48 protein-coding genes, 1 tRNA gene, 1 other RNA gene, 2 pseudogenes and 1 riboswitch (2 of these 53 cut by a window edge) are annotated in these 57,671 nt (G+C 37.5%); of the genes and pseudogenes, 6 read left to right on the top strand and 46 right to left on the bottom strand.

The window, feature by feature from the left end:
- Positions 1–1,211: pseudogene (locus ACEN36_RS02360) on the bottom strand (MFS transporter); it reaches 268 nt to the left of the window's first position.
- 297 nt (positions 1,212–1,508) lie between these two features.
- A riboswitch (M-box (ykoK) riboswitch) is annotated at positions 1,509–1,674 on the top strand.
- Positions 1,675–2,091: 417 nt separating this feature from the next.
- Between ACEN36_RS02360 and ACEN36_RS02355 the strand changes: the two are divergent.
- The 3 genes from ACEN36_RS02355 to ssrA all read left to right on the top strand — a co-directional run bounded on the left by ACEN36_RS02355 (position 2,092) and on the right by ssrA (position 3,196).
- The gene (locus ACEN36_RS02355; protein ID WP_407125849.1) at positions 2,092–2,451 is read left to right on the top strand and encodes a cation transporting ATPase C-terminal domain-containing protein; all 360 of its coding nucleotides are present in this window, start codon (positions 2,092–2,094) and stop codon (positions 2,449–2,451) included.
- Complete coding sequence (locus ACEN36_RS02350) at positions 2,448–2,645, top strand: hypothetical protein (protein ID WP_407125848.1); 198 nt, start codon at positions 2,448–2,450, stop codon at positions 2,643–2,645. The genes ACEN36_RS02355 and ACEN36_RS02350 overlap by 4 nt, the downstream gene beginning before the upstream one ends.
- A gap of 183 nt (positions 2,646–2,828) precedes the next feature.
- Positions 2,829–3,196, top strand: a transfer-messenger RNA (tmRNA) gene (gene ssrA / locus ACEN36_RS02345).
- A 340-nt stretch (positions 3,197–3,536) separates the two neighbouring features.
- On the opposite strand, the gene ACEN36_RS02340 is transcribed toward ssrA, so the two are convergent.
- The 11 genes from ACEN36_RS02340 to ACEN36_RS02290 form a co-directional block, all read right to left on the bottom strand.
- Positions 3,537–4,319, bottom strand: coding sequence for a Cof-type HAD-IIB family hydrolase (locus tag ACEN36_RS02340; RefSeq protein ID WP_407102185.1), 783 nt, complete (start codon positions 4,317–4,319; stop codon positions 3,537–3,539).
- 69 nt (positions 4,320–4,388) lie between these two features.
- Entirely contained in the window at positions 4,389–5,069 is a 681-nt protein-coding gene (locus tag ACEN36_RS02335) for a histidine phosphatase family protein (RefSeq protein ID WP_407125847.1), read from the bottom strand.
- Positions 5,070–5,337: 268 nt separating this feature from the next.
- A complete protein-coding gene (locus tag ACEN36_RS02330) occupies positions 5,338–7,305 on the bottom strand; it encodes a fructose-1,6-bisphosphatase (RefSeq protein ID WP_407102186.1) in 1,968 nt (655 codons plus the stop codon).
- 118 nt (positions 7,306–7,423) lie between these two features.
- On the bottom strand, positions 7,424–7,567 hold the full coding sequence (locus ACEN36_RS02325; RefSeq protein ID WP_407102187.1) for a hypothetical protein: 144 nt from the start codon (positions 7,565–7,567) through the stop codon (positions 7,424–7,426).
- Positions 7,568–7,726: 159 nt separating this feature from the next.
- Positions 7,727–7,888 (bottom strand): hypothetical protein, encoded by a 162-nt coding sequence (locus ACEN36_RS02320; RefSeq protein WP_407125846.1) that lies wholly within the window; start codon positions 7,886–7,888, stop codon positions 7,727–7,729.
- Positions 7,889–8,072: 184 nt separating this feature from the next.
- Positions 8,073–9,338: an extracellular solute-binding protein gene (locus tag ACEN36_RS02315; protein WP_407125845.1), complete on the bottom strand. Its 1,266-nt coding sequence runs from the start codon at positions 9,336–9,338 to the stop codon at positions 8,073–8,075.
- 280 nt (positions 9,339–9,618) lie between these two features.
- Positions 9,619–10,077 (bottom strand): SsrA-binding protein SmpB, encoded by a 459-nt coding sequence (smpB, locus tag ACEN36_RS02310; RefSeq protein ID WP_407125844.1) that lies wholly within the window; start codon positions 10,075–10,077, stop codon positions 9,619–9,621.
- A gap of 19 nt (positions 10,078–10,096) precedes the next feature.
- Positions 10,097–12,475 carry a ribonuclease R gene (rnr, locus tag ACEN36_RS02305; protein ID WP_407125843.1) on the bottom strand — a complete coding sequence of 793 codons (2,379 nt, stop codon included), beginning with the start codon at positions 12,473–12,475 and terminating at the stop codon, positions 10,097–10,099.
- Between the two features lie 3 nt (positions 12,476–12,478).
- A complete protein-coding gene (locus ACEN36_RS02300) occupies positions 12,479–13,222 on the bottom strand; it encodes an alpha/beta hydrolase (protein WP_407102192.1) in 744 nt (247 codons plus the stop codon).
- A gap of 157 nt (positions 13,223–13,379) precedes the next feature.
- Positions 13,380–13,616, bottom strand: coding sequence for a preprotein translocase subunit SecG (gene secG / locus ACEN36_RS02295; protein ID WP_407095905.1), 237 nt, complete (start codon positions 13,614–13,616; stop codon positions 13,380–13,382).
- A 129-nt stretch (positions 13,617–13,745) separates the two neighbouring features.
- The gene (locus tag ACEN36_RS02290) at positions 13,746–15,425 is read right to left on the bottom strand and encodes an alpha-amylase family glycosyl hydrolase (RefSeq protein WP_407125842.1); all 1,680 of its coding nucleotides are present in this window, start codon (positions 15,423–15,425) and stop codon (positions 13,746–13,748) included.
- 226 nt (positions 15,426–15,651) lie between these two features.
- Here ACEN36_RS02290 and ACEN36_RS02285 point away from each other — a divergent pair, with 226 nt between their 5' ends.
- Positions 15,652–15,807 (top strand): hypothetical protein, encoded by a 156-nt coding sequence (locus ACEN36_RS02285; protein WP_407102194.1) that lies wholly within the window; start codon positions 15,652–15,654, stop codon positions 15,805–15,807.
- Positions 15,808–16,337: 530 nt separating this feature from the next.
- Here ACEN36_RS02285 and eno read toward each other — a convergent pair.
- From eno to ACEN36_RS02230, 11 genes are all read right to left on the bottom strand, one after another.
- Positions 16,338–17,639: a phosphopyruvate hydratase gene (gene eno, locus ACEN36_RS02280; protein ID WP_407095904.1), complete on the bottom strand. Its 1,302-nt coding sequence runs from the start codon at positions 17,637–17,639 to the stop codon at positions 16,338–16,340.
- A 117-nt stretch (positions 17,640–17,756) separates the two neighbouring features.
- On the bottom strand, positions 17,757–19,289 hold the full coding sequence (gene gpmI / locus ACEN36_RS02275; RefSeq protein WP_407095903.1) for a 2,3-bisphosphoglycerate-independent phosphoglycerate mutase: 1,533 nt from the start codon (positions 19,287–19,289) through the stop codon (positions 17,757–17,759).
- On the bottom strand, positions 19,289–20,044 hold the full coding sequence (gene tpiA, locus ACEN36_RS02270; RefSeq protein ID WP_407125841.1) for a triose-phosphate isomerase: 756 nt from the start codon (positions 20,042–20,044) through the stop codon (positions 19,289–19,291). The genes gpmI and tpiA overlap by 1 nt, the downstream gene beginning before the upstream one ends.
- A 52-nt stretch (positions 20,045–20,096) precedes the next feature.
- Positions 20,097–21,284 carry a phosphoglycerate kinase gene (locus tag ACEN36_RS02265; protein WP_407095901.1) on the bottom strand — a complete coding sequence of 396 codons (1,188 nt, stop codon included), beginning with the start codon at positions 21,282–21,284 and terminating at the stop codon, positions 20,097–20,099.
- Between the two features lie 123 nt (positions 21,285–21,407).
- Positions 21,408–22,409: a type I glyceraldehyde-3-phosphate dehydrogenase gene (gene gap, locus ACEN36_RS02260; RefSeq protein WP_407095900.1), complete on the bottom strand. Its 1,002-nt coding sequence runs from the start codon at positions 22,407–22,409 to the stop codon at positions 21,408–21,410.
- A 41-nt stretch (positions 22,410–22,450) separates the two neighbouring features.
- Positions 22,451–23,488 carry a sugar-binding transcriptional regulator gene (locus tag ACEN36_RS02255; RefSeq protein ID WP_407125840.1) on the bottom strand — a complete coding sequence of 346 codons (1,038 nt, stop codon included), beginning with the start codon at positions 23,486–23,488 and terminating at the stop codon, positions 22,451–22,453.
- A gap of 374 nt (positions 23,489–23,862) precedes the next feature.
- Complete coding sequence (locus tag ACEN36_RS02250; RefSeq protein WP_407125839.1) at positions 23,863–24,405, bottom strand: DsbA family protein; 543 nt, start codon at positions 24,403–24,405, stop codon at positions 23,863–23,865.
- A 128-nt stretch (positions 24,406–24,533) separates the two neighbouring features.
- Complete coding sequence (gene clpP, locus ACEN36_RS02245; protein ID WP_407095897.1) at positions 24,534–25,133, bottom strand: ATP-dependent Clp endopeptidase proteolytic subunit ClpP; 600 nt, start codon at positions 25,131–25,133, stop codon at positions 24,534–24,536.
- A 299-nt stretch (positions 25,134–25,432) separates the two neighbouring features.
- Positions 25,433–25,504: transfer RNA gene (locus tag ACEN36_RS02240), tRNA-Arg, on the bottom strand.
- Positions 25,505–25,916: 412 nt separating this feature from the next.
- A complete protein-coding gene (locus ACEN36_RS02235) occupies positions 25,917–27,740 on the bottom strand; it encodes an ABC transporter ATP-binding protein (RefSeq protein ID WP_407125885.1) in 1,824 nt (607 codons plus the stop codon).
- Positions 27,694–29,448 (bottom strand): ABC transporter ATP-binding protein, encoded by a 1,755-nt coding sequence (locus tag ACEN36_RS02230; RefSeq protein ID WP_407125838.1) that lies wholly within the window; start codon positions 29,446–29,448, stop codon positions 27,694–27,696. Before ACEN36_RS02230 ends, ACEN36_RS02235 begins: the two co-directional genes overlap by 47 nt.
- A gap of 354 nt (positions 29,449–29,802) precedes the next feature.
- Between ACEN36_RS02230 and rpoN the strand changes: the two genes are divergently transcribed.
- Positions 29,803–31,155 (top strand): RNA polymerase factor sigma-54, encoded by a 1,353-nt coding sequence (gene rpoN, locus ACEN36_RS02225; RefSeq protein ID WP_407125837.1) that lies wholly within the window; start codon positions 29,803–29,805, stop codon positions 31,153–31,155.
- Between the two features lie 99 nt (positions 31,156–31,254).
- On the opposite strand, the gene whiA is transcribed toward rpoN, so the two are convergent.
- The 3 genes from whiA to rapZ are packed head-to-tail and all read right to left on the bottom strand — an operon-like array spanning position 31,255 to position 34,162.
- Positions 31,255–32,205: a DNA-binding protein WhiA gene (whiA, locus tag ACEN36_RS02220; RefSeq protein ID WP_407125835.1), complete on the bottom strand. Its 951-nt coding sequence runs from the start codon at positions 32,203–32,205 to the stop codon at positions 31,255–31,257.
- Positions 32,206–32,234: 29 nt separating this feature from the next.
- Positions 32,235–33,275 (bottom strand): uridine diphosphate-N-acetylglucosamine-binding protein YvcK, encoded by a 1,041-nt coding sequence (yvcK, locus tag ACEN36_RS02215; protein ID WP_407102200.1) that lies wholly within the window; start codon positions 33,273–33,275, stop codon positions 32,235–32,237.
- Positions 33,275–34,162 (bottom strand): RNase adapter RapZ, encoded by an 888-nt coding sequence (gene rapZ, locus ACEN36_RS02210; RefSeq protein ID WP_407095892.1) that lies wholly within the window; start codon positions 34,160–34,162, stop codon positions 33,275–33,277. Before rapZ ends, yvcK begins: the two co-directional genes overlap by 1 nt.
- Before the next feature lie 199 nt (positions 34,163–34,361).
- Here rapZ and lpdA point away from each other — a divergent pair, with 199 nt between their 5' ends.
- Positions 34,362–35,753 (top strand): dihydrolipoyl dehydrogenase, encoded by a 1,392-nt coding sequence (gene lpdA / locus ACEN36_RS02205; protein WP_407125834.1) that lies wholly within the window; start codon positions 34,362–34,364, stop codon positions 35,751–35,753.
- Between the two features lie 339 nt (positions 35,754–36,092).
- On the opposite strand, the gene ACEN36_RS02200 is transcribed toward lpdA, so the two are convergent.
- The 20 genes and pseudogenes from ACEN36_RS02200 to pstA form a co-directional block, all read right to left on the bottom strand.
- Positions 36,093–37,820, bottom strand: a complete 1,728-nt coding sequence (locus ACEN36_RS02200; protein ID WP_407125833.1) for a phospho-sugar mutase — start codon at positions 37,818–37,820, stop codon at positions 36,093–36,095.
- Positions 37,821–37,975: 155 nt separating this feature from the next.
- A pseudogene (locus ACEN36_RS02195) lies at positions 37,976–39,106 on the bottom strand (ArgE/DapE family deacylase); the annotation flags it as partial.
- Between the two features lie 231 nt (positions 39,107–39,337).
- The gene (gene trxB, locus ACEN36_RS02190; protein WP_407102736.1) at positions 39,338–40,306 is read right to left on the bottom strand and encodes a thioredoxin-disulfide reductase; all 969 of its coding nucleotides are present in this window, start codon (positions 40,304–40,306) and stop codon (positions 39,338–39,340) included.
- A gap of 107 nt (positions 40,307–40,413) precedes the next feature.
- Positions 40,414–40,839: a tetratricopeptide repeat protein gene (locus ACEN36_RS02185; RefSeq protein WP_407095888.1), complete on the bottom strand. Its 426-nt coding sequence runs from the start codon at positions 40,837–40,839 to the stop codon at positions 40,414–40,416.
- Between the two features lie 232 nt (positions 40,840–41,071).
- Entirely contained in the window at positions 41,072–42,043 is a 972-nt protein-coding gene (gene galU / locus ACEN36_RS02180) for a UTP--glucose-1-phosphate uridylyltransferase GalU (RefSeq protein ID WP_407125832.1), read from the bottom strand.
- A gap of 22 nt (positions 42,044–42,065) precedes the next feature.
- On the bottom strand, positions 42,066–43,079 hold the full coding sequence (locus ACEN36_RS02175; protein WP_407125831.1) for an NAD(P)H-dependent glycerol-3-phosphate dehydrogenase: 1,014 nt from the start codon (positions 43,077–43,079) through the stop codon (positions 42,066–42,068).
- Entirely contained in the window at positions 43,079–43,753 is a 675-nt protein-coding gene (ppaX, locus tag ACEN36_RS02170) for a pyrophosphatase PpaX (RefSeq protein ID WP_407095885.1), read from the bottom strand. Before ppaX ends, ACEN36_RS02175 begins: the two co-directional genes overlap by 1 nt.
- 29 nt (positions 43,754–43,782) lie before the next feature.
- Positions 43,783–44,622 carry a prolipoprotein diacylglyceryl transferase gene (gene lgt, locus ACEN36_RS02165; RefSeq protein WP_407095884.1) on the bottom strand — a complete coding sequence of 280 codons (840 nt, stop codon included), beginning with the start codon at positions 44,620–44,622 and terminating at the stop codon, positions 43,783–43,785.
- Positions 44,623–44,769: 147 nt separating this feature from the next.
- Positions 44,770–45,714: an HPr(Ser) kinase/phosphatase gene (gene hprK, locus ACEN36_RS02160; protein ID WP_407125830.1), complete on the bottom strand. Its 945-nt coding sequence runs from the start codon at positions 45,712–45,714 to the stop codon at positions 44,770–44,772.
- A gap of 478 nt (positions 45,715–46,192) precedes the next feature.
- Entirely contained in the window at positions 46,193–46,552 is a 360-nt protein-coding gene (locus ACEN36_RS02155) for a phage holin family protein (protein WP_407125829.1), read from the bottom strand.
- The gene (locus ACEN36_RS02150) at positions 46,552–46,854 is read right to left on the bottom strand and encodes a PspC domain-containing protein (RefSeq protein ID WP_407095881.1); all 303 of its coding nucleotides are present in this window, start codon (positions 46,852–46,854) and stop codon (positions 46,552–46,554) included. Before ACEN36_RS02150 ends, ACEN36_RS02155 begins: the two co-directional genes overlap by 1 nt.
- 52 nt (positions 46,855–46,906) lie before the next feature.
- Positions 46,907–48,475 carry a daptomycin-sensing surface protein LiaX gene (liaX, locus tag ACEN36_RS02145; protein WP_407125828.1) on the bottom strand — a complete coding sequence of 523 codons (1,569 nt, stop codon included), beginning with the start codon at positions 48,473–48,475 and terminating at the stop codon, positions 46,907–46,909.
- Positions 48,476–48,863: 388 nt separating this feature from the next.
- Positions 48,864–51,701, bottom strand: a complete 2,838-nt coding sequence (gene uvrA, locus ACEN36_RS02140) for an excinuclease ABC subunit UvrA (RefSeq protein ID WP_407125827.1) — start codon at positions 51,699–51,701, stop codon at positions 48,864–48,866.
- A gap of 135 nt (positions 51,702–51,836) precedes the next feature.
- Positions 51,837–52,490 carry an HD domain-containing protein gene (locus tag ACEN36_RS02135; protein WP_407102726.1) on the bottom strand — a complete coding sequence of 218 codons (654 nt, stop codon included), beginning with the start codon at positions 52,488–52,490 and terminating at the stop codon, positions 51,837–51,839.
- Between the two features lie 133 nt (positions 52,491–52,623).
- Entirely contained in the window at positions 52,624–53,742 is a 1,119-nt protein-coding gene (locus ACEN36_RS02130) for a cation diffusion facilitator family transporter (RefSeq protein ID WP_407125826.1), read from the bottom strand.
- 41 nt (positions 53,743–53,783) lie between these two features.
- Entirely contained in the window at positions 53,784–54,089 is a 306-nt protein-coding gene (locus tag ACEN36_RS02125) for an ArsR/SmtB family transcription factor (RefSeq protein WP_407125825.1), read from the bottom strand.
- Positions 54,090–54,218: 129 nt separating this feature from the next.
- Positions 54,219–54,896, bottom strand: a complete 678-nt coding sequence (gene phoU, locus ACEN36_RS02120) for a phosphate signaling complex protein PhoU (protein ID WP_407095875.1) — start codon at positions 54,894–54,896, stop codon at positions 54,219–54,221.
- A gap of 190 nt (positions 54,897–55,086) precedes the next feature.
- Positions 55,087–55,845, bottom strand: a complete 759-nt coding sequence (gene pstB / locus ACEN36_RS02115; protein WP_407125884.1) for a phosphate ABC transporter ATP-binding protein PstB — start codon at positions 55,843–55,845, stop codon at positions 55,087–55,089.
- 20 nt (positions 55,846–55,865) lie between these two features.
- Positions 55,866–56,672, bottom strand: coding sequence for a phosphate ABC transporter ATP-binding protein PstB (gene pstB, locus ACEN36_RS02110; RefSeq protein ID WP_407125824.1), 807 nt, complete (start codon positions 56,670–56,672; stop codon positions 55,866–55,868).
- A gap of 198 nt (positions 56,673–56,870) precedes the next feature.
- On the bottom strand, positions 56,871–57,671 hold the 3' portion of the coding sequence (gene pstA / locus ACEN36_RS02105; RefSeq protein WP_407125823.1) for a phosphate ABC transporter permease PstA. It continues 84 nt past the right edge of the window; only the last 801 of its 885 coding nucleotides appear in the window; the start codon falls outside the window, past its right edge; its stop codon occupies positions 56,871–56,873.

The raw sequence follows: 57,671 nt of genomic DNA, 5'->3' as shown, positions 1-57,671 counted from the left end.
ATCGTTCCCATTACACCAGGTGCATAACGGCCTGTTTTATAGGTTTCATAATCTGTAATATCTGGAATCATTGGAATAACAATCCCACCTGATACTGTTTTCACACCATTACCTAGAATAAACAATACTAAGAAAGCGATTGTCATGAATCCCTTGTTGTCAAAGCTGATTTGAGAAGGATCTCCTAGTAACAATAGAGCAAATAGCGCAGAGTAAATAATGATACATGCCCATGTTGCAGTTACTAAAGCCTGCTTAGAACCTAATTTACGAGCATATCTTGTACCGATTTGGATAATAATCAAAGAAGGAATCATTGTGTAAGCTGATACTTGACCATACAATCCATAATCCCCGATTACGACACCAAATAACAAGACCATTACAATAGCATTATTTGCAACTGTTAAGGCTAACTTATCAGTTGCCGCAGCAACAATCAACATTTGTAAAGGTCGGTTCCCTTTTAAAATCCCAAACATGTCTTTTAAACCAATTTTTTCTTGTTTTCCACCTGTACCAAAATTTTCTGTTCTATCGTGCTTCCAAATACCAGCAACTGCCAGTAAAGTTAACACTCCTACCATTAACACTACTGTGATAACAAATTCAGCAAAGAAAGCTTCATTAAAACCACCATGTTTTGGTTCTAGATAATTTGATACATAAACAGCAGCACCAGCAAAGAATAAAGACGTATAAGACAAATCAAATGTAGAGAATAATGGCCGTTGATTTGGATCATTGGTTAATACCGACTGGCCAGATTTTGTACAAGCTGTCTGGAAAGTGTACCCAACAATATAAATCAAATACAACACTATAAATTAAGCCAAACGTAAGTTTTCTGGAATTAAATGATTGGTAAAAAACAATAATAACGTGGTAATGGTCATAACAACATAACCAGAAATCATAAACGGTCTGAATTTCCCTAACTTACCATCAGTTTTATCAATCCAAAGACCGATAATTGGATCAGTAACACCATCCCAGAGACGACTAGCTGTAATGAGCGTTGAAACTAAGACAGTTCCTAATCCAACAACTCCTGTTGCATAATAGGATACAAAAGTCATTAAAAACATAAATGCGTTTGTTGCTGTATTATTTAGTGCAAAAGCTCCAATTTGCCAAACTTTAGCTGTCCGATATTTAGCAGGCTTTCTAGTAGCCAGATTATCTGGATGTACATCAATTACTTTTTCCATTTTATTCACTCCCATTCTTCATATGTCACAACAGATACCGCTTTCATTTCATCTCTAACTAAACCATCTCTTCCCCTTTCTTATTCTTAATGATATTAAAGCAACACAAGTATCGTTATACGATACCAATTTAATAAATATGATACTAGTATATCAGCAAATGAAACTTTTTACATTGACTGTGAATCCGTAAGTATTACTTAAAGATTGACTGATTAGGCTTTTTTAAATGATTATTTTTCTTCCATCAAACTTGACTTATAAATTTTTTTGAACTAGCATGGCAAACGAAATGAATAAAGCTTCTGTTAGACGAGGCTCCTATATGGAAAAACGCTGCTGCACAAAAACGTCGAGAGACACCAATGGGTCAACAGGAATGATCGACGCAAGGTCATTCTTAACGTAGCTGTTGAACAATCTACGCCATATAGTGCTAAAACTCAACGATGGAGAAGGCATAATGTTTTTTTAACATGCAAAAAAATATTATCTAGATATGGAATGTTTACCCTTTATTTGGATTGGGTATTCAAGCATATACTCTGTCGTCAGATGGGGTGTATGCTTTTTTTGTTGTTTTGCATTCTGTACAACGAAGGTAAATTATCATATGGAAACCTTACAGATTCGTTTCAAAATAAACGATAAAAATGAGGTGAAAGGTATGGAACAAAGCTCTGCTAGTGATTGGAAAACTAAAAGAGAAATAAGTCATGCTACCATAACCCATTTTATTCGGCTGATGATGTAGCACGCTTATTTTCCTTTAAGTCAAGGAGGAAAACATAATAGTAAACAAAAAAATTCTATTTATACCGAAAAAAAATCAAAAAATAACCAACTAAAAGAAATCGGTTATCTGACAGAAAAAACTTTTTTGGCACGATTACACACTCAAATAGAAGGGCTCTCTATCCAATTGCTCGTTCAAAATCTGATTTATGACGTTGCACAATTAGCCATTCCTTGGGACAAAATGGATTCTGAAAATCTCATGGAACCAGCTACTTGGAAAACTGCTGATTTGCTGAAATTTACTTTCAGCATTGGACCAATCAGTTCCATTTTTGATATTTTGACTTTCTTGTTGATGTGGTTTGTTTTCCAAGTAAACTCTGTGCAAGATGCACCTTTTTTCCATTCAGGATGGTTTGTTATCGGATTGATTACTCAGACAGTCGTTGTGCATATTATTCAAACGAAAAAATTCCATTTATTCAAAGCAGAGCTAGTATGAGTGTGATTCCTTCAACACTAGCTGTTATTGCAGCAGCTATCTGGATTCCTGGTAGCCCGCTAGGTACGTTTTTTGACTTTGTGGCTTTGCCAGTAATTTACTGGAAATGGATGATTTTAATTATTACAGCTTATATCGTTACAACTCAAATCGTTAAAGACATTTATATCAAAATCAACAAGCAATGGTTATAATGGACTTGCATGACAGAAAAGAAAGTTTTATAGTCTGCTTAAAAGGCAGCTTAAGCTTTCTTTTTTTTATTTCCGGAGCGAACATACTTTCTTTTGATTAGTAGATGTGGTATGATAGTTGCAGAGTTAGATAGATGACTATTATAGTACCTTAGGTACTAAGTCTGTACTCCCTTTTATTTCGGGGGCGTTACGGATTCGACAGGCATAGGTCGAGCTTGGATCGCGTTTCGTAGGTTACGGCTACGTAAAAACGTTACAGTTAAATATAACTGCTAAAAACAATAATAACTCTTACGCTTTAGCTGCGTAATAACAGCTTAGTGTAGATCCTCTCGGTATCGCCCATGTACTCGAGTAAGGGTCCTATAATCAGTGGGATACACTAAATCTTTCCGTCTGCAAGATTTAGAAGAGATTATCAGACTAGCAAAGTACGATGCCTGTTGTGCGGCTAATACTAAGCGAACTTTTAAGTAGTATAACTATAAACGTAGACGTCTAGGTGTCGTTATGTTTGGACAGGGGTTCGACTCCCCTCGTCTCCATACAATAAAAAAGCAGCAAATACTGATTTGTCAGTATTTACTGCTTTTTTTGTTTTCTAAACAAAAGCTGTTGTGGTCAAGTGGTTCTCCCCTATTCTAAACGCTCCTTTAAAGGGTTATTTATGAACAGAGGACTAAACGTTTCAGCCATTTTGTGTATAAAAGCTGATGGAGTAAATTGCTATGATGATAAGCTTAGTTTGATCATCATCCAGAGACACTGAATGATGATCATTGCAGTTTGAATCACCATAAGGCAAAATAGTGGACTATCCCCCACCATGCAACAAATCCCATTCACAAAAGTGCGAATGGGATTTGCTTATCGAAATAAATACAACTGCTAAATTAAATTGTATTTTTTCAAACCTTCTATAATGCCGCCTTCTACATTGCTAAATGAGGTAACGTAATCAGCTACTTCTTTTACTTCATCCACTCCATTTTGCATGGCGATACCATAATCAGCATAGGCAATCATTTCTCTATCGTTTGGACCATCTCCAAAAGCATACGTTGGAACATTTTCAAGGCCTAGTAATTTTTCTAATTCTTTGATCCCAGTTGCTTTGGAATTGTTTTTAATAATAGTGTCTACGCTATACGGTGTATTGCGGTAAAAAGACAATTGAGGAAATTTAGAACGAAAATCCTCATCGTAACTAGGATCATCATTAATAATCAGCGCCATCAATACTTCTTCCTTCAAATGAAAAGCAGCATCCACTTCAGGTGGTTTCGTATGGATATTTTTATAAGCGGTGATCATTGTTTGAGTATCCTTCGTCGTGCGGATCTTATCATGTGTGTACATAGATAAAGGAAAGTCATACTTATCGGTAGCAGATTTCAATTCATTCATCAATTTTTTCGGAATAGCACTTCGGTATATTTCCTTTCCTTCATAAACAATATATTGGCCATTCAGTGTAATAAAAGAATCTATCGGGCTATTTTCCAATACATGTTCAATCTCAATCGGACTGCGGCCAGTCGCTACAAATGGAATAATATTTTTTCGCTTCATACTTTCTAATGCTTCACTGATTTCTTGATCCAACTCTGATTTAGCATTCAATAACGTTCCATCTAAATCAAAAAATACAAGTCCTTTAGGTGTAGTCAATGCTGTACCTCCATATTTGTTGTTCATCCAGTTGTACTCAACTGAATGTGTATAACTGATTTGCTCAGCTTATTCTTTCAAATCTTTAAAGTGTCTGACTTCATTGTATTTTTCCAAATGGTAAGCACCATTTTGATAAGAAGCAATAGAGACACTTGCGTTTAAAAGAGGTTGCGGATTTTCTAGCTCTGCTACTAAATTATTCAGTAAGTAGCGGATGGTATTTCCATGAGCCACTACCAATACTTTGTCTCCAGTATCACGATGTTTACTGATCAGTTTCATCAACCCTTCTTCAATTCTGGTCCAGAAGGTTAAAAAATCTTCTGCATCGTGATACGGATCAGCTTTTTTAGTCGCATTCATTCGTTCGGGAATGCTTGCCTGTGCAAACATTTCAGGAACGGAAGGATAATTCAGTTCTTGGTTGATCGTTTCCCAAGCGACGTCTACATTTTCACCTTCAAAGAAACCAAAAAAGACTTCCCTGAATTCCGGCATCATTTCAATTTTTAAATTTTCAGCCTGTTTATTTTCTTCTAAAATAATACTTGCTGTTTGAACCGTACGGCTTAAGTCACTTGTGTACACTGCATCAAATTCTACATCCGCTAATCCTCTAGCGCTACGATACACATCTTCCGTACCTTCTTCTGTCAATGGTGTGTTACTCCACCCTTGTATCTTTCGGTAATGATTAAAATACGTTTGTCCATGACGAACAAAATAAAATGTACAACCTTTACTCATTTTCATTTCCTCCAGTGCACTGATTTCAGAATCTTCTATTTTTATTGTAACAGAAAGCCGTTATAAATTAATGAAAAAGAGTTTTTTTATTCGTTAAATAAATACAATACATTAAAAACACTCTTTGTTTTATTTTTGATTTTACCTCAATTGTCACATAAAGCTGGTTGGCTATTGTTTTGCCAGCTTCACAAACCAAAATAACTGTTTCCTACCAGTTAAGTAAGAAACAGTTATCTTGGTTACTGACTCCATAAATGGACATCATTTATTTTATGTTCTCTGGGATATCCCCGTTACGGTAAGCATCGAGCAACGCTTTCAGATCAGTTACTTGATCTTGCAGTTTTTTACCGATATCCGTTTCTTTCACTTTCTTTCGTTCCAATTCTTTATCTACCACTCGTCGGGTAGAAACAATGTCTATCTCATTCTCGATCGCTTCCTGAGGAGACGTGAAGGGTTGATGAGAAACCAGCATCATTCCAAACGAATTATACAGCAACGTATATCCAGCTAAACCTGTCGTTCCTTGATAAGCTTTTGAAAACCCACCATCAATGACCAACATTCTGCCATCTGCTTTGATCGGATCTTCTCCTCTTTTTTCTTTTACCGGTGTGTGCCCATTGATGATGCGACCTTTAGTCGGATCTAAGCCAAATTCAGCTAATATCTTTTCACAGGTCTCAACTTCATTGCGCATACGGTAATAAGCATTTTTCTTTTCTTCATGACAAGCCTTGTCTTTTACATAATAGCGTTCAAAAGTCGTCATTTGGTCTTTCCCAAATAAAGAAGAAACAGGTCCTGTCCACAAATACCAAACTAAATCTAAATACTTATGGTTGTTGCTTCTGTTTTGATACAAAAATCCTTTTCTTACGGCATCTTCAAACTTATCCAACAAAGAATGTCCATAGACATAGTTGCCTCTTATTTCCATTCCCATAAAGCTTCCATCTTCATTCAACGGAATACACCCATGGAACAATAAATTATCATTGTATGTCAGATACATACTTCCTTTATTGATCAAATAAGAAATGTGTTTTTGTAATTTCCCACTGTTTTTAAAACCTTCTGTTAATTTATCCACAATCCATTGTTCATCATCTGTTAATTTGAACGGGTCTGTCGGATCGATGGTGGGAAAGTTGGTGCTCAATAAAGGATATTCTTGTCCTCTAATGGTGATGGTGCCATTTTCGTAATCAATTTTGTTTAACAACAGACGGTGTTCCAAATGAAACTCTGGATGTCTTTCAATAATGGCTGCTTCTAATTTAAATTGAATAACCGCAATAGCTTGATGAATCTTTGTATTCTGAATAATCTCTTCTTTTAAGATATTGGTCTCAGGATTCACTTTAGGCGCAAAACAACTGTCAGCATCTCCAGTATACGTAGATTCCGCAAAGTTGGACAAATAGCGCAATGAGATTCCATAGCTGTCTTCTAAAATATCTAAGTTATTGTAGCGTGCAGAAATACGGATCACATTTGCCATACACACTTCTGAACCAGAAGCAGCTCCGATCCATAAAATATCGTGGTTTCCCCATTGAATGTCAACGGAATGATGGCGGATCAAAGCATCAATAATTTTATCCGGATAAGGACCTCTATCGTAAATATCTCCCACCACATGCAAGTGGTCAACAACTAAACGTTGGATCAAATAGGACAATGCTGTAATATACTCTTTCCCTCTGTCCAATGAGATGATACTATCGATGATCTCACTGTAATAATTATCTTTATTTGAAAAGGTCCCATCTTTAAAAAGCAATTCCTCTGTAATATAAGAGAATTCCTCTGGCAAGGATTTCCGTACTTTTGATTGAGTGTACTTGGAGCCAACAAATCGGCACAATTCAATTAGTCTAGAGATAGTGATGCGATACCACTCACGTGCTTCTTCTTCCGTTTCAAAAGTTTTCATGATATCTTCCGTTTTTTCTTCTGGATAATAGATTACTGTCGCTAACGTGTTCATTTCTTTTTGGGTCAATCGATCAGTAAAAATCTCTCCAATCTTTTCTTTGATATTTCCCGAACCATTTCGCAGGACATGTTGAAATGCATCATATTCCCCGTGGATATCACTAACATAGTGTTCTGTTGCTTTGGGTAAATTCATTATGGCTTCTAGATTGATGATTTCAGAAGTCGTTGATCCGATCGTCGGGTATTCTTTTGCCAACATCGTTAAATATTTATTTTTCATTTCCATTTCAACCGCCCCTTTCTTTTTCACCTATACCAATTAGTATAGCATTGTTCTGGTTACCTGTTGATAAAAAAACAAAAAAACTACGGCTGTAGTTTTTTCGTTTGCTCTTTGGATAGATTTATTCAGGTACTGCCAAAGCTTCAACAATAGAATCTTCAATCTTTTCTGGAGTCGTCAGAGATGCGAATCGTTCCATAATTTCTCCATCTCGCCCAATTAAAAACTTCGTGTAACTCCATTTTTTTCTTCCTTTTTGTTTCATTCACTAAATATTGATATAACGGATGAGCTTTCGCACCATTCACCAATACCCTTTCAAACAAAGGAAAGTAACCCCATATTGAGTAGAATAAAAAGCAGCAATCTCTTGTCCTTCTAACAGTTCTTGGTTCATGGATTGATAGGAAAAAAAACTAGTACGTTAAAACTCTTGTTTGATAGTTTGATGCAGTTCTTGCAACCCTTCCAGCTGTGGAGCCAGTCCACATTCACTAGCCCTATTCACAATCAACAACGCTTTTCCTTTGTATTCAAACAGGGAAACTGTTTCTTGATCGATTGTCTTTACATTAAATTGATACATACACATTTTCTTTTTCCTACTTTATCACATAACCGTTAAAAAAGCACAATATTGTCCTTGGCACTTGAAAGTAAAGCCAGCACACTAAAAATCTAAAACCGCTAACACCTGCTTGGAAAGTACCCAACAGATGCTAGTGGTCTGTTTAACCTATCATTTAAATCTTCATTTTATTCTAAATGGCTCACTCGTATTTCTGCTCAATCAGTTGTTGAATCACTTCAACGGTATCATTAGCAGATTCTTCAGCTGATTTATTTCCAGATACAGTATCAAAAATCATATTTTTAGCATTGTCCCATACTTCTGCAGTTTGTGGAATATTTGGCATCGGATTAGCATTTTCGTATTGTTCAACAACAGCAGCTTCTACTTCTGTTCCTTCTTCAAGCAAAACTTGTCTAGTTTCTATATTTGCTGGAATTTGTTGAACCATTTCATAGAACGCTAGTTGGTTGTCATGTGTTGTGATGTATTCCAACCATGCCTGTGACAATTCTATATCTTCCGAGTAGTTACTGATGACCCATCCCCTGCCTCCAGCAAAAGGTTGATAGTTCTCCCCATTGGGTAAAGTAGGGATCGTCGTTACTCCGAAGTTTACTCCGCCTTCTTCATAATTAGCAGCTCCCCAAGGCCCATTAATGACCGCAGCTGTTTTTCCATCGATAAATGAAGTATCTATAAAGTCTCCCACTGTTCCCTCATCCTGCATTCCTTGTGGCCATTGTGCATACCATTCAGTAAGGTACTCCAATGCTTCAACAGACCCTTCATTGTTCAAGCCAACGTCTGTCGGATCTGTGCCTTCATCGCCAAATATATAACCCCCGTAGCCTGCAAACAATCCATATGAATAATAGAAATCAAGCCAATTGGCTAAGAAGCCGGTATTTTTTCCCTCTTCTATATCAAAATTGTATTCTTCATTTTGCATCAGTGCTTCTAAATCTTCAAATGTAGTAGGCTCTGTTTCTACCAAATCTTTGTTGTAATAAAGGACTAATGTTTCCAATAAGTATGGTATGCCATAAATCTGGTCATCCACAGTGACTTGTTGAATATCCGTATCATTAAAACGCCCGTCATCTGGTACTGTTACAGTAGCCAAGTGCCCTTGTTGAGCCAATTGGCCGATTCGATCATAAGGAATCATCATCACATCTGGTCCAATTCCAGCCGGACCATCTAAAGGCAAGGCTTCTGCCTGCTCTAATTGCTCACGGAAAACAAATTCTACTGTCACATCATGTTCTTCTTCAAAGTCGCCTTTTATGGACTCAAAATAATCTGAATAAATTTCCTCTATCGATACCGTCAAAACCTTTTCTCCTGAGTCTCCTGCATTTTCCTGACCAGATTCACCGGAATCATTGTTTCCACAACCAGCTGCCCCTAAAGCTCCTGCTAAAAACAAACCAGCCAGAGCTCTTTTTACTCTTATCTTCATCACCCAATCAGCCCTTTCTTTTTTATGTCTCCATGATAAGCGTACACAAAAATGATAGCGATTACAAAAAATAAGCATAAAAAATCAGCTCACCTGTCAAACGTTTCATCTCATATCCTACTATTTTTCCTCTAAATAAGTGGTCGAAATAAGCTATTATGTAAGATAAGTCTAAACCGTTATATCTCACGAAATATACAACATTGTGTCAGTGGATAAATTAAAAAATCTGAAAGCCGGGATATTTCCCCTAACTCTCAGATTTTTCATGCTGCTATTTCTAACGTGCTTTCATAGCTCTGTCTATTTCTCGTTTTTGATCTTTCCGCTTCAGGTCTTCACGTTTATCGTATTTTTTCTTCCCTTTAGCGAGACCGATCAATACTTTGGCATACCCATCCTTGATGTACACTTTTAACGGAATCAATGTATAACCACTAGATTTGGTTTCCCCAATCAAACGAGCGATTTGTTTTTTGTGCATCAACAATTTGCGCGTACGAACCGGATCATGATTGAATACATTTCCTTGTTCGTATGGACTAATGTGCACATTTTGAAGATAAACCTCGCCATTTCGAATAGTAGCATACCCATCTTTTAAGTTGATGCGGGCGGCTCGTATCGATTTAATCTCTGTCCCTTTCAGAACAATTCCAGCCTCAATGGTATCTACAATGGCATAATCATGTCTTGCTTTTCTATTTTGGGCAAGAACTTTTCCGCTGCCTTTTGGCATAATCCTTTGCCTCCTTCACTCATTTTTTACCTTTTTTCTTTCCTTTCTTTTTCGCAACATCTTTATAGAAAGGTTGATTCTTTTTCGTTTTGTCTCTTGAAGATTTTTTCCCTTTTTCAGTCGCTGTTTTTTTGCCTCTTCTATGCTGTTCTTTAGAAGGGCGTTTCGTATCACGCTTTTTGTGTTTTCCTTTTTGAGTTTGACTCGGATCTGCTTTTACTTCCAGTTCAGGATCTGAGATCAATTCAAAATCGATTTCGCGTAATTCAGGATCTGCTTTGGTCACTTTGATTTTAACTTTTTGACCAATACGGTAAACAACCCCTGTACGCTCTCCGATCAGCATCAATTGTTCTGGGATAAAGTTAAAATAGTCATCACGCATAGTTGAAATGTGGACCAAGCCCTCGATCGTATTAGGAAGTTCTACAAACAGACCAAATTTAACCACTGATCCAATGACACCTTCGTAAATTTCTCCAACTTTATCTGCCATAAATTCCGCTTTTTTCATCGAGTCGGTTTCACGTTCAGCATCTACAGCTCGTCGTTCCATTTTCGAACTTTGCTCAGCGATTTCCGTCAGCATACCTTCCCATTTTTTCTTTTCAGCTGTTCCGGTACCATTTTCTTCATAGGCACGAATCAGACGGTGTAAAATCAAATCAGGGTAACGTCGAATAGGCGATGTAAAGTGAGAATAATATTCAGCCGCTAAACCATAATGTCCTAAAGGCTCCACATCATACTTAGCTTGTTTCATACTCCGTAACATCATAGTCGAAATAACGGCTTCTTCAGGCTTGTCTTTTACTTCTTTTAGCACGTTTTGCAACGCTATTGGTGTGACGTTTGAACTTGAACCCCTCATACTGATTCCGAATGCTGTTACAAACTCCATGAATTTTTGCATGCGATCACTGTCTGGTTGTTCATGTACACGATAAATTAGCGGAAGATCCATTTTAGAATAATGTGCAGAAACGGTCTCATTTGCAGCCAGCATGAATGATTCGATCAATCGCTCGCCCACACCGCGTTCACGAACCACAACATCTAATGGATGCCCCGATTCATCGACTACAATTTGTGCTTCGGAAGAATCAAAATCAATAGCTCCTCTATGCACACGTCGATTTTCAAGAATGTGATGTAATTCGTCCATCAATTCAAACATATCCAATAAATCAGCATTTTTTTCGCGTACTTCAGGATCTTTATCCATCAAAATAGCGTTCACGTCTGAATACGTCATTCGGCGGTAAGAACGGATCACACTTTGGAAAATCTCGTGACTGACGATTTCCCCATGAGAATCAATTTCCATTTCACAGCTCATAGTCAATCTATCCACATTTGGATGCAATGAACAGATTCCATTTGATAAACGTTGCGGCAACATAGGGATAACACGATCCGTTAAGTAAACACTTGTTGCACGTTCAAAAGCATCCCCATCTAATGGTGAATCTTCTGTTACATAGTAGGAAACATCCGCAATATGGACTCCTAAATGATAATTTCCATTTTCTAAGCGACGTACCGTTACAGCGTCATCCAAGTCCTTGGCATCAGCGCCGTCAATGGTGATGACGACTTCATTCCGTAAATCTTTCCTGCCTTCAATGTCTTTATCAGAGATCTTATCCGGTACTGCATCCGCTTGTTTCAGTGCAGCTGGAGAAAACTCTGTTGGAATCCCATTGTCGTAAACAATCGATAAAATATCCACACCAGGATCATTTTTATGCCCAATGACTTTTTTAACTAGTCCCTGCATGCTTTGAGTGTATTCATGATCCGGATAGTGGGTAATTTCTACAATGACGACTGACCCATCTACTGGTTTTACCCCTTCCGCTTTGATAAATACTCGATAACTGTTGAGCTTTTTATCTCTAGGATCAACGTAACCATATAATCCAGTTTCTTCAATACCTTCATCACTATAAGCCCAGAATTCGCCTACTAACTGAGTCAAGTTGCGCTCTAAAATAGCCGTGATTTTCCCTTCAGGCCCTTTGTCATTCCAAGGTTCTGCAGGATTAACGATATCGACACTGACTTTATCTCCATCTAAGGCAAAATTGGTTCGATTAGGCGGAATATAGATATCCACTTCTTCATCTTCGATCGATACAAACCCAAATCCTCTATCACTCGCTCTAAAAACTCCTGACAATACCGGATCTTGTTTAGGTAATTTCAATTTCCCGCTGCGAGTAAGAAAAAGCTGCCCTTCTCGTTCCATTTCAGCCACTGTAGTGACCAATTCTTTAAAATCTTTCGCACTGCCTTTATTTAAACCTTCACTTAAATCTTTGATTTCAAACGACACCGCTTTGTGCTCATTCATATAAACTAAAATTGCTTGTTTTAAGACTTCTTTACTTGTCATTGATTATCCCCCGTTCCACTGCAATGCAGTTAGGAAGTTAAGTACGTCTTGTTCTAATTCCTTACGTTCTGGCCCTACTGTTACTGCATGCGGACTATTTTCGTACCAGTGAAAATCAACATCAGCATTAGTAAATGCATCTCTCAATTCATACGCAATGTTGCTATCGATCAATTCGTCTTTTCCCGCTTGACCGATAAAGATATTTTTCTCCACATTTCCGTAATGAGAAGCCATTTCATCTACCATATCACGAATACCCGCCAATTGTTTGTCCAGCTTATCTTCTAATTCAGGAAGTCGTTCTTGGATGGCTTCTGTTGATTCCCCTTTTTTTTGCTTTAAAATCTTCATTAAGTTCAAAAACTCTTTTCTAACGTTCGAGGTTTCATTATGGATAGCAGGTGAACTAAATGTACCACTAGCCAGTAAATCTTCCTCCAGCATCAATTTAGTGGCTATAATGCCGCCTAACGACAAACCGAATGCCACAACTTCTTGATGTCCTTCATCTCTTAAAAATTGCAAGGCTTTTTTAGCATCCTTTACCCACTCTTGGGGTGAATGATCTAATACCGTTTCTAGATCATCCGTCCCATGACCACTGAATGTGGGACTGTAAACCGTATAATGTTCTTTCTCTAAAGCGCGCCCTAACATACGAACGTCATTTGGCGTACTGCTGTATGCATGAAACAACAGTACAGCCTTTTCTCCACCTTTAAAATAAAACGATCTATCTCTCATGTAATGTCTCCTGCTTTCTTTCTGATACTTTTATTTTACTTGAAATTGCACCATATTCCTATCAATACACTAAAAAGGTTTGCTGCGATTGATTGGTGATGTTGATAGTACGAATATAAAAAAAGCTGCCTTAACATATAGGCAGCTTTTTAAGTATTTAATTTGCGGATAAGTATGCTAAAGCAAGAGCTAACACGATAAACAACGTTCCTAGAACTATTGTGATCCGTTTTAACACAGCTTCAAATCCACGTGATTTTTGTTTTCCAAATAATTGTTCTGCTCCTCCACTTAAGGCACTGGAAGCACTGTTTGTTTTGCTTGGCTGCATGGCAACAATAATAATCAGTAACACAGATACGATTAATTCAGCAATTAAAAGTGTATTGTACAACTTCATTGCCCTCCCGTCTAGCTTTTCTTCTATCATTCACTTTAACATAACTCGTTCAAAATTACTAGCAGAGTTTCGAGTTTTTTATAGCTGTTTCGAGTTTTTTATAGCTGTACGACCACACTTCTGTCATCCGTTTATTTCATATAAAACGACTACTCCATATGGGCCGAGCTCTAACTTCCTGTCATCTACTCGATTGCCTTTATTCGCCAAAATGACTTCCGCTGCTGCACATTCACTGCTCATCTTTAGTGTTTCTTCCTTATCCGAAAAATTACAATACACCCATCCTTTTTTCTCTCTGAATGACCTTTCATAAATAAACAACGTTTCTGGCGAATCATACAACCTGTAATTCCCATGTGTAAACAATTCTTTTTTCTTTAAAGCAATCAATTTTCGATAAAATTGGAGAATACTTTGTTCGTCTTCCTCTTGTTGCAAGACATTATAATGCTTTTCTCGATTGTACAGGGTCCAAGGAGTGTTTCTTTCAGTAAACCCTATTTTTTCACTGTCTTCCCACTGCATGATCCCTCTAGAAGTAGCGCGAGAAGTCAGACTCAAATGCAGCATGATTTTGTCATGGCTCCAACCAAGCTTTTCCGCTTCTTTATAAAATTCACTAGCCTTTTCATCGTCCATTTCTTTCGCATCGTCATAAATAAAATTCCTCATCCCTATTTCTTCTCCATAATAGATAATCGGAATCCCTTTTTGTAAATACAATAAGGCTGCTGTCATCATTTGGCTGTTGTTTCTATAAACTGTAGTGTTCCCATACTTGTGTTGATGCCGAGGTTCATCATGGTTGTTCCAAAATAAAATCGGCCCTCCCTTTTCAGAAACCGCTTCTTGAAATTCTTTTTGATTCTGTTTGAACGCTCTTAAATCTAACGGTGCCCATTGCATCTCTTTATTTAATCTGTCGTCCAATTGATCCGTTTTTTCTGGAAAATGCTTCAGCGTAATAATTTTATCTACTCTATCCTTATCCGGATCGGTATATTGCCGTGTAATTTCAGCGTCTGCACTAGTCGCTTCCCCCATTAAAAGAATTTCTTTTTCGTGCTGCTTTACAGCAGAGTTGATTTCATGGAGGTAGCTATCCAGTTTTTTTCCATATTCTACCATTTCTGTACCCGGTCCCTTTTCATCTGGGTGATCGGGGAAATTTTTATCCACAGATAAATAAATAAACGCGTCTAATCGAAAACCATCAATGCCCTGTTCAATCCAATAGTCTAAGACTCCCAACATTTCTTTACGCAACTGTGGATTATCCCAATTTAAATCAGCCATACTTTGCATAAATAAATGCAGATAAAACTGCTCGCCATTGTCTTCTTTTGTCCAAACCGTTTCGCCTAATTCTGCTGTCCAATTCGAAGGATACTCTTTCCCTTCAGGTGTATCCGCCCAAATATAATAGTCACGATAAGGGTTGTCTTTCCCTTTTAAAGCTTCTTTAAACCAGGGATGTTCTGTGGATGTATGATGCAAAGGAAAATCGTATATTAGCTTTAACCCCCGTTTATGAGTTTCATCAATCAATTGCTTTCCTTGTTCTTCCGTCCCAAATAAGGGATCAACTTGCTTGAAGTCTATGACATCATAACCATTGTCCTCTTGATTAGACATAACCATAGGTGTAATCCATAATGTATTGACTCCGAGGGATTGAATGTAATCTAATCGCTTGATAATCCCTGTAATGTCACCAAATCCATCTTCATTGGTGTCTTGGAAACTTCTTGGATAAACTTGATAAATTATCGCTTCTTCCCACCATTTTTCATTTGTCATTTTACCACCTTCTCTTATTCTGAATATTTACTTACTTTTATTCTAACAAGCTTTTCTTTAAAGGTCATTTATTCTCCCTTACACTACTTATTTATCATCTACAAAAAATTCCATCATTATCGCAGAAAGGTATCCTCCCCAGTGACAGGAGCAAAGTTTGCTTCTCTATTTTTCATGGCATTACTGCTGGTAGATTTGTTTGTAGTTTAATATCGGAAGTACTTTCATGCCGCCAATTTTGGGTTATCTGTTTAATATTTTAACAGTTCAACTCTTGCCGCTGTATTTATTGTTCTCTACATTATCAATGATGTTTTCATTTGCAAGAGTGAATCAGATCGTACAAGAAACCAGACAGGAAATGAACGTTTTTACAAAATAGTTTGTCATGAATTACAATAATTGCAAAACCCAAAAGAACGCAGAGCCAAATCGGTCTGCGTTCTTTTGGGTTCTACAAGATTTGACGTTGATAAGTAAAAACTAAATTTTCGTTTAATTCAAAACCTTTTAGAAACGCATGCTAGAAATTTCTGGAGGACTATGGGGTTGCTTATAGCCATGAAAGAAGATGCAATAAGTTCTACGCTGCGCTTCGCATACCATGCTTGTAAGTTGCTGAAGCAACAACAATCATGGCAAATTACTTAGCGTTAGGCTTTAGCCGTTACGCTTAGTTTGATGCTTGCAAGCCTGGAGACGCGGGTTTCGGCTCAAGGCGGTTCCCATGGATTTCCATAAGCAACCCCGTAGGCCGGAAGAAATTTCTTTACCAACGCCAGAAGATGGAGAACCTTCTTTTGCTCCTCTCTTAAGAACAAAAAAAGCCATCTCACTCTACCAATTGTAGAATGAGATGACTATAAAATTTTCTCAACAGTCTAACTAACTTAAACAGAAAACACGGTTAAATTATTTGTTTTTTAGGTTGTAGAAAGCTTGTAAACCTTGGTATTCAGCTAATTCGCCTAATTGGTCTTCAATACGTAACAATTGGTTGTATTTAGCGATACGGTCAGTACGGCTTAATGAACCAGTTTTGATTTGACCAGCGTTTGTAGCTACTGAGATATCAGCAATTGTTGAATCTTCAGTTTCACCAGAACGGTGAGAGATTACAGCAGTGTAACCAGCTTTTTTAGCCATTTCAATTGCATCAAATGTTTCAGTTAAAGAACCGATTTGGTTAACTTTGATTAGAATTGAGTTACCGATATCTTGTGAAATACCTTTAGCTAAGATTTCAGTGTTTGTAACGAATAGGTCATCACCAACTAATTGAACTTTATCGCCTAAGCGTTCAGTCAATAGTTTCCAACCTTCCCAGTCGTTTTCATCCATACCGTCTTCAATAGAAATGATTGGGTATTTATTTACTAATTCTTCCAAGTAGTCAACTTGTTCAGCAGCAGTACGTTTAGCACCGTTTTCGCCTTCAAATTTAGCGTAGTTGTAAACACCGTCTTCGTAGAATTCAGAAGAAGCACAGTCAAATCCAAGGTAAACGTCTTTACCTGGTTCTAGACCTACTTTTTTGATAGCTTCAAGGATAGTTTCTACTCCGTCTTCAGTTCCTTCGAAACGAGGTGCGAATCCACCTTCATCCCCAACTGAAGTTTCTAAACCACGTCCGCTTAAGATTGATTTCAATGCATGGAAGATTTCTGCTCCCCAACGTAAAGCTTCTTTGAAAGTTGGAGCTCCAACTGGTAAGATCATGAACTCTTGGAATGCGATTGGAGCATCAGAGTGAGATCCACCATTAATGATGTTCATCATTGGTGTTGGCAATACTTTAGTATTGAATCCACCTAAATATTGGTATAAAGGAACATCTAGGTAGTCAGCAGCTGCACGAGCAACAGCAATAGAAACACCTAAAATAGCGTTAGCTCCTAATTTAGCTTTGTTTGGAGTTCCGTCTAAGTCGATCATAGCTTTATCGATAGCCATTTGATCACGAACATCGAAACCGATGATTGCTTCTGAGATAATGTTGTTTACGTTATCTACAGCTTTTTGAACACCTTTACCTAAATAACGGTCTTTGTCTCCATCACGTAATTCATGTGCTTCGTGTTCTCCTGTTGAAGCTCCTGAAGGTACCATTCCGCGACCAAAAGCACCGCTTTCTGTGTAAACTTCAACTTCAATTGTAGGGTTACCGCGTGAGTCTAAAACTTCTCTTGCTAAAATATCTGTAATAAATGGCATTTTTTTTCTCTCCTTTGAGTTATCAAATAGAACCATGAACAACTTTCTCGTTCAAGTTCAGTTTAGTTAATTTTAATGTGGTTTGCAACTAGTATCCCACGATTACGCAGGTTTTCTTTAATCTTTAACGATTAAAGATTCCCCAGTCATTTCTGCTGGTTTTTCAATATTCAGTAAATCTAACATAGTAGGAGCAACATCTGCAAGACGGCCGTCCTTGCGTAATTCTGCACCCTTTTTAGTGACGATTACTGGTACTGGCACTGTTGTATGTGCTGTATGTGGTTCCCCAGTTGGTGTGATCATTGTATCTGCATTTCCGTGATCAGCGAAAATAACAGCATAACCGCCTTTTTCAATAATAGCGTCAACGACACGTCCCAAATTCTCATCAACTGCTTCAATAGCCTTGATAGTTGGTTCTAACATTCCGGAATGACCAACCATGTCTGGATTAGCAAAGTTCAAGATGATTGCATCTTGTTTATCTGCTTCAATATCTGCAACCAATGCATCGGTTACTTCATATGCACTCATTTCAGGTTTTAAATCGTACGTTTCTACTTTAGGAGAAGGAATCAAGATTCGGCTTTCTCCTTCAAATTCCTCATTACGTCCACCATTCATAAAGAAAGTAACGTGAGGATATTTTTCAGTTTCGGCAATACGCAATTGTTGTAATCCATGACTAGATAATACTTCTCCCAAAACATTTTTCAATGCGATTGGCGGGAAGGCAACTTCAGCTTTGATGCTGGCATTGTAAAGAGTCATCGTTACTAAAAGAACGTTGCTCGGACGATTTCCACGATCAAAATGATCCCATTCTTCGTCTGTTACCGCATTTGACAATTGGATCGCACGGTCTGGACGGAAGTTAAAGAATAGAATTGCATCGTTATCTTCAACTGTTGCTACAGGTTTTCCATTTTTTTGGATAACTGTAGGCATTACAAATTCATCCATTTTACCTAATTCATAGCTGTTTTTCACTGCATCTACAGCAGAATCAGCAAAGTTTCCTTTGCCATGGAAAATAGCGTTGTAGGCTTTTTCTACACGTTCCCAACGTTTGTCACGGTCCATTGCATAAAAGCGTCCAGAAACAGTAGCGATTTCTCCGATACCAATCTCTTTCATTGCTTTTTCCAATTGTTCCACATAGCCTAAACCAGAGTCAGGAGCTACATCGCGACCATCTAAGAAAGCATGTACGTACACATTTGGAACGCCTTTTTCTTTAGCGGTTTTCAACAAAGCGATCAAATGATTGATGTGACTGTGAACTCCACCATCTGATAATAAACCAAATAAATGAAGACTTGAGTTCATTTCAATCGCTTGATTCATTGTACTGTTCAATACTGGATTCGTTTGAAAATCGCCATCTTCTATAGCTTTATCGATACGCGTCAAACTTTGATACACAATACGTCCAGCTCCAATGTTGGTATGACCAACTTCAGAGTTTCCCATTTGTCCTTCTGGTAATCCAACATCCAAACCAGATGCTTTTAAAGTGGCATGAGGATAAGTTTCCATATAGCGATCAAAGTTTGGTTTATTTGCTTGAGCTACTGCATTACCCATAGTCTCTGTACGACAACCGAAACCATCTAGAATAATGATAGCTACTGGTGATTTACTCATTATTTATTAGCCTCCAATAACGCTAAGAAAGAATCTGTTTCTAAACTTGCTCCACCGACTAATGCTCCATCAACATCAGGTTGGTCCATTAATTCTGCAATGTTTGCAGGCTTAACACTACCACCATATTGAATACGTACAGCGTCAGCTGCTTCACGAGAAAATTCTTTTGCTACTGTTTCACGAATAACAGAAATAGTGGCATTTGCTTGTTCAGATGTAGCTGTTTTACCAGTTCCGATTGCCCAGATTGGTTCATAAGCAATCACGATTTCACTTACTTGACCTTCAGTTAAGCCTTTTAGTCCAGCTTTTACTTGGTTAGCAACTAAATCGTTTGTTTCTCCTGCTTCATATTGCTCAAGAGTTTCTCCACAACAGAAGATAGGTGTCATACTATTTTTGAAAATAGCGTGTGCTTTTTTGTTGATATCTTCATCTGTTTCGTGGAAGTACTCACGACGTTCAGAGTGTCCGATAATAACGTAGCTAACACCGATATCACTTAAAGCTTTAGGGCTCACTTCACCAGTGAATGCTCCTTCTTCTTCAAAGTAGCAGTTTTGAGCAGCAATCTTCAAATCAGTTCCTTCTGCAGCTTTTACTAAATCGTGTAAGAATAATGTAGGAGCTCCTACTACTGAATCTACTACATCAGCAGAAGGAATTTTTCCTTTTACTTCTTCAACAAATTCACGTGCTTCTGCAGCAGTTTTGTTCATTTTCCAGTTTCCTGCAATAATTGGTTTACGCATTCTAAAACCTTCTTTCATAAATTTTGGATCTCAATCAGCTTAAAGACGAATCTTATTTATCCGAAATAGCTGCCAATCCTGGCAATTCTTTTCCTTCTAAATACTCTAATGAAGCTCCGCCACCAGTTGAAATGTGTGTAAATTCATCTGCGTAGCCTAATTGTTGAGCTGCTGCGGCAGAATCTCCACCACCGATGATTGTAATAGCATCTTCTAATTCAGCTAATGCTTTACATACACCAATCGTCCCATTAGCAAAGTTCGACATTTCGAATACTCCCATTGGTCCATTCCATACAACCGTTTGAGCGCCTTCTAATGCTTCTTTGAATAGTTCAATTGTTTTAGGTCCAATGTCTAATCCCATTTGTCCTTCAGGAACTGGTCCTTCATGAACTTCAGTTGCTACATCATTGCTGAATTCTGCAGCTGTAACATTGTCGATAGGCAATACTAACTTATCGCCAGCTTTTGCAAGTAATTCTTTGGCCAATTCAATTTTGTCTTCTTCGACTAATGATTTACCAATTTCAATTCCTTGTGCTGCGTAGAAAGTATAAGCCATACCTCCACCAATCAAGACTTTATCCGCTTTATCTAATAAGTTTTCGATAACACCGATTTTATCGCTTACTTTCGCTCCACCTAAGATAGCTACGAATGGACGTTTTGGTGCGTCTACAGCGCCACCGATAAATTTGATTTCGTTGTCCATCAAATAACCAGCTGCTGTTTCTAAGTGAGTTGCGATTCCTACGTTAGAAGCATGAGCGCGGTGAGCTGTTCCGAATGCATCGTTTACGAATACATCGCCTAAGCTTGCCCAATATTTTCCAAGTTCAGGATCGTTTTTGCTTTCTTTTTTACCGTCTAAATCTTCAAAACGAGTGTTTTCAAACATCAAAACTTCGCCTGATTTTAGTGCAGCAATGGCATCTTCTAATTCTTTTCCACGTGTTTCAGGAACGAATTTCACTTCTTTCCCAAGAAGTTCACTCAATCGTTCTGCAACAGGTTTTAAAGTTTTGTCTGCTTTGTCTTCTTCAGTTTTGATTTTTCCTAAATGAGAGAAAAGAACCAATTTTCCGCCTTGTTCCAAAATGTAGTTGATTGTTGGAAGAGCAGCTTGGATACGGTTGTCATTCGTGATTTTACCATCTTTCATAGGAACGTTAAAATCAGCACGTTCTAAAACAACTTTATCTTTTAAATCTAAATCTGTAACAGCTTTTTTTGCCATGTTAAAATCCTCCTTAGTATCCCTTACTAAATGCTTTAACAATTAAAAAAGCGGAGAAGCGCGTCGCTTCCCCGCTTATCATTGTAAATTTATACTCCTAACAAGAAATTGCTATTCGTTAAATTACAGTTTTGCAAAGTATTCTAAAGTACGAATCAATTGTGAAGTGTATGACATTTCATTGTCATACCAAGCAACAGTTTTAACGATTTGTTTGTCACCAACAGTGATAACTTTCGTTTGAGTTGCATCGTATAATGAACCAAATGACATTCCTAAGATATCAGAAGAAACAATTGCATCTTCAGTATATCCGTAAGATTCGTTAGCTGCTGCTTTCATTGCTGCGTCTACTTCTTCAGCAGTAACTGATTTTTTCAATACAGTTTGTAATTCAGTTAATGAACCTGCTGCAACTGGAACACGTTGTGCAGCTCCATCTAATTTACCTTTTAATTCTGGTAATACTTCACCAATTGCTTTAGCAGCACCAGTTGTATTAGGGATAATGTTAGCTGCTGCAGCACGAGCACGACGGAAGTCGCCTTTTGGATGTGGAGCATCTAATGTATTTTGGTCACCTGTGTAAGCGTGGATAGTTGTCATTAATCCTAATTCAATACCAAATTTGTCATTTAGTACTTGAGCCATAGGAGCTAAACAGTTAGTAGTACAAGAAGCACCTGAAATAACTGTTTCAGAACCGTCAAGAGTTTCGTGGTTTACATTGTAAACGATTGTTTTCATGTCACCAGTTGCTGGTGCAGAGATAACAACTTTTTTAGCTCCTGCTTTGATGTGTAATTCAGCTTTTTCTTGAGTAGTGAAGAAACCAGTACATTCTAATACGATTTCTACTCCAAGTTCGCCCCATGGAAGTTCTTCTGGGTTACGGTTGCTTAATACTTTAACGTCTTTACCATTTACTGTAAACGCGCCATCTTTAACTTCAACGTCTCCATTGAAACGTCCTTGAGTTGTATCATATTTTAATAAGTGAGCTAACATTTTTGGATCTGTTAAGTCGTTTACCGCAACTACTTCAATACCTTCTAATTCTTGAATACGACGGAATGCTAGACGACCAATACGTCCGAAACCATTAATACCTACTTTTACTGACATAACAAGATTTCCTCCTTTAGAAAATCGAAAATTTATTTATTTTAAAGGGTAATCCCTTTTAAAATCTGGTTTGCAGCACCTTCATCAGTGATTAGCCAAGTTTGCGAGGGTGCGTTTTTCATATAAGCTTTGATCGCTTCAGCTTTCGATTCTCCAGCCGCCACAATAATCGCACTAGGTACGGTCGTTAACTTGCTGGATTGCATACCGATGCGTGGGATTTTATACACCACTTCACCTTCAGCATTGTAAAATTCTCCGAAAGATTCAGCAACTGCTGCTTTTTCTTTAAGAAGCGCGAGTGTCTCATCATCAAGTCCTCGTCGCTTTGCCATATGTCCTGCGTCTCCTATACTATAGATTACACAATTTGCCAGTTTTATCAAATCTAACGTCTTCTTCACGCTGGGTTCTTGCAATAAAAACTCATACGTTTCTTTGCCGACTTGTTCTGGTACATACAGAGCTTGATTTTTGCCTCCTGTGACTTCAGCAAGTCTTGCACTGATTGAGTTTGCTTGTATATCTACAGACTCTCCCAGCCCGCCTCTCGCAGGCACAAAAAACAATTCTCGATTTTTAGAAAGACTTTCATCAATGCGGTTGGCTACTGCCGCCATTGTTGTTCCACCCATCACGGCGATAATATTTTTGCCTTCTGGTAATAGAAAATCCAATGTTTCAAAAGTCGCTCTACTCAAATCAGCAATAACCTTTGACTGACTGTCAAGGTCACCTGACACAATAACGCATTGCTCAATTTGGAAGTAAATCGCTAGATTTTTTTCCTTATCGCGCATGCCTAATTTTTGTCCCATTAAGTGATCTAGTGATCGATACGTTTCTTCTCCATAAGGAGTAAGCAACATTCCTGATTTTGTAGAAAATAAAAGACGTTGTTTTTTCAACACTTCCACTTCCGTACGTAAACTTCTTTCAGATATACCTATTTTGTCAGCGAGCACTCGTCTTCCGATTGGTCCTAACAAATAGATATTCCTCAAAATTCGGTGTCTCTCTTTTAGAGTGTCTATTACGTCAGGAGCTACTTTTTCTATAACAGACAAAACCTCTTCCATGAGCCACCTCTTTCTAAGCGGGTCGTTTTTCGTCCACGTTAGCCGTTTAGCGACCCTCTATATCAAAAAAAACAAAGAGATTAAAATGCATAAAGACATTTGATTTTTAATCATGCTCTTCATTCTACATTTTACAGAACTTCCCTCGTCTGTTTTATCTCTTACAGTTGTATTCTACCAATTCTTGGGACAAGATGCAACCTATTAATTCAAGAATCTCTCATTACTGAGTTAATTCGATATGGGTAGTCCTTTTGACAAACCTTAGACATAAAGAAGCGGTTTTTACCACTTCTTTCTTTATGTCCAGGAGTGTAAAACGAACCGTTTCTCAGTCCTTTTTGACAAATGTGTTACTTATTTATGGCTGGGTTTCAAGAGTTCTTTTTGGCGTATTCTAAATCAATCAACTCTTTTAATTCCACAGGAGTGATATGCTCATCGAAGACATGGTCTCCAATGAATACGGATGGAACAAATACTACATTAGCATCGTCAGCTTCATGAATGATTCCATTGATTTCAATTTCATTAGGTTGGTGAGTCAATCCGCGTTTTTCAACCACATATTCTGCCACTTGATCTAAATCGGCTAGATTTCCCCATTCATCTTGATGAGCAAGAAAGTAATCTATTTCAATCAATGCATCTTCCGGATTTTTGTAGTCCAGATAATGATGAACGACATTCCCTTTTTTCAAACTGGGTTTTTCTTTATCAAATAATTTAATGATGCGTTGGACTTTTCCTTCGTGCACATAGTCAGTCAATACATCTTTAGAATCAACATACCATTTTTTGCAGTACGGGCAACGCAAATTAATAAATTCGATCACTTTAACTGGTGCACTTTCTTTACCAATTTTAAATCCATAAGTTGTATTGACTTTATCTGCTTTGATCTTGCTAATATCCATCATATTACCTCCTATTAGTGATACTTAATAGTATACTTGGAATCCGTGCAAATGAAAAACATTCTTTTTACAATGAAAAAGGAGACCACTCTCCAATTTAATGGAAAAGGTCTCCTTTATTCACTAATCTATTTACCTGGTAGTTCTGCGTTATTTTCCATTACTTCATCGATCAGACCATATGCTTTTGCATCTTCTGCAGACATATAGTTATCACGATCTGTATCACGTTCAATAACTTCGATGGGTTGCCCAGTTCTGTCAGATAAAATTTTATTTAAACGTTCACGTGTTTTTAAGATGTGGCGAGCAGCAATTTCAATTTCAGTTGCTTGTCCTTGTGCTCCGCCTAATGGTTGGTGAATCATAATTTCTGCATTCGGCAATGCAAAACGTTTGCCTTTTGCTCCAGCTGTTAATAGGAAACTTCCCATTGAAGCAGCCATTCCCATTGCAATCGTTTGAACATCAGATTTAATAAAGTTCATCGTGTCATAAATAGCAAAGCCGGCTGTCACACTACCACCAGGAGAGTTGATGTAAATATAGATATCTTTCTCTGGGTCTTGTGCATCTAAAAAGAGCAATTGTGCAATAACTGAATTAGCTACATCGTCATCAATTTGTCCGCTTAACATGATAATACGGTCTTTTAATAAACGTGAGTAAATATCGTAGGCGCGTTCACCTCTTGATGATTGTTCAATAACTGTAGGTACTAAGTTCATGAAGTATTCCTCCTCTAATTTGTTTCCTAATGATTGTATCATACTCATTCTAAAGAATCAGTTTCAATGAGTTTCTACCCTTATTTTACTCTTTTGGTCAATAAAGGTCAAACTTTTTATTGTCTTTTTGTTTTATTTTTCACTTTTTTTATATCTGTTTTTGATTATACAGGTAAAAGGAGCCAGGATAAAACCCTGACCCCTTTATCAATGTATATTAGAGCGGATTAATTCGTACTCTCTAGACGTGTTGCTGCTCCACGCTCTTCTTTAGACTCGTTGTTCCACGCTCTTTTTAATGTCTCCTGAGGGAATCGAACCCCCATCTCAAGAACCGGAATCTTACGTGATATCCATTACACTAAGGAGACAGTATGACAACTACTTAATATTATCTAATATCAGCCTAAAACACAAGCCAAAATTTGCAAATAGGCTCATATTTCGCTCAAACAAGTTTCTTTAATTCTAATTTCAACTCTGAGTACCATAGAGAAAAAGCCGCTCTCTATAAATAGAAAGCGACTCAAAGTAGTTTAAGGTTCTACAATATTTGACGTTGATAAGTAGAAAATCCACTTCTTTTTAATACTAAACCGATCAGAAATCCATTCCCAGAAATTTCTGGAGGCACGTGGGGTTGCTTATAGATATGAATAAGGGTGCAAGCCTTGAGACGTGGTTTTCAGCTCAAGGTGTTCCCATAGCTTTTCATAAGCAGCACCATAGGCCGGAAGAAATTTTTTTACCAACGTTAGACAATGAAGAGCCTAAATAAACAGTCTAATTATTTTCTTGGAAAGTTTGAAGTTGGTACATATCATGATAAACCCCTTGTTGATCAATCAATGATTCATGATTTCCTTCTTCAATAATTTCTCCATGTCGTAACACATAGATTTTATCTGCATCTCGAATTGTCGATAAGCGATGGGCAATAATAATGGTTGTACGGCCGCGACGCATATTTTCTAACCCTTTTTGGATTTTCTTTTCTGTTTCGGTATCGATATTTGCGGTAGCTTCATCTAAAATCAATATTTTAGGGTTTCGCAAAATGGTACGGGCAAAACTGATCAATTGTTTTTCACCTGTTGAGAATGTAGCTCCACCTTCAATAACTTTTGCGTGGTAACCACCATCGAGTTCTTCAATAAAGCTGTCTGCATTTACAAACTCAGCGGCTTGACGGATCTCTTCATCAGAATAATTCCCATGCAGCCGGATATTGTCAGCAATATCGCCATAAAACATAAAACTATCTTGTAAAACCAATCCCATTTGTTCACGTAATTTTTCAATCGGAATATCCCGGATGGATTGTCCATCTATCAGCACATCACCTTTAGCGTATTCATAAAAACGCATCAGCACATTAATGATAGAACTCTTTCCTGAACCAGTTTGTCCGACTAAAGCAATAGTTTGACCAGGTTCTGCCGAAATTGAGATATCTTGGAGAACTTCTTTTTCTTGGTCATAAGAAAAGGATAGATCCTGAATAGCAATTTTCCCTTCGGTAACCCTGCCAGTTGCGTCCTCTTCTGCACTGGGGGCCATATCATCACGATCTAATAAACTGACTACCCGTGCTCCTGAAACTAATCCATCTTGAAAAATACTTAAACTATCCAGCATATTTCCAATAGGATGGAAGAACGATTTAGCATATGACGTAAATGCATAAACAATCCCAATATCTACTGCTATACCTTGCAAATGACGCAATCCAAAGATCCACAATACAACAAACAATGCAATAGCTTCAATCAAATTAATGGCCGGCATCAATAACAAAGCATTCATTTTAAACATATTGTTTCTCGCGGCTACATATTGTTGATTTACATCATCAAATTCATTTTTTACTCGTTCTTCTTGATTAAAATGCTGAATAATAGTCATTCCCATAATGGATTCACTCAATTTGGCGTTCAATCGACTCAAAGCTTCTCGAATTCGGCCATAGATCAATGTACTGTATTTTTGGTAAATATAAATCAATACAATCACGATCGGTACAAAGGCCATAAATACCCATGCTAAACGAGCATTTAGACTAAACATCGCTACACCAATGGTTATGGCATTTAAAAAGCCGTCTAAAAAAGTCAAGAATACATTCCAAAATTCTTTAATGGTCTCTGTATCATTGGTGACTCGCGAAACTACTGAACCATTCGGAGTTTGGTCAAAATAACGCATCCCTAAATGAACCACTTTATGATAAATTTGGTTTCGCATACTCGCAACTGTTTTCTCGGATGCTATCTTAAAACAATAATCTTTTACATATACCACAATCATTTTCACTATTACAAAACTAAAGTAAAATAGCGTAATACGAATAGTCGCATCAAGAGCTACTTGATCTACAGCTAAGTATTCATCAATGTAGCGTTGAATCACTACAGGCAAGTAAGCATTTATACTGGAAACAATGACCATTCCAATGATAGCAGCTAAGAACGGCAGCCAAAAAGGTTTTGTAAATGAGAATAAACCAGCTAAAATATGGATTTGTTCTCGTATCGTAAAATTTTTCTTTTGTTCCACTAGTTTATTCCCCTCCTTCTTCCACTTTTTGTTGCAGTTGTTGTTCTTCATACATTCTGCGGTACCAACCCTCATTTTGTAATAATTCGGCATGCTTACCGCGTTCTACGATTTGTCCTTTATCCAAAACAATGATTTCATCCGCGTGCATAATAGAACTGATTCGGTGGGTAGCAATAATAGTCGATTCATTTTTTCTGATTGCACGTAAATTGGCTAAAATTTGTGATTCGGTTTGTGCATCTACTGCCGATAAAGCATCGTCCAAAATCAAAAATTCAGCCTTTGTAGCTAAAGCGCGTGCGATAGCTATCCGTTGCTTTTGTCCACCCGATAGAGAAACTCCGCGTTCTCCAACTTTTGTATCGTATCCTTCTGGAAATTGAGTGATATCTTCATGGATATCTGCCAGTTGAGCAAAATACTCCACCTCTTCTTGAGACAGACCAGGATTCACAAAGCGAATATTTTCTCGAATAGTGGTTGAAAATAAGAACGTATCTTGAGGTACATAACCAATTCCGTTTGCCACAGCATCTAAACGATACTTTTTTAAATCCGTCTGATTATATGTGATTTGACCTTGATACTGATCATAGTCCCGCATCAGTAATTTGAACAGCGTACTTTTTCCTGCACCTGTATGGCCTACAACCCCTAATGTATTCCCGCTATCCAAATGAAATTTCGTTCCTTTTAAAACGGGACTTTTCCCCTCCGGATAGGTGAACTCTTGTATATCAAAATCGATGTCTCCCGTTACAGGAGATGGGATCGGATCTTCCGTTTTTTCCAAATGAGAAGCGTAAGAAAGCAATGTTGTTACACGATTATAGCTAGCGTCTCCACGTTCTAAAGTGTTTGCTACACGCCCAACTGCCAGTAAAGGCCACGCCATCATAGATAAATAACTAAAATAAGCAATCAATTCTCCAATAGTGATTCTGCCGATAGAAATAAAATAAGTTCCAAAAAATAATGTCAACACATAGGTTAACCCAGTGATACCTTCGATTACCGGAGTATACGCAGAATCCACTTTATAAACCTTTTTGTTTTTCGCTACCACATTGTCCGTATCTTTTATAAAATCAGCGTAATGATGTTCTTCTTCACCAAATGTCTTGATGACTTTCATACCGCCAACACTCTCTTGGACTTGGTTGTTCATTTGAGAAAAAGATTCCAATGATTTTCGGTAACGCTTATTGATAGCTTTCCCAAGGTGACGGGCAGCAAAGATCAATAAAGGGAACGGTAAGATAGTGGTCAACGTCAATTGCCAGTCTACTAAAAAGAACATACTGAACAACGTGACACTCCCTACGGAAATGGAATCTGTGATCGATAAGATCCCACCTCCAGCAACAAAGCGAAGAGCTGCTAAGTCATTCGTCGCATGAGCCATTAAATCTCCAGTACGGTATTCATTGAAGAACTGGCTGTCCATCTTAGTAAAATGAGAAAACAAGCGATTGCGCATAATGGATTCCAGCAAAGTTGAATTTCCAAAAAGAGCTGTCCTCCATCCATACCGCAAAACATACATGGTAATCGCAAAAATAAGAACTAGTCCAGATTGAATAGCTAGATTTTCCCAAGTCAATGTATTGGCGATCATTTGATCAATGATGTTTCCGATAATCAATGGTGTGATAGCCGATAAGAGCGCACAAATCATCAAAGCAATGATGCCAAATGTATAACTTTTCCACCTCAGTTTAAAAAACCAAGATAATTTTTTTAATATTTCAAACACTGTATCTCCCCTTAATAAATAGTTTTGTAACGTTTCACAAGATAAGGCAAAAGACACTTTTCAATGCTGAGTAAAATGTCTTTCGTCAAAAACTCCATTACATGGCAGTTTCGTTCCCTTACGTGTTTCTTCCTGAAAACAATAGTATAGTTATTTTACCATATCTTATAATCATCGTCTGTTATAAAATCTTTATTCTAACAAGCAGCTTTCTCTCCTTCTTCCGTTTCTGTAAAAGACTCTCTTTTCAAATATTCGTCACAAAGAAAGATTAAATTTTTTACAGTAATTAATGCTTTCTTCAGAATATGGTATCATTAATAAATAGATGAAACCGTTTCAAGGAGGATAACCATGAGTTTTGAACAAACTTATACACAACAGCAAAAACAAAGCCAAAAGTTAGCTATGACTCAGCAATTGCAACAGTCAATTCAAATGCTGAACATGAATCAAGAAGAGTTGGTTTTGTTCTTAAAGCAAAAAGCTTTGGGGAATCCTTTGATTGAAGTCAAAGTAAAACAATCTTCCCCAACTGAAAGACAACATAGTCTTTCCTACAATACTTCATCAGCTCCTACGAACTATAATCCAATTGATCAAGCAGCAGACAGACAAACTTCTTTATTTGCTTCTGTCATTGACCAAATCAACTTGACTATGAGAGATACGTATCTAAGAGAACTTGTATTGTGGCTGGCAAGCTACTTAGATGAAAATGGCTATCTGACTATTTCGCTAGATGACGCTATAGAAAAAACTGGTGCTGAAGGAATTCAACTGATTGATGCTCTGACATTGTTGCAGCAGCTCGAGCCAGCTGGTGTCGGAGCTAGATCTCTACAAGAATGTTTGATGCTGCAAACCGAACGTGATAATGAAGCTCCAAATATGGCTTACCTTATATTGGAAGAATCTTTTGATTTATTCAGTTCTCATAAATGGGAAAAATTGGCTAAACAATATACTGTGCCTTTGTTGACTATTCAAGAAATATCCGATTATGTTCAAACCTTAACCGCACATCCTGGTTCTTCTTACAGCAACCAAGAAAATCAATTTATTCGTCCCGATGTTATCGTAAGACAATTAGATGAACAACTCTCTGTTGTTTCTGCTAAAACTGGCTTACCCATCATCAAATTCCAGAAAGAATATTACCAAGACATGTTGCTGGTTGAAGACAACGATGTTAGGAAGTTTATTAATGAAAAATATGCAGAATACGAGTGGATACAACGTAGTCTGCAACAAAGAGAAGAGACCATTGTGCGCGTGGGTGCAGCCATAGTTGAAAAACAAAAAGAGTTCTTTTTTAAAGAGTCTCATCCTTTAACTCCAATGACCCTGAAAGAGATCGCTCAAGTGTTGGATATCCATGAGTCAACAGTAAGCCGCTCCATAAATGACAAATATTTTCAGACGGATTTCGGCGTTTATGAAATGAGGTCCTTCTTTACTACAGGATTAAAGCAATCTTCATCTTCACTAAATAACGACCTGACAGAACAAGCTATTTCTTCTGAAGAAGTAAAATCTAAAATCAAAAACATGATTGCGGAAGAAAATAAATTAAAACCCTTGTCTGATCAAAAGATTTCCAGTGCACTAGCTGAAGAAGGAATTACCATCTCCAGAAGAACGGTAACCAAATATCGAGAGTCCCTCTCCATACCATCCTCCACAAACAGAAAAAGATACGCATAGAGCGTGGAGCAGGGCGTTTAAAAAACAGCCGTCTCTACACAAAATGAAAAAATTTAAAAAGCTAGCAGAAGGACTGATTTCTTCTACTAGCTCTTTTCTTTAGTTGCTTACACCTATCTGGCTTTTGCTTCGATAACTTTCGGCCATTTCATTTAGCTTTCGTAAACGATGGTTGATACCCGATTTGCTGATTTTTCCACTAGGTACTAAATCACCCAGTTCTTTTAGAGTCACATCTGGATTTTCCACACGCACGATCGCAATCTCTCTTAACTTTTCCGGAAGACTTTCCAAGCCTACCACTTCTTCCAAGAAACGAATGTTTTCTATTTGTTTGCTGGCAGCATCAATCGTTTTATTCATATTGGCATTTTCGCAATTGACTAAACGATTCACAGAATTACGCATATCTCGAACAATACGAATATCTTCAAACTTCAGCATGGCATTCGTAGCACCAATCAGTGCCAAGAAATCAGCGATTTTTTCAGCTTCTTTTAAGTACGTGATATAACCGTTTCTTCTACTAATCGTCCGAGCATTCAGCCCGAATTTATTCATCATCGAACAAATATCATCATTGTGTTCTTCATAATTCGAATAAATCTCTAAATGATACCGACTAGTTTCGGGATTATTCACTGAACCGCCTGCTAAAAAGGCTCCTCTTAAATAAGATTTCGTTTTTTGATTGTTCTCTGAAATCTCTTTACTGACATGTCCTTGATACAACATCCCATCCATGATCGATAAATCTGCTAAAACCTTTTTGGTCCCTTGTTTTAAACGCACAATATAAACATTGTTTTTTTTCAGTTTCATTTTACGTCTCACTAATAGTTCACTCTCGACTTCAAAATGATCTTTCAACAGAACATAAATCCGTCTCGCAATAGCTGCGTTTTCAGATTGAACATTTAAAATAAACTTCTTTTCAACTAAACTGATGCTCCCATTCATCCGAATCAATGCTGCCAACTCAGCTTTTGCATGCTCTCTGTGAACTTCCAACTGCGTGAGTTCCTTTTTTACCTCTGAGGCAAATGACAAACCCTTCCCCTCCTTTCGCTGTTATCTTTTTATAACGTATCTAAATTAGTTTCGTATTTTTTTCCGTAATATTGGATGTCAAAGGATATTTTAAAGAGTTCTTCCACAACTTTATCTTTATCGTGAAACACTCCATTGTCTCTCAGTTCTAAAAAGTTATTTGAAATAATCATGGGTACTTCTTTTTTCAAACCATTAAAATTATGATCTACCTGCACTAAATACTCATCATATTTTTCAGTATCGATATAATTTTCAGGCACTTCTCCAATATTGACTAAAACTGTATCAATAAATTTTTGGTTCATATGACGATGCAACACTTCAATATGATTGGCATCCGAAAAATTTTCTGTTTCACCAAGCTGAGTCATGATATTGCAAATGTAAACCACATTTGCTTGTGTTTCGACCACTGCTTTTCCTATCTCAGGAATCATCAGATTCGGTAAAATACTGGTGTACAAACTTCCTGGTCCTAAAACAACCATATCTGCGTCCATGATAGCTGAAACTACTTTGCGAGCTGCTTTTACTTCTCTCGACCCGTCCAGCTTTGTCACATACACATGATCAATGAGTTTGCGGTGCTTTGCAATTGAAGATTCGCCACTCTCTTGAGTTCCATCTTCAAATACAGCATGCAATTCTAAAGGCTCTTCAGCTGCTGGATAAACATGCCCATCAATCATCATCATTTTTCCTAATACTTGAATGGCTTCATAAATATTGCCTTTCATTTCAGCCATAGCTGAAATGATGAGATTCCCGATAGAATGTCCAGCTAGCGATTGGTCATTCACAGCAAAACGGTATTGAAAAATTTCTTTTTGCATCGCTGGGATATCTGAAAGAGACACTAATACGTTTCGAATGTCTCCAGGAGGAACAGCATTTACTTGTCGGCGCAAGTCGCCGCTGCTCCCTCCATCATCTGCCACTGTAACGATTGCAGTTACGTCTGAATTTTTTGCCCTAAGCCCTGCCAGTACAACCGGAAGTCCAGTTCCACCACCGATAACGACTATTTTCGGCTTTCTATTTTTCTTCTTGTTTGTTTTTTCATTCATCATGATCGATTCACTGACTCCTTGGTCTTTTCATAATCGCGATGTGTAATATGAACTGGGTACCCATCTGACTGTATTTTTGCTGCTATACGTTCTGTCAAGGCCACAGAACGGTGTTTTCCGCCTGTACAGCCAATCGCGATCGTCACGCTGCTTTTACCTTCTTTTTTATAACCTGGCAATACATATTCTAGTAAATCTGTAAATTTACGGTAAAAGACTTCAGTTTCCGGTTGTTGCATTACATAATCATATACTGCTTTATCTTTTCCGGTCAGTGGACGCAAATCATTGATATAATGAGGGTTCGGTAAGAATCGAACATCCATCACGACATCTGCATCAATTGGTAAACCGTACTTGAATCCAAAAGAAACCATCTCTACACGAAAAGTTGTTGTTTCTGCTGTGTGAAATTCGTTTAGGATCTTAGTTCTGAGTTGACGTGGTGTCAACTCGGATGTATCAATCACTAACTGTGCTCTTCCTTTTATAGCTTCAAGCATGTCTCTTTCTCTTTTTATACCATCCATTACTCGTCCGCCATTAGCTAATGGGTGAGTTCTCCGAGTTTCTTTGTATCTAGACACTAACTGAGTATCATTAGCATCTAAGTACAACACTTTTGTGGTGATAAAAGAAGTATTGTCTAAACTTTCTAGAGCTGGAACTAATTCGTCGAAAAAAGCACTCGATCTTAAATCAATAACAAGTGCAATTTTGTTTAGTTTGCCTGATTCCTTCACTAACTCCCAAAATTTTGGCAGTAGACTGGGTGGCATGTTGTCCACACAAAAATAACCCATATCTTCAAAACTTTGCATAGCTACGGTTTTCCCCGCTCCGCTCATACCAGTGATGATCACTATGTTCAAACTTTCAACCATATTATTCGCCTCTTTCTCTTTTTCGTCCCCTAATATCCATCACTATATTATAACATTCCGGGCGTGTCATGTATAGCGTCCCTCATCTATTTTTAAGAAATAAGAACTATCCTTTGTTTTTTAGTCAAATTTAGAGTAAATTACTATATGGGAGAATAGTTGTGTGAAATATAAAACAATAAGAAAAGAGTGATTTATTATGAGCAAAAAGGAAACTGTCATCATTGGCTCCGGTCCAGGAGGATACGTATCCGCGATACGAGCGGCACAGTTGGGGCAAAAAGTCACCATTATTGAAAAACAATACATTGGTGGAACTTGTTTGAATGTAGGGTGTATTCCTTCAAAAGCACTCATTACCGCTGCGCATGCATTTCACAATGCAACAAATTCTGAGATATTTGGTGTACAAACAGAAAGTGCTCAGATTGATTTAGAAAAAACACAAGACTGGAAAGAAAATACAGTTGTAAAACGTTTGACTGGTGGAGTAGAAGCTTTATTAAGAAAAAACAAGGTGGAAATCATCAGAGGTACTGCAAGTTTTAAAGACAGCAATCATTTGATTGTTGAAAAAGCAGACGGTACAGAAGAAATTGAATTCACAAACGCTGTTATTTCTACAGGTACAACTGCCATCGCATTAGATGAAGTTCCTTTTGGCGATAAAGTCGTAGATACAACTGGAGGAATGGCTCTGAGAAAAGCACCTGAATCACTTGTGATTATTGGTGGCGGTTATGTTGGAACACAATTAGCTGGAGCTTTCAGCAACTTAGGTGTAAAAGTAACCATTTTAGAAAAAGAGTCTCACGTTGTACATTTCTTTGATGAAGACATGTCTAAAATGGTTGAAAAAAATTATGCTAGTAAAGGTATTGAAATCATTACAAACGCAAACATCAAAAGAACTACCGAATCAGCTGATGATGTGACGATCACTTATGAAAAAAATGGTAAAGAAGAATCTGTTACAGCAAGTGTTGCGCTTGTATCTGCTGGAAGAAAACCTTATACGAAAGGTTTGAACTTAGAAAGTGTCGGCGTTGAAATGCACGAAAACGGTCGTATCAAAGTCAGCGAAACGTTACAAACTTCAGTTAGCGGAATTTATGCTATCGGAGACGTAGCTCCTGGTCCTGCATTTGCTCACAAAGCAAGTTATGAAGGAAAAGTTGTTGCAGAAGTAATTTCAGGTCAACATCCTGCTTTAGAAGAAGAAGTTCTTCCTATCGCGGTTTATACAGAACCTGAGATGGCCACTGTAGGGATGTCAGCTACTGAAGCTAAAAAATCTGACCGCAACTTAAAAGTCAGCAAATTTCCTCTTGCAGGAAATGGCCGTGCATTATCTTTGAACCAAACAGAAGGTTTTGTTCGTTTAATTACTGATGAAGATAACGATCATACTCTTGTGGGAGCACAGATTGTTGGTGTTGGGGCTCCCGACATTATCAGTGAAGTAGGCTTTGCAATTAAAAACGGCATGAATGCTGATGATATCTCGTTGACGATTCATGCTCACCCTTCACTCGCCGAGTCTATTATGGATGCATCTGAGTTAGCTTTAGGTATGCCTATCCATATGTAATTTCTAAAGGACTTGGACCATCCTTTTTTAACCATACCAGTTTTTAAAACTTGAATGGATAGCATCACTAATCTTGTTAAGTGTTATTTTTAACAGATCTAGTGATGCTATTTTTTAACCCGCTTTCCTTTACTTCAAGTCTTTTTTAGATCTATTTTATTTCAAATCAACTGCTCGAATCTGAATTAGAATTCTAATTGCTCATATTTATTCATGATGCTTTTATTAAAGTGGTTACTCCTACGCGTTATCCCTAATAATAATTGCATAAAAATCTATAAACAAACAAGAGTGAGGATAAAGATACCCCTCACTCCTGTTTGTTTCTACATCAGTAAATCAATCTTCCACTAATTCATTGATAGCTTTTTCAAATCCAGCTACTTTTTCAGTTGCCTGAGCATTAGAATCAGCTTTTGCTCCAATATAAAATTTGATTTTCGGCTCGGTCCCTGATGGACGAATGGCAATCCAACTACCATCTTCCATAGTGTATTTCAATACATCTGCTGGCGGCATTTCAATTGTTTCGTTGGATCCATCTTCCATTGTTTTGGTGCTGGTTTTAAAATCTTCGACAGTAGCCACTTTGATTGCATTAAACTCAGTAGGAGCTTGCTCTCTAAATTTAGACATCAAAGCTTTGATTTTTTCAGAACCTTCAATACCAGCCATTTTTACAGAAATGGTTTTTTCATTGAAGTAACCATAAGTCGCATATAACTCTTGCAACCCATCGTAAAGGGTTTGTCCTTTTTCTTTATAATAAGCAGCTACTTCAGCAATCAACACCAGCGCTTGAATAGCATCTTTATCACGAACAAAAGATTTAACAAGGTAGCCATAGCTCTCTTCAAATCCAAACAAGAATGTATGACTGTTATCCGCTTCGTATTGCTCGATTTTTTCAGCGATAAACTTAAAGCCAGTCAATACATCGACCATTTCTACGCCAAAACTTTCTGCAATCACAGTTGGCAGTTCGCTGGAAACAATGGATTTTAAAACAGCCCCATTTGAAGGCAATGTTCCATTATTTTTTTGAGCAGTCAGCAAATAATGCAGCATTAAACTGGCAATCTGGTTTCCAGTCAATACTTCATAATCGCCTTCAGCAGTTTTTACCGCAATTCCTAAACGGTCAGCGTCGGGATCAGTTGCTACTAAAACATCTGCTTCAATCTCTTTTCCTAATTTGATGGCATATTCAAAAGCTCCCGGTTCCTCTGGATTAGGAGATTTAACCGTCGTGAAGTCAGGATCAGCTTCTGCTTGCTCAGGCACTAAAGTGATTCCTGTAAACCCTGCATCAGCTAACGCACGTTCACCCAACATTTTTCCAGTACCGTGTAATGGCGTATAGACCAATTTCATGTCGCTGCCGATTTTTTGGATCATTTCTGAGTTTACAGTAACTTCTTTCACATGATCTAAATAAACTTTATCTACATCTTCGCCAATCATTGTCAAAAGACCTTTTTCTTTCAATGCCTCTTGTGAAAGTACTTCTAATCCTAAGCTGTTTTCTACACTGCGGACAAGGGTAGTCAATGCATCTGCATCTTTAGGTGGCATTTGACCTCCATCTTCACCATACACTTTGTAGCCGTTGTATTCGGGTGGGTTGTGGCTAGCAGTAATCATGATACCAGCAAATGCATTCAAATGACGCACTGCAAAAGACAGCTCTGGAGTTGGTCGCAAGCTTTCAAATACATAACTTGGAATCCCATGGACTCCCAAGGTTTTAGCAGCTTCCATAGCAAATTCTGGTGATTGGTGTCTAGAGTCGTAGGCAATGGCTACTCCACGTCTAACAGCTTCTTCACCGTTCTGTTCGATAAATAAGGCTAAACCTTCTGTAGCTTGACGAATGGTGTATTGGTTCATACGGTTGATTCCCACACCGATGACACCGCGCATCCCAGCAGTTCCAAATTCTAATGGCGCATAAAACGCATCTTCTAAAGCAGCATTGTCATCTTTTAAAGATTCCAATTCTTCTTTTAAAGTAGGCTCTAAATTTTTAAATTCGTTCCAAATAGTGTAAGTTTCTTTCCAACTCATCTACATAACCTTCTTTCTGATTTTCCCCTTATGTAAAGGCTTATAATAAAAGTATACCATTATTTAGTCATAAATCCTCTTTTTTCGTATTGAAAAATAAAAAGAGGAGACTACCAAAAAAGTAGACTCCTCTTCCTCTTTATCAAAGAGATTAGTTATTTTTCGTTCGTCAATCCTAAAATCAACTCTTTATAGATATCAAAAAAGGCAAGATAAACGTCTTTAGCAACATATTCATCTACTTTATGAGCCATTTTTGTTTCACCAGGGCCGAACATCATAAACGGAAAGTCTTTATCTTTACCACGTAATAAGTTTGAACCATCAGTAACACCAGTTGAAGCTTTAATAGAAAGATCTAAATCTAAATATTTTTTCCCAAGTTCTTTAGAAAGATCAATCATTTTAGATTGTCCTGAAGTAAGAACACTAGGCAATGACATAGAGACTTCAACTTCAATTTCCGAACCTTCTTTATTGTATTTATCAGCTGTTGTATTGAATAATTCAATAACTTCATCATTGTTAAATTCAGGAATCGTACGTACGTTGATTTCTGCTACAGCTTTGTCCGGAATGGAGTTTACTTGATTCCCACCATTGAAAATGGTTGTGCTGCTCACTAATTTATTCAGCACTTCATTTGTCCGTTCATCATTGTTAAGCTTGTTATCCATATCTAACAAGTATTCCATCAATGCATTAATCGCATTGTAACCTTGGTCAGGCATAGAACTATGTGCCGCTTCACCAATTGAAGTGACGCGTAAGTTTAATGACCCTTTATGTGAGTAAATAATCGTATCTTGAGATGGTTCAGCTACCCATAGATAATCTACATCATTCATATAGCCTTCTTCATACAATTTCTTAGAACCTGCTCCGCCAACTTCTTCACCTGTTGTTGCCATAAGACGTACGGTTCCATTTGTTAACTCGTTACTTTCTTTGAGCTCGATCAACACTAAAGCAAGATTTACTAAACCTGACTTCATGTCATTTGATCCGCGTCCATATAAGTTTCCGTCTCGTTCTGTCAAAGTAAATGGATCTGAAGACCATTCACTTTCATCACCAGGAGAGACAACATCCATATGTCCAGATACACCAATGACTGGTTTTCCGCTTCCTATTTCCGCTACTAAATTCACACGAGTCTCAGTAACTGGAACAATTTTAGTTTTAATCCCGTGTTCAGCAAATAAATCTTTTAAGTAATTGGCCACTTCGATTTCATTTTGGTTGACCGATTTGATTGCTACAATGTCAGAGAGAATCTTGATTTTTTCTTCTTCTGTAAACTATTTCATTTATGTCCCTCCAATATTTTGTTTGTTAGACCTTATCATTAAGTCCTACTCTTGTACGTTATCAAAAAACTTCTACTAAAGAAATCTCTACAATTATTGTACTCCTCTAATGAACCAAATGCTAATACAGCGGATTTTGCAACTATTATTCTAGTGATCCATAAAAAAGGATGCCAGCTCGATTTCTCAAGCTGACATCCTTTTTTATTAGCCACTTACTTTTTCAGATTCAACTGAATCTTTTAATTCTTCCACATAATTGAAGGCTTGTTGACCTGCCAAACTTCCATCACCAACAGCTGTTGCCACTTGACGCAATGGCGTTTTACGAACATCCCCAACAGCGAAAATACCTGGAACTCTTGTTTCCATTCTTTCATCTGTTTCGATCCAACCTTCTTCATCCGTGATACCTAATGCACGGAACTTTTCAGAGTTTGGAATCAAGCCAACATAGACAAATGTACCATCTGCCATGAAGTCCATCACTTCTCCGGTATGAACATTTTTTATTTTTACACCTGTAACTTTCATATCATCCCCATAGACTTCTTCTACGGTAGAATCCCAGATAAACTCAACTTTATCATTTTTAAAAGCACGATCTTGTAAAATCTTTTGCGCACGCAATTCATTACGACGGTGAATAATCGTTACTTTATCTGCGAATTGAGTTAAATACGTTCCTTCCTCAACTGCTGAATCTCCTCCACCAACCACTACTAAATGTTTGTTTCGGAAAAATGCTCCATCACACACAGCACAATAAGACACTCCACGACCATTGTATTCTGTTTCGCCGTCTACACCCAGTTTACGATGTTCTGCTCCTGTAGCAATGATAATTGCACGAGTTTTGTACTCTTTCTTACCAGCAACGATTGTTTTGTATTCTTTTCCGTTCGTCACTTCTTTTACATCACCATAAGCATATTCAGCACCAAATTGTTTAGCACTTTCAAACATTTTATTGGACAAATCAGGTCCTAAAATACTATTGAAACCAGGGTAGTTTTCAATTTCTGCTGTATTGTTCAATTGTCCACCAGGAATTCCACGTTCTAATATCAATGTATCTAAATTGGAACGAGACGCATATAGCGCAGCTGTCATCCCTCCTGGACCAGCTCCAATAATGATGACATCATAAATCTTTTCAATTTTTGTTAATTCCATAGCTCATTCTCCCTATTTATCAAATTCTCTTTTTTTACTGTAACTAAAATAACCAGAAAACACTAGAATTTTGCTTACTTTTTAGAAGTCAATTGATTGTGCCGTCATTAAATGTTCAATTCTTCTTCCAAATCCTTTTGAAATTCTTCAGCCTCTTCTTTATATTCACCTGTAGGCACCAAATACAAATACATTTGCGTACACTTTAAAGCTTTGCCATAATCTCCTAAAAAAGCATAATTATTGGCTTGAAAATAATGAACTTCTGGATAATTTTCACTGCCTTTTTGGATCAATTCATCGATCAGATCACAGGATTTTTGAAAATGTCCAAGATGTTGATAAATCAATGCTGTTTGGCATTGTCCGAACTCTCTATCTACATCATTATCCGCAAGAGAAGTAGCTCGTTGAAAATATTTTAATGAATGTTCTAAGTTATTTTTATCAAACGCTTCCCAAGCTCTATTGAAATAAAAATCAGCATTGGGATTTATTTTAATGATTTCTGCTTGACCATTTTTATTAGACATCGTTCTACTCCTCTCTGTTGCTCCGTTTATACATCCTTAAAAAAGAACGCTATCCTTGTCAATTTAGAGTATTTTTACACTCGAATCATTTTTATATTAACATCTATTATAGCACAATCCCACTATATTTGATAGATGTCCTCGCTTTTCAACACAAGTTCAATCTGCTGCACAGCTTTTGTTCACGCAAAAGAGATGAGCGGAAAACTCATCTCTTTTACAGTAAACTTATTTAATTTTCTTTGTTTTCTTTTAGTTCTTCTTTCTTCTCTTCGACTTTTTCTTTCACCACTTCTTCAATTTCTTCAACGGCTTTTTCATTGTCTTCAGCCTCTAATTCTGTAGCCAAATTTTTAATATAAGCTCGCAAATCATCTTTGATTTGTTCATGTCTTAGCCCATATTGAATACTGGTTTTCATAAAACCAAATTTATCTCCAACGTCATAACGCTCACCTTTAAACTCATGAGCAAAAACGCGTTGCGTTTTGTTTAAATTATCGATTGCATCTGTCAATTGGATCTCATTACCAGCTCCAGGTTCTTGATTTTCCAATAGCTCAAAAATTTCCGGTGTCAATAAGTAACGTCCAATAATCGCTAAATCGCTTGGTGCATCTTTAGGATCTGGTTTCTCCACAAATCGTTTAACATTGTACAAACCTTCTTCAATTTGTGCTTCTGGATCAATAATTCCATATTTCGACGTATCTTCATGAGGAACTTTCATCACAGCTATATTAGACGCATGTGTTTTTTCATATTGATCAATCAATTGTTTAGTTAATGGAACTTCATCTTCCATGATATCATCACCTAACATCACTACAAAAGGTTCGTTTCCAACAAAGGCTTTAGCATGAAGCACAGCGTCTCCTAAACCCTTAGGATAAGATTGTCGGACGAAAAACAAGTTTAACCCGATAGTTTCTTCAACTATTTTCAATAATTCAAATTTTTCTTTTTCCCGCAAATTTTCTTCCAACTCAATATTAGAGTCGAAATGATCTTCAATAGGACGTTTGCTTTTGCCCGTAATAATCAAGATATCTTCAATACCTGAATTGATCGCTTCTTCAACAATAAATTGAATCGTTGGTTTATCTACAATCGGCAACATTTCTTTTGCCATTGCTTTTGTTGCAGGTAAAAACCTTGTCCCTAACCCAGCAGCTGGGATAACGGCTTTTCTCACTTTCTGCATGCTGTTTTCCTCCTCCATTTACTTAATTTGTTTCGTTTTTTCCAACACGGTTCATCAACTCTTTGATAACTTCTTTTACATCAGCTTTATTATACAACACTTCATAGATGGCTGTCGTGATCGGCAGTTCGACATTTTTTTGTGCAGCTAATTCGTACGCTGCTTTTGTCGTGGATACTCCTTCAACGATCATTCCCATATTTTCCAATATATCGTCTACGTCTTTTCCTTCGCCCAATAACTTTCCAGCACGCCAGTTACGAGAATGGATACTGGTACACGTTACAATCAAATCGCCCACTCCGCTCAATCCTAAGAAAGTTAACGGATCTGCACCAAAAGAAACCCCTAGACGTGTAATTTCAGCTAAGCCTCTCGTCATGAGAGCTGCTTTAGCATTGTCTCCATAACCGATTCCCACTAAAGCTCCTGCTCCTACAGCAATGATGTTCTTCAATGCTCCACCAAGTTCTACTCCTATGATATCGGGGTTCGAATAAACTCGGAAATACTCATTCATGAATAGCTTTTGCACATATTCGGCTCCAGTCACTGGATTAGATGCAGCGGTAATAGTTGTTAGATCTTTAACTGCTACTTCTTCTGCATGGCTTGGTCCAGACAATGCCACGATACCTTTTCTTTTGGCTTCAGGAATTTCTTCAGCCAGTATTTCAGAAATCCGTTTATGTGTTTCTTGTTCCAGACCTTTACTAGCGTGAATAATAATCGTATTTTCTTTTAAAAAAGGCGCCGCATCTTGAGCAACTTGTCGCATGGCTTTTGTTGGGACCACAAAGACTATACCATCAGCATTCTTTACAGCTGCCTCTAGGTCGTAGCACCCTATTAAATTTTCGGGCAGACTTTTTCCTGGTAGATAATGGTGATTGGTATGGTACTGATTGATTTCATCTGCTTGTTCTTTTTTGTGGCTCCATAAACGAGTCTCGTGTCCATTATCTGATAAAACCATTGCTAAAGCAGTGCCCCAAGAACCAGCTCCCAATACGGTGATGATTTGTTTTTTACTCATTAATTAATCTCTTCCTTTACCAGTGTTGAAACCCCATCTTTTAGTATAAAATCTGCTAATTCTTCCATTGACTGAACGGTTAGATCCGGCTCAAAAGGGGCGATTTCTTCTGCTGTCTTTTGTGACCAGCCCACAAAAACGGAAAAGATACCCGCATTTTTAGCTGCCATAATATCGTGTCCGTTATCCCCTACCATCATTGTGGTCCGATGCAGGCAATTCATTTGCGCCATAGCCGTATAAATAGGTTCGGGATTCGGTTTGAAATGTGTATAATCCTCTGCCCCGATCACTACTTCAAATAAGCCTTCTAGATTTAAGTGACTAATGCCTTTTTCAAGTACATCATTTCTTTTTGTTGAAACAACTCCTAATCGAATCCCCTTTTGCTTCAACAATTTTAACGTATCTGCTACACCTTCAAATAAGCGGATCATTTGATCATGATAAACAGCATTGTATTCTCTGTATTTCGCAATCATCTCGTCACTTTTTTCTGCACCCAAAAATTGATATGTTGTTTCTAATGAAGGGCCATTGAATTGGCGCACACTATCCAGTGTATATTCCCCAGGGAAATACTCTTCTAATACACTCAAATGCGATTGATTGATCAACGCATTCGAATCTGCTAATGTTCCGTCAAAGTCAAATAATACTGTTTCAATAGTCACGTTTTTATTCAGTCCATTTCATTTTAAGTCTATTTTTTCACTTTCAGTATTCCATCAGTGTAATAAGGTTTTTTAGGATAATCTCGGCGACGATAGATCCAAATGATCAAAGCCGCTGCGAAAATCACTACACTCAACATTTGCGAAACTCGAATCGGTGTACCAGGAATATACAAGCTGTCCGTACGCATATTTTCGATAAAGAAACGACCAAATGAATACCACATAGCATAGCTCAAAGCCACTTCGCCTTGCAGCAATAAGTGCTTGCGGTTGCGTAATAATACGATCACAACAAATCCCACTAAGCTCCATAAAGACTCATACAAAAAGGTTGGGTGGTAATAAATTCCATTGATTTCCATTTGATTGATAATAAATTCCGGCAGCATCAGGTTTTCTAAAAATCCTCTGGTAACTTCCCCGCCATGAGCTTCTTGGTTCATAAAGTTTCCCCAACGACCAATTGCTTGTGCCAGTAAAACGTGCGGTGCTAAAATATCCAGCATCAGCCAAAGGGAGATATTTTTCTTTTTGGTAAACCAGTAGACGGTCAGTCCTCCAGCAATCAGACCTCCATATATCGCAATTCCGCCATTCCAAATCGCGATAATCTGAGAAGGGTTTTCTAGGTAATAACCTATTTCGAAGAGCACGTAGTACAATCTAGCACCTACAAAAGCAATTGGAATCGTCCAAAGGGCCATATCAATAATTGTGTCTTCTTCTATCCCTCTTTTTTCAGCCTCTTTCATGCTTAGAAAAATCGCTACAAATATTGCCAGTGCGATGATTACTCCATACCAATGAATTTCTAAAGGTCCTAGTTTAAGAGCAATTGGATTCAGCGGTTCGTACACATCATTCATCATTTATTCTCCATTTCATTCTAGACATTTGTAATTCTTTTTACTTTCAGTTGGTCTGCACAACTGTTCCATATTCAGCAAGAAGATTATTTTCCAAGGAAGAATCCACGAAAAATAATCTCTGCTATACCTGTTTTTTATCTTTTTTTAGTCTTCATCGTTCACGACAGAATTTTTTTTGATCAACTGCTCTAAATTCTTGTTTAAAGTTTCAATAGCATCGTATCCCATTTGTTTAGCTCTAAAGTTCTTCGCAGCTACTTCAATGATGATTGCTAAATTTCGTCCTGTACGGACCGGTATAGATATTTTAGGGATGTCCACGTTAAAGTATCGATTATTTTCATCCGCACTGCCTAAACGGTCAAATTGAACTTCTTTATCCCACATTTTTAAATCCACTACTAAATTGACTGTTTTACTGGTTCGAATAGAGCCTACACCAAATAAATTAATGACATCAATAATCCCTACACCACGGATTTCAATTAAATGCGCCAACACTTCAGGTGGTTCTCCAACAATGCGATGTTCATCTAACATATACAAATCAACCCGATCATCAGCCACTAAACGGTGCCCTCTTTGAATCAATTCTAAAGCTGTCTCACTTTTTCCAATCCCGCTGTCTCCGGTGATCAAAACTCCCATCCCATAAATATCTACCAATACCCCATGTACAGATAAGCGAGTGGCAATACGATCTTCTAAGTAATTCGTAACATTACTCGACAATCTTGTGGTCGGATTTTCAGATTTCAAGACTGGAATCTTTGCTTCTTCTGCAGCTTGAATAAACCCCCGCGGCGGCTCCAGTCCTCTAGATACTAATAGAGCTGGTGTTTCTTCATGACAAATGCGACGCATCACGATCAGACGTTCGTCATCCGTCATTTTCTCCATAAATGAAATCTCAGTCCGTCCAAACAACTGAATGCGGTCTGATGGATAATAACTAAAATACCCCGTCAATTCTAAAGCAGGACGAGACAAATCGCTTATTTTTATTTCTCGATCTAAGTAATCATGACCAGCAATAATTTCAAGTGAGACATCTTTGACTAATTCAGAAACTTTAACACTTCTAGTCATATTTTAAACCTCCTATTTTTTCAAATTCGTATAAAAATTCATATTTTATATTTTCCATTGAGATAACCTATTTTAACATTTTCCGACACACCTTGAAAGGTATACTACAAAAATAGAACCGCAAGAGTTTTAAATACAACCGATAGACTTGGATTAATAAAGACCGAATAGTATCCATTTCATAAAAAAATAACTTTAGTACATACCAAAAAGGCTTGAGAGATGCTGGTCTCAAAAGTTAAATTTTATTGTACGACTGTTTATCTGTTTTGACTTCAGATACATCCAGACTTAAGACATGATTTTTGGCTCAAGGCTTTCCATAAGCGACCCCATAGGCCGGTAGAAATTTCTTTATCCATATTAGAAGACGAAGAGCCGCTTTACCCTAAAAAAAGACCCCCAAAGATTAGATATTACTCTAATTTTTGAGGGTCGCTACCGAAAAGATTTGCTCCAAATCTTTTCTTATTTTTAATTAATCTCGATAAATATTCACTGTTGTACGGTTGTTAAAGAATGTATTGACTAAAGATACAATCAACGCGACAAGCATCGTTGTCCAGAATGAAGAAAAGTAAAATCCATTCCCCATAATCGCTGCTGTTAAGCTGAGCATGACTGCATTGATCACGATACTAAACAGACCTAAACTGATAATGGTAATCGGTAATGACAGAATAAACAGTATCGGTTTTAACGTCATGTTTAACAATGCTAGAACTATACTAGCTCCTAACGCAACCCAAACACTTCCAACGTAGAAGTTTGCTTGAAGCAAACCTGATAATGCTAGAAATACTAAAGCATTAACAATGATTCTTTGCCAAAACTTCACTAAAAGTCACTCCAGTCATCATCTTCAACTTTTTCAGCTTCTTTAGGAGAGCTTTTTCGTGATGCATTTGTTTTGTAGTACCCTTTAGGGTTATTGCGTTCTGGTCTTTTTCGGTCAATTTTAGGTTCTGGAATGACAATAGCCAGAATAATATACAATAATACTGGTGACCCGATTCCAACAAATAATGCTACAGCATAGATCAAACGCAATAATGTTGAATCGATATCAAAATATTCTGCAATTCCTCCAATAACACCTGATACCATACGATCATCTTTTGATTTATACAATTTTTTCAATGGTTTCCACTCCTTTGCCTTTAAGTTTTGTCTTTTAGTCTATCCGTTCGCTTTATTCGCCATCTTTAAGCATTACACTACCAGTAGTAGTTCCTATTTTCAAATAAATAGGTGCTTCTTCGGTAACTCTTCTGAAGATCAATGAACGGTTAGTGTGGTCTTTCTTTTCTTTCAGAACTTCAATGTCACCCATGCGATTTTGAATGGAACCAAAGTTCGTTTTTGCTTCGCCTTCAACACTGCTTGTTTTTGGAAGTGATACTTTCGCTGTTCCATTCACAGAAGTTGCTTCTAAACGAGTTATGTCTTTACCAGTCAGAGTTACTTTGACTGTTCCATTTACAGTAGATAAGTTGCTGCTCTTGTAATTTCCTCGAATCGCAATGTTGCCATTTACACTGCGAACCAATAAGTCGCGAATTTGACTATCTAAGACATCTACTGAACCATTAACACCTTCCGCTTCCAACATTGTTGCAGTTGTTTTTTCAAACGTCAATGATCCGTTGGTAGATTTCACATAGACGTCTTTCCCTTCAAATGCTTCGAACTTCACATTGCCATTCAACAATTTAAGAGCAGTATGGTCGTAAGCTCTTTTAGGCAGGTAGACAACGATGTCTGTTCGGACGCTTTTATTTGGAACGTGGAAAGTAAATGATTCTTCTGTTAATTCTACTTTGCTTCTTTTTTCAAAAGCTTCCAAAGGTTCTACGCCAGGTTCTTGTTTGCCATATAATTTAATATCAGCTTCCACTTTGATGTCTTGACTATCCCAAGATTTGAATTGTACATTTCCATTCGCTACTTTTAGGTTGATAATAGTAGCCGTTGTTTCTGGATAATAGAATTCATGTGTGAATTTAGTGGATACCAATCCAGGCATACGGACATTAACATCCTTCCACTCCATGTTATCCATGACTTGAGACAAGCTGGTCTTGATAAATTTACCAAATTGAGTTCCGGCTTCAGTAACTTTCTCATTCACATCTGTAAAAGTTTTTTGTGCTGTATCTTTCCACTCGTCTGGAATTTCAAATTTTTCAGAGACTTGTTTCGTTTGCGTTTTCCACTGTTTTTTCTTCACTGTTTTCATACATTCTTCTAACTCTTCACGTTCTTCATACAACTCATCTAGTTCTGCTTCCAGAACATCAATATCGCCTTCTAATGAATCCATTTCATCTTCTTTTTCAGGAGCTAATTCATCTAAGTCTTCCATCGTTTGAAGAACCATCAATTTTTCATCTAACAAATCTTTGTTGCGTTTTGTTTCATTGATTTCACTGTTTAATTTATCTAATTGTACAGAGTAAGCTGATGCTTTGTTTGCCAATTCTTCTAAGATCGTTTCCAATCGTTCGCGATCTTTTTCTTTTTCAGCTTCTAAACGTTCTTTGCCGTTCTCATAAGCTTCTTCTGTATCAAATCCTTCTGGTTCAATAGCCGATTCATCTTTCTGTTCCGTTACTGTTTCAGCTTCAGTTGCAGAAGTTTGGTCTTTTTTGACAGCTTCTTTGCCTTCTTTTTTAGCCATATTTTCTAAAAGCAATAAAGCTTCTTCAGTTGAAATAATGCCTTCTTTAACGAGCTCAAGAATTCTTTCTCTTTCTTTCATGTTCATTTTCCTCCTTATGCTTTCCATCAGACTACCTGAATGTTTCATATGCGCTAAGTTATTCAAGTTCTTTGCTATATACGTATTATGCAATACTAAGGGAAAAAAGTCATAGGACTTAAGAACGATTTTATAAGCCTTACATAGTCTTAGCTAAGGAAGGCTTTCTCTCTATTTCATTTTACCATAAAGAGTTTAATTAAAAAATCAAAAGCAAACTTGTAAAAAATGCTTGTCTTCAAGCCCTGAAAAGGAATCTATTTTTATTTACCAACATCAACTGTTGCAGAACCGCAATCTGTACTATACGTTTAAAACAGGAGACTGCAACAATCGCTGGCATAACGATTGTTGCAGTCTCCTGTTTAATTAGTTGTACGAATGAACATTATTTTTTGGATTTAACTTTCTGTAAAACTTCTTTTAAATATTTTCCAGTGTAGCTTTCTTTAACGGCTGCCACATCTTCAGGTGTTCCCTTAGCAACGATAGTACCGCCGCCTTCTCCTCCTTCAGGACCTAAATCGATCACGTAATCTCCTGTTTTTATAACATCGAGATTATGTTCGATCACAAGAACAGTATTTCCAGCTTCTACTAATCTGTCCAAAACTTCCAATAAACGTGCGATGTCATCTGTATGCAATCCGGTAGTCGGTTCATCCAGAATGTAGAAATTTTTTCCATTTGAGCGTTTATGCAGTTCACTGGCTAATTTCATCCGTTGGGCTTCCCCACCTGATAATGTCGTAGCAGATTGTCCCAAAGTAACATACCCCAGTCCAACATCCACGATGGTTTGCAATTTGCGATGGATTTTTGGAATTGCTTTAAAAAATACTACAGCATCGTCAATCGTCATGTTCAATACATCAGAGATGCTTTTTCCTTTGTATTTGACTTCAAGCGTTTCAGAATTATAGCGTGCACCATGACACACTTCACAAGGAACATATACATCCGGCAAGAAATGCATTTCAATTTTCAAAATACCGTCACCTTTACAAGCTTCACAGCGTCCGCCTTTTACATTGAAACTAAAACGGCCTTTTTTGTATCCTCTTATTTTCGCTTCATTGGTACTGGCGAATAAGTCTCGGATATCGTCAAACACACTTGTATATGTGGCTGGATTGCTTCGAGGAGTACGTCCAATCGGACTTTGGTCGATACTTACAATTTTTTCGATTGATTCATATCCAGACATCGATTTGAATTTTCCGGGTTTCTTTTTCGCTCGGTTGATTTCTCGTTTAAGAGCTCGTTTCAAAATAGTGTTTACCAAAGAACTTTTTCCTGAACCTGAGACTCCTGTCACTACTACAAAACGGCCCAGAGGAAAATCAACATCCAAGTTTTTCAAATTATTTTCTTGGGCTCCAATAATACGAATGGCTCCCTTGTCTTCTGTACGACGGACAGCGGGTACCGGAATAAATTTTTCTCCGGATAAATAAGCACCTGTTAAAGAGTTTTTATTTTTCTCCACTTCTTCCGGAGTTCCTGTTGCAATGATTTCCCCACCATTGTTACCTGCTCCCGGTCCAATATCTACTAAATAATCCGCAGCCCGCATCGTATCTTCATCGTGTTCTACAACGATCAGAGTATTTCCCAAATCCCGCATTTTTTTCAAAGAACCGATTAAGCGGTCGTTATCTCGTTGATGCAACCCAATGGAAGGCTCATCTAAAATGTATAATACACCTGATAGGTTAGAACCAATTTGCGTAGCTAATCGAATACGTTGAGCTTCTCCACCTGATAAGGTCCCAGCTGTACGAGCTAACGTCAGATAATTTAACCCCACATCTTTCAGGAATGTTAATCGGTCATGCAGCTCTTTAACGATTGGTTCAGCAATAGCGGTTTCTTGTTCGCTTAATTTTAACTGGTCAAAGAACGTAACCGAATGTTCAATAGGGTATTCACACACTTCTCCAATATTTTTCCCATTGATTTTTACAGATAAAGCTTGCTCATTCAACCGTTTCCCGCCACATACTTGACATGGTAGTTCAGTCATATATTGACGCATCTGCTCACGTGTATAGTCACTGCTCGTTTCATTGTAACGACGATGGATATTCGTTAAGACTCCTTCAAACGGCATTTCTGTATCCCTCACACCGCCAAAATCGCTTTTATAATGGAAGTGGAACAATTTGCCTTTTGACCCATTTAACACTAAATCCTGTTGTTCTGCTGGTAAATCTTGAAATGGTTTGTCCATATCGATCTTGAACTTTTTACAAGCTTGTTTTAATAACTGTGGATAATAATTAAAACTAATGGGCTTCCAAGGAATAATGGCGTCTTCGTTTAAGCTAAGTGAACGGTCGGGAATCACTAAATCAACGTCTACTTCTAGTTTTGCTCCAAGACCATCACATTCTGAACAAGCCCCAAAAGGAGCATTAAAAGAGAATAAACGCGGTTCAAGATCTCCAACTGTGAAGCCGCAGTAAGGACATGCATAATGTTCACTGAAGAGAACTTCTTCTTGTCCAATAATATCTGCTATTGCGTAACCATCTGCTAATGTCAAAGCTGCTTCTAACGACTCAAATAAGCGCGAACGGCTACTTTCTTTGATAACAATTCTATCTATGATAACATCAATATCATGTTTTTTATTTTTTTCCAATTCGATGTCATCAGAGATATCATACATTTCTTTATCCACTCTGACACGTACATAGCCTTCGCTTTTGATTTTCTCAAAGACTTTTTTATGTTGTCCTCTTTTGCCATAGATAACAGGACCTAAAATTTGGATTTTTGTTTTTTCAGGGTATTCCATCAATCGGTCTACCATTTGTTCGATCGTTTGACTACTGATTTCGGTACCATCATTTGGACATATCGGATGTCCTACACGAGCATATAATAAACGTAAGTAATCATTTACTTCCGTAACGGTTCCTACAGTGGAACGGGGATTATTGCTTGTTGTTTTTTGGTCTATCGAAATGGCTGGACTTAACCCGTCAATACTGTCCACATCCGGTTTGTCCATTTGACCTAAAAATTGTCGTGCATAAGAAGACAGACTTTCAACATAGCGTCTTTGTCCTTCTGCATAAAGAGTGTCAAAAGCTAATGAACTTTTTCCAGAACCAGAAAGTCCGGTAAAGACGACCAGTTTATCACGTGGAATCGTAAGATCGATATTTTTTAAGTTGTGTGAACGGGCACCATGGACAACAATTTTATCATTCGGCATTTTTCTACATCCTTTATTTTTAGTGTTTAGTGGTTATCATTTTTATTTTAACGCGAAACAAAAGAATAGGACAATGTTATGGATCCTATCCTTTTACTATTTTATCACAATTCCCTTTTTTTATCGAACGTTTGTTCACTTAGTTGTTTTTTCTTCCATTCCTTCTACAATTCTTTGAGAGATCACTTGAATCTGCGCCTGATTAATATAGTCACCACTAAGCAGATCAGGCAAGATTTCTTTGATCAAATATTGTACACAATCTAAATGATTGTATTGAACGATCGTGCTTAAAGATTCTTCATAGATTTCATCAAAAACAGGTTCTGGATTTCCTTTTTGAATTTCTCCAAATGATTCATACAGCAAATCGATTTTATCCGCTACGGCTAAAATTTGGCCTTCCAAAGACTCATCTTTGCCTTCTTTCATCCGATTGATGTAGGCTTTTTGAAACTCTTCTGGTATGACGGTCTCAATAAAATTCTTAGCCATTTTTTCTTCTACATTTGCCAGTTTTTCTCTTAACGAAGGATCCGCATATTTCACAGGTGTTTTGATGTCTCCGATAAACAATTCTGTATAATCATGATTCAATGCTTTTTCATAAAGAGAGCGCCAATCTATTTTATTTCCAGCTTGTTCTTCAACCGTCCCTAAAAATTGCGCTATTTGTGTCACTTTAAAAGAGTGAGCAGCGACAGAATGCTCTTCAAATTTAAATTTTCCCGACAAACGAATGATATTCTCTAAATCACTCAAGCTCTTAATGTATTGATGCATACCCATGTATACCACCCTTTCTTAAAAACAGTAAATTTTTTCTATACTAGCATACTTCTCACAGCATTGCAAAGAATCCACGGGCTAAAAGGATACAAGACAAGACTAGTTAGGAATGTTTACTAACTAGTCTTGTGTCTTAGTGAATTAAATTTTCCATATCTACCACGACTTCAATTGTCGAATGAGTCACATTGTTATCTGTTAACATTAATCGGATCTGTTCTCGAATACTTTCGAACTCACTGACGTCTTCTGTAGACACATACACGGTCACAGCAAAAGCGTTCTCTTCGCCATCAATCGACCAAATATGCAAATGAGAGACACCATGCACGTAGTCGATACTGCGGATTTTCTTATCTAACTGACGTATGTCTACACCTTCTGGAACAGATTCTAGGAAGACATTCGCAGAACTTAGAAAGTTGGGGATAGTTCTGCTGAGTATGAACAGCGCGATCCCAATGGATAATAGCGGATCAAGAATGTACCATTCTTGATATCTTAATACCACACTGACGATCAATACTCCTGCCCATCCCAGAACATCTTCCAACATGTGCAAGCTAAGGACTCTTTCATTTGCAGATGACCCTTTGCCCATTAACCAAGTAGCAAATCCATTGATTGCAATAGCTATGATAGCCATCCAAAACATCCCCTGTGAGTTAACAGGTTCTGGATTGAACAGCAATGGAACACTATGAACAACGACCAACACAGAACCAGTCATCAGTACAATAGAGGTTGTTAGAGCACCTAGTAATGAAAATCTTCTGTGTCCGAAGCTGTATTTTCCATTCGCTTCTTTGTTAGAGATTTTTTGGAATCCCCATGCCAAACCAATAGAAAGTGAATCTCCTAAGTCATGCACGGCATCTGACAGTATAGCTGCACTATTAAAGAGAAAACCAAACACAAACTCAGCTAATGAGAACAATAAATTCAATACAAAAACCAACTGCATATTTTTGGAAGCTTTTTCACCAGAGTTCATATGATGGTGATGACCTTTCTTATCGTGGTGATGATGGGATTCCTCTACATTTGTTGGTGCAAAAGTGGTATTCAAGAACATTTTTTCAGCGCTCACGATTTTTTTTACTGCATTTATATCCACATCTCCAGGTACAAAGAGTGCCTTATCGGAAAAACTCACTTGAACTTTTTCTCCGTGTTGTAATTGTTGCAATCTTGCTTCTAGTTTTTTTGCACAGTTTGCACAGTGCATCCCTTGAAGGCTATACTTTTCCATCGGATTTCCTCCTTACAACTTTCTGCATCATTTAATCAGCTTTATTCTTGTGCATGCTGGATCACTTGCTCTAGAATTTTATAGATATGCTCATCGATTTGACTATAAATAATATTTTTCCCTTCTCTTCTGGACTTTACCAGTCGAGCTGATTTTAATGTTTTTAACTGATGAGATACAGCCGATTGCTCCATATTTAACTGTTCGGCTATCGCTCCTACGTTCAGTTCTCCTCCATCAAGAAGATAGAGAATGGTAATTCTAGTAGGATCACTTAAAACTTTAAGCATCTTACTGACTTTTTGGATCGTTGCTTCACTTAACAGCAATTCTTTATTAGGCTCCATAATTGTCGTCCTTTTCTTTTTATATGTCCATATATTCATATGTTAATATTATCATATGTTGTAAAAAAAGCAAAGGAAAAGATCGCATATTGCTTGATCTTTTCCCTTGCTCTATTTTATCTTTAGCTATTAAATATCATCTAAATGATTTTGAGTGTTCAACTCTACTACTTTTCCTGTTTCTAGGTAAACGATCCATTCACTGATATTGGTCGAATAATCTCCAATGCGCTCTAAATAAGTCGTTACTCGTAAGTAGTCTGTAGCGCCTAATACGATTTCAGGATCATCTTTCATAAACTTGATACACTTAGTGTAAAGTTCTTTCCCCATCCTATCCACTTCTACATCTAATGAAGCTAATTTTCTCGCTTCTTGCGCATCAAAAATGACATAAGCATCTAATACTTTACGCACAATATGCAATACTTTCACGGACATTTCTTGAATCCCTTTTTCAATATCGTATTCTCTTTTAGTTCCTTTTACACGAATAGTCGATTTAGAGATACTAACAGCGTGATCAGCCATTCTTTCTAAGTCAGAAGTAGCTTTCATCACCGTAATGATTTTTCTAAGGTCTGTTGTAACAGGTTGTTGCAATGCAATCAACTCAATACAATCTTTCTCCAATTCGATTTCAAGGCGATTAATGTGAACATCATTGTCAATCACTTCTTGTGCTAAGTCTTTATCATGCTTAATAAAGGCTTCTACAGATTTTTCAATTGCTTCATGTACTGCTTTTCCCATTTGAAAAAAGTGGATGTGTAAATCATTTAGTTCTTCTTCGAATACCTGTCTCATTTTCTATCACCTTCATCTTATAGTTTCTTTTAGTTCTTACATTTAATTTAAGAAAGCCCATTTGTATACTTCATTATGCCCTGAAACAAGGAAAAAATCCAATATTTAATATTCTATGTAAGCAAATATTCGGAATATTCACTCTAAAAATAAAAAAAGATGGCTTTTGACCATCTTTTTTTTGTCTTTATTAACCAAAACGTCCCGAAATGTAATCTTCTGTTTCTTGTTGTTTGGGATTGGTAAAAATTTGTCTTGTCTTGCCGTATTCGATAAGGTGCCCTTGCAAGAAAAAGGCTGTGTTGTCCGATATACGAGAAGCCTGTTGCATATTATGCGTTACCATGATCATCGTATAATTTTCTTTCAGCTCCAACAGCATGTTTTCAATCTTTCCACTAGAAACCGGGTCTAAAGCACTTGTAGGTTCGTCCAACAAAATAATCTCCGGCTCAATAGCTATCACACGAGCAATACAAACTCTTTGTTGTTGTCCGCCAGATAAAGCTAATGCACTGTCATGGAGCTTGTCTTTTACATCTTCCCAAACAGCGGCCTTTTTCAAGCTTTCTTCAACGATTTGCTGGATTTTTTGTTTGTCTTTCATTCCGCTGATCCGGAGTCCATAAGCTACGTTATCAAAAACAGAGAAAGGAAACGGGTTGGGCTGTTGAAAAACCATCCCAACTTTTTTTCTCAATTCTACTGTGTCCGTTTTAGGACTATAAATGTCATTCCCTTTATATTTAACTTGTCCAGTGATCGTTACATCTTGAATCAAGTCATTCATTCGATTAAGGGTTCTTAAGTAGGTTGATTTCCCACACCCACTAGGACCAATAAGAGCAGTAATTTCATTAGGATTGAAATCAAGTGTGATTCCTTTTAAAGCTTCATGCTTGCCATAGTATAAGTGTACATCATTTGTTTCAATAATTTTTTCATTCATTGCCAACTTGTATTCCCTCCTTAACCAAAATTACCTGAAACATAATCTTCTGTTTTTTGAATTTTCGGACGTGTAAATACTTTTCTTGTATCATCATATTCCAGTACATTTCCTAAATAAAAGAAAGCTGTATAGTCGCTGATACGCGAAGCTTGTTGCATATTATGTGTCACAATAATGATTGTGTAGTCTTCTTTTAGCTGCAGCAACGTTTCTTCTACTTGAGCAGTGGAAATCGGGTCTAACGCACTTGCCGGCTCATCGAGCAGCAAAATATCTGGTTTCAACGCAATAGCTCGTGCGATACACAACCGTTGTTGTTGCCCCCCAGACAAAGCCAGAGCACTTTTGTGCAATTGGTCTTTGACTTGATCCCATAATGCAGCTTGTTTTAAACTAGTTTCTACGATTTCGTCTAATTTGTTTTTGTCTTTTATACCATGTCTTTTTAAAGCAAATGCAATATTTTCATAAATGGATTTACTAAATGGATTAGGTCTTTGGAAAACCATTCCAATGTTTTTTCTCATTTCAAATACATCAATGTTTGGCGAATTTACATCTACACCTTTATACATGATTTCACCAGTTATTTTTGCAATTTCGATTTCATCATTCATTCTATTCAATGATCTCAAATAAGTTGATTTTCCACACCCGCTCGGACCTATCAAAGAAGTGATTTTGTTTTTCTCAAATTCTAGCGATACACCTTTAATGGCTTCATTGTTTCCATACCAAACGTGCAGGTCATTCGTTTTAAGAGCTATTTCTGCGTTTTCTTTTAGAGTGATAATGTTTGTATTTTGAGTTGTTTGACTTTCCATCTTAAAAGTCCTCCTTCATTACTGGGGGTCAGAATTAGATAAAGCTGCTTTCTACCAAGGCCTCTCCACATGCTGTAGGTCAGTTGCGGTCGCTTGACTCTTGGTAAAATCATTCTATTTTTTGAGGACAAAGGACGTCCTCTAAAAATAGAATAGATTTTCCTATCGAGTCAGAGCAGCGACCTCCACATGCTAAGTTTATGCGGATGTGGCTTTTTTCTGTAGTTTTCTTCCTAGGTAGCGTGATACTAGGTTGAAGAGCATTACGGCGATGATCAATACTGCAGATGCTCCAGCTGAAACTTCTGCTCCATCTGGCATGACACCTTCACTATTGATTTTCCAGATATGAACCGCTAATGTTTCAGCGGGACGGAAAATGTTTAACGGACTAGTGATAGATTGCGGGTTCCAATTTGTAAAATCGAGTGCTGGTGCACTTTGTCCAGCTGTGTAAATCAATGCAGCTGCTTCTCCAAAAATACGTCCAGCTGCTAAGATCATACCAGTAATGATTCCTGGTAAAGCTGCAGGCAAGATAACTCTGGTAACAGTTTCCCAACGAGATAATCCTAAAGCCAGTCCAGCTTCTCTTTGTGTAGCCGGAATAGCTTGTAAAGAATCTTCAATCGTTCTGGTCAATAAGGGTAAGTTAAAAATTGTTAAGGCTAATGCTCCTGAAAGGATCGAAAAGCCGAAATCCCATTGGATAACGAAAATCAAGAAACCGAATAACCCTACTACTACAGATGGCAATGAACTCAATACTTCAATAGCCGTTCGCACAAAGTCCGTTATCCAGTTTTGTCTTGCATATTCTGATAAATAAATAGCCGCACCTAATGCTAGCGGTGTACTGATCAGCATAGTTAACAATAATAGGTAAAATGAATTAAACAACTGAATTCCAACGCCGCCGCCGACTTGGAAAGATTTTGCAGGTGCTGTTAAAAATTCCCATGAAATTTGAGGCAACCCTCGCCATAGAATGAATAACAA

This window comes from Desemzia sp. FAM 23989 (assembly GCF_045528345.1).
In the GTDB taxonomy this organism is placed as follows: Bacteria; Bacillota; Bacilli; order Lactobacillales; family Carnobacteriaceae; genus Desemzia.
The sequence above is the reverse complement of the archived record's forward strand: the minus strand, read 5'-3'. Positions and strand labels throughout refer to the sequence as shown.

Bases quoted from the DNA above. Each gene is read 5' to 3' on its own strand.
- rapZ (WP_407095892.1), bottom strand. From the start codon at position 34,162: ATGGTTGAAAGTTTGAACATAGTGATCATCACTGGTATGAGCGGAGCG.
- pstB (WP_407125824.1), bottom strand. From the start codon at position 56,672: ATGGAAAGTCAAACAACTCAAAATACAAACATTATCACTCTAAAAGAA.
- eno (WP_407095904.1), bottom strand. From the start codon at position 17,639: ATGCCATTTATTACAGATATTTTAGCAAGAGAAGTTTTAGACTCACGC.
- ACEN36_RS02265 (WP_407095901.1), bottom strand. From the start codon at position 21,284: ATGGCAAAAAAAGCTGTTACAGATTTAGATTTAAAAGATAAAGTTGTT.
- galU (WP_407125832.1), bottom strand. From the start codon at position 42,043: ATGCAGAAAGTGAGAAAAGCCGTTATCCCAGCTGCTGGGTTAGGGACA.
- ACEN36_RS02235 (WP_407125885.1), bottom strand. From the start codon at position 27,740: ATGAAGAACAACAACTGCAACAAAAAGTGGAAGAAGGAGGGGAATAAA.
- hprK (WP_407125830.1), bottom strand. From the start codon at position 45,714: ATGACTAGAAGTGTTAAAGTTTCTGAATTAGTCAAAGATGTCTCACTT.
- lgt (WP_407095884.1), bottom strand. From the start codon at position 44,622: ATGAATGATGTGTACGAACCGCTGAATCCAATTGCTCTTAAACTAGGA.
- pstB (WP_407125884.1), bottom strand. From the start codon at position 55,845: ATGAATGAAAAAATTATTGAAACAAATGATGTACACTTATACTATGGC.
- ACEN36_RS02290 (WP_407125842.1), bottom strand. From the start codon at position 15,425: ATGACAAATGAAAAATGGTGGGAAGAAGCGATAATTTATCAAGTTTAT.
- smpB (WP_407125844.1), bottom strand. From the start codon at position 10,077: ATGCCAAAAGGCAGCGGAAAAGTTCTTGCCCAAAATAGAAAAGCAAGA.
- gpmI (WP_407095903.1), bottom strand. From the start codon at position 19,289: ATGAGTAAATCACCAGTAGCTATCATTATTCTAGATGGTTTCGGTTGT.
- ACEN36_RS02330 (WP_407102186.1), bottom strand. From the start codon at position 7,305: ATGGAAATGAAAAATAAATATTTAACGATGTTGGCAAAAGAATACCCG.
- ACEN36_RS02335 (WP_407125847.1), bottom strand. From the start codon at position 5,069: ATGAGTAAAGGTTGTACATTTTATTTTGTTCGTCATGGACAAACGTAT.
- ACEN36_RS02320 (WP_407125846.1), bottom strand. From the start codon at position 7,888: ATGTATCAATTTAATGTAAAGACAATCGATCAAGAAACAGTTTCCCTG.
- ACEN36_RS02200 (WP_407125833.1), bottom strand. From the start codon at position 37,820: ATGAGTTGGAAAGAAACTTACACTATTTGGAACGAATTTAAAAATTTA.
- rpoN (WP_407125837.1), top strand. From the start codon at position 29,803: ATGAGTTTTGAACAAACTTATACACAACAGCAAAAACAAAGCCAAAAG.
- ACEN36_RS02250 (WP_407125839.1), bottom strand. From the start codon at position 24,405: ATGGATATTAGCAAGATCAAAGCAGATAAAGTCAATACAACTTATGGA.
- tpiA (WP_407125841.1), bottom strand. From the start codon at position 20,044: ATGCGTAAACCAATTATTGCAGGAAACTGGAAAATGAACAAAACTGCT.
- ACEN36_RS02315 (WP_407125845.1), bottom strand. From the start codon at position 9,338: ATGAAGATAAGAGTAAAAAGAGCTCTGGCTGGTTTGTTTTTAGCAGGA.
- trxB (WP_407102736.1), bottom strand. From the start codon at position 40,306: ATGGAATTAACAAAAATTGAAAAGATTTATGATGTCATCATTATTGGA.
- clpP (WP_407095897.1), bottom strand. From the start codon at position 25,133: ATGAACTTAGTACCTACAGTTATTGAACAATCATCAAGAGGTGAACGC.
- ACEN36_RS02255 (WP_407125840.1), bottom strand. From the start codon at position 23,488: ATGGAAGAGGTTTTGTCTGTTATAGAAAAAGTAGCTCCTGACGTAATA.
- ACEN36_RS02285 (WP_407102194.1), top strand. From the start codon at position 15,652: ATGCCGCCAATTTTGGGTTATCTGTTTAATATTTTAACAGTTCAACTC.
- phoU (WP_407095875.1), bottom strand. From the start codon at position 54,896: ATGAGACAGGTATTCGAAGAAGAACTAAATGATTTACACATCCACTTT.
- ACEN36_RS02175 (WP_407125831.1), bottom strand. From the start codon at position 43,079: ATGAGTAAAAAACAAATCATCACCGTATTGGGAGCTGGTTCTTGGGGC.
- ACEN36_RS02130 (WP_407125826.1), bottom strand. From the start codon at position 53,742: ATGGAAAAGTATAGCCTTCAAGGGATGCACTGTGCAAACTGTGCAAAA.
- uvrA (WP_407125827.1), bottom strand. From the start codon at position 51,701: ATGCCGAATGATAAAATTGTTGTCCATGGTGCCCGTTCACACAACTTA.
- ACEN36_RS02185 (WP_407095888.1), bottom strand. From the start codon at position 40,839: ATGTCTAATAAAAATGGTCAAGCAGAAATCATTAAAATAAATCCCAAT.
- gap (WP_407095900.1), bottom strand. From the start codon at position 22,409: ATGTCAGTAAAAGTAGGTATTAATGGTTTCGGACGTATTGGTCGTCTA.
- ACEN36_RS02135 (WP_407102726.1), bottom strand. From the start codon at position 52,490: ATGGGTATGCATCAATACATTAAGAGCTTGAGTGATTTAGAGAATATC.
- yvcK (WP_407102200.1), bottom strand. From the start codon at position 33,275: ATGAATGAAAAAACAAACAAGAAGAAAAATAGAAAGCCGAAAATAGTC.
- ACEN36_RS02350 (WP_407125848.1), top strand. From the start codon at position 2,448: ATGAGTGTGATTCCTTCAACACTAGCTGTTATTGCAGCAGCTATCTGG.
- ACEN36_RS02300 (WP_407102192.1), bottom strand. From the start codon at position 13,222: ATGAGAGATAGATCGTTTTATTTTAAAGGTGGAGAAAAGGCTGTACTG.
- rnr (WP_407125843.1), bottom strand. From the start codon at position 12,475: ATGACAAGTAAAGAAGTCTTAAAACAAGCAATTTTAGTTTATATGAAT.
- liaX (WP_407125828.1), bottom strand. From the start codon at position 48,475: ATGAAAGAAAGAGAAAGAATTCTTGAGCTCGTTAAAGAAGGCATTATT.
- lpdA (WP_407125834.1), top strand. From the start codon at position 34,362: ATGAGCAAAAAGGAAACTGTCATCATTGGCTCCGGTCCAGGAGGATAC.
- ACEN36_RS02325 (WP_407102187.1), bottom strand. From the start codon at position 7,567: ATGAAACAAAAAGGAAGAAAAAAATGGAGTTACACGAAGTTTTTAATT.
- ACEN36_RS02125 (WP_407125825.1), bottom strand. From the start codon at position 54,089: ATGGAGCCTAATAAAGAATTGCTGTTAAGTGAAGCAACGATCCAAAAA.